The organism is Magnetococcales bacterium (genome assembly GCA_015231175.1).
GTDB lineage: Bacteria > Pseudomonadota > Magnetococcia > Magnetococcales > DC0425bin3 > HA3dbin3.
Genome location: JADGBZ010000028.1, coordinates 1 through 40725 on the forward strand (window position 1 = coordinate 1; position 40725 = coordinate 40725).

Annotated in this window: 39 protein-coding genes, 1 tRNA gene and 1 CRISPR repeat array; of the genes, 18 read left to right on the forward strand and 22 right to left on the reverse strand. The window is 58.4% G+C overall.

Going from position 1 to position 40725, the window contains the following annotated elements:
* Positions 1-40 precede the first annotated feature (40 nt).
* A complete protein-coding gene (locus HQL63_07910) occupies positions 41-463 on the forward strand; it encodes a hypothetical protein (protein ID MBF0176755.1) in 423 nt (140 codons plus the stop codon).
* A gap of 424 nt (positions 464-887) precedes the next feature.
* Here the strand turns inward: HQL63_07910 and HQL63_07915 are convergent, their stop codons facing one another.
* The gene (locus tag HQL63_07915; GenBank protein ID MBF0176756.1) at positions 888-1157 is read right to left on the reverse strand and encodes a TMEM165/GDT1 family protein; all 270 of its coding nucleotides are present in this window, start codon (positions 1155-1157) and stop codon (positions 888-890) included.
* Between the two features lie 241 nt (positions 1158-1398).
* Between HQL63_07915 and HQL63_07920 the strand changes: the two genes are divergently transcribed.
* The 6 genes from HQL63_07920 to HQL63_07945 all read left to right on the forward strand — a co-directional run bounded on the left by HQL63_07920 (position 1399) and on the right by HQL63_07945 (position 8665).
* Positions 1399-2502, forward strand: coding sequence for a spermidine/putrescine ABC transporter substrate-binding protein (locus tag HQL63_07920; GenBank protein MBF0176757.1), 1104 nt, complete (start codon positions 1399-1401; stop codon positions 2500-2502).
* A gap of 64 nt (positions 2503-2566) precedes the next feature.
* Positions 2567-6076: a response regulator gene (locus tag HQL63_07925; GenBank protein ID MBF0176758.1), complete on the forward strand. Its 3510-nt coding sequence runs from the start codon at positions 2567-2569 to the stop codon at positions 6074-6076.
* 601 nt (positions 6077-6677) lie between these two features.
* Positions 6678-7001, forward strand: a complete 324-nt coding sequence (locus tag HQL63_07930; protein MBF0176759.1) for a helix-turn-helix transcriptional regulator — start codon at positions 6678-6680, stop codon at positions 6999-7001.
* A complete protein-coding gene (locus HQL63_07935; protein ID MBF0176760.1) occupies positions 6998-7936 on the forward strand; it encodes an RNA-directed DNA polymerase in 939 nt (312 codons plus the stop codon). Before HQL63_07930 ends, HQL63_07935 begins: the two co-directional genes overlap by 4 nt.
* Before the next feature lie 38 nt (positions 7937-7974).
* Positions 7975-8298: a nucleotidyltransferase domain-containing protein gene (locus HQL63_07940; GenBank protein ID MBF0176761.1), complete on the forward strand. Its 324-nt coding sequence runs from the start codon at positions 7975-7977 to the stop codon at positions 8296-8298.
* Positions 8279-8665: a HEPN domain-containing protein gene (locus HQL63_07945; protein ID MBF0176762.1), complete on the forward strand. Its 387-nt coding sequence runs from the start codon at positions 8279-8281 to the stop codon at positions 8663-8665. The genes HQL63_07940 and HQL63_07945 overlap by 20 nt, the downstream gene beginning before the upstream one ends.
* A gap of 52 nt (positions 8666-8717) precedes the next feature.
* Here HQL63_07945 and iscX read toward each other — a convergent pair whose 3' ends face one another.
* From iscX to cysE, 11 genes are read right to left on the reverse strand one after another with little or no spacing between them, the layout of a single operon-like run.
* Positions 8718-8918 (reverse strand): Fe-S cluster assembly protein IscX, encoded by a 201-nt coding sequence (iscX, locus tag HQL63_07950; protein MBF0176763.1) that lies wholly within the window; start codon positions 8916-8918, stop codon positions 8718-8720.
* Between the two features lie 7 nt (positions 8919-8925).
* On the reverse strand, positions 8926-9267 hold the full coding sequence (locus HQL63_07955; GenBank protein ID MBF0176764.1) for a 2Fe-2S iron-sulfur cluster binding domain-containing protein: 342 nt from the start codon (positions 9265-9267) through the stop codon (positions 8926-8928).
* Positions 9268-9279: 12 nt separating this feature from the next.
* Positions 9280-11154 carry a Fe-S protein assembly chaperone HscA gene (hscA, locus tag HQL63_07960; protein ID MBF0176765.1) on the reverse strand — a complete coding sequence of 625 codons (1875 nt, stop codon included), beginning with the start codon at positions 11152-11154 and terminating at the stop codon, positions 9280-9282.
* A gap of 22 nt (positions 11155-11176) precedes the next feature.
* Positions 11177-11416 (reverse strand): hypothetical protein, encoded by a 240-nt coding sequence (locus HQL63_07965; GenBank protein ID MBF0176766.1) that lies wholly within the window; start codon positions 11414-11416, stop codon positions 11177-11179.
* A gap of 24 nt (positions 11417-11440) precedes the next feature.
* Entirely contained in the window at positions 11441-12091 is a 651-nt protein-coding gene (gene hscB / locus HQL63_07970) for a Fe-S protein assembly co-chaperone HscB (protein MBF0176767.1), read from the reverse strand.
* Between the two features lie 18 nt (positions 12092-12109).
* Positions 12110-12451 carry an iron-sulfur cluster assembly accessory protein gene (locus tag HQL63_07975; protein MBF0176768.1) on the reverse strand — a complete coding sequence of 114 codons (342 nt, stop codon included), beginning with the start codon at positions 12449-12451 and terminating at the stop codon, positions 12110-12112.
* On the reverse strand, positions 12448-12846 hold the full coding sequence (iscU, locus tag HQL63_07980) for a Fe-S cluster assembly scaffold IscU (protein MBF0176769.1): 399 nt from the start codon (positions 12844-12846) through the stop codon (positions 12448-12450). The genes HQL63_07975 and iscU overlap by 4 nt, the downstream gene beginning before the upstream one ends.
* 15 nt (positions 12847-12861) lie before the next feature.
* Positions 12862-14076: an IscS subfamily cysteine desulfurase gene (gene iscS, locus HQL63_07985; GenBank protein ID MBF0176770.1), complete on the reverse strand. Its 1215-nt coding sequence runs from the start codon at positions 14074-14076 to the stop codon at positions 12862-12864.
* A 15-nt stretch (positions 14077-14091) separates the two neighbouring features.
* Positions 14092-15252 carry a cysteine desulfurase gene (locus tag HQL63_07990; protein ID MBF0176771.1) on the reverse strand — a complete coding sequence of 387 codons (1161 nt, stop codon included), beginning with the start codon at positions 15250-15252 and terminating at the stop codon, positions 14092-14094.
* Positions 15249-15710, reverse strand: a complete 462-nt coding sequence (locus tag HQL63_07995; GenBank protein MBF0176772.1) for an Rrf2 family transcriptional regulator — start codon at positions 15708-15710, stop codon at positions 15249-15251. Before HQL63_07995 ends, HQL63_07990 begins: the two co-directional genes overlap by 4 nt.
* Entirely contained in the window at positions 15707-16594 is an 888-nt protein-coding gene (gene cysE / locus HQL63_08000) for a serine O-acetyltransferase (protein MBF0176773.1), read from the reverse strand. Before cysE ends, HQL63_07995 begins: the two co-directional genes overlap by 4 nt.
* 459 nt (positions 16595-17053) lie before the next feature.
* On the opposite strand from cysE, the gene cas9 reads away from it, so the two are divergent.
* From cas9 to cas2, 3 genes are read left to right on the forward strand one after another with little or no spacing between them, the layout of a single operon-like run.
* Positions 17054-20194: a type II CRISPR RNA-guided endonuclease Cas9 gene (gene cas9 / locus HQL63_08005; protein MBF0176774.1), complete on the forward strand. Its 3141-nt coding sequence runs from the start codon at positions 17054-17056 to the stop codon at positions 20192-20194.
* Positions 20187-21116, forward strand: coding sequence for a type II CRISPR-associated endonuclease Cas1 (gene cas1, locus HQL63_08010; protein MBF0176775.1), 930 nt, complete (start codon positions 20187-20189; stop codon positions 21114-21116). The genes cas9 and cas1 overlap by 8 nt, the downstream gene beginning before the upstream one ends.
* A gap of 22 nt (positions 21117-21138) precedes the next feature.
* Positions 21139-21444 carry a CRISPR-associated endonuclease Cas2 gene (cas2, locus tag HQL63_08015; GenBank protein MBF0176776.1) on the forward strand — a complete coding sequence of 102 codons (306 nt, stop codon included), beginning with the start codon at positions 21139-21141 and terminating at the stop codon, positions 21442-21444.
* A 62-nt stretch (positions 21445-21506) separates the two neighbouring features.
* Positions 21507-22067: a CRISPR direct-repeat array (repeat unit 36 nt; unit sequence AGTGTAGCAGATCCGGGGGTGTCCGCAAGCCGCAGC).
* Positions 22068-22164: 97 nt separating this feature from the next.
* Here the strand turns inward: cas2 and HQL63_08020 are convergent.
* The 7 genes from HQL63_08020 to HQL63_08050 form a co-directional block, all read right to left on the reverse strand.
* Positions 22165-23088 carry a hypothetical protein gene (locus HQL63_08020; GenBank protein MBF0176777.1) on the reverse strand — a complete coding sequence of 308 codons (924 nt, stop codon included), beginning with the start codon at positions 23086-23088 and terminating at the stop codon, positions 22165-22167.
* Entirely contained in the window at positions 23081-23668 is a 588-nt protein-coding gene (locus tag HQL63_08025) for a hypothetical protein (GenBank protein MBF0176778.1), read from the reverse strand. The genes HQL63_08020 and HQL63_08025 overlap by 8 nt, the downstream gene beginning before the upstream one ends.
* A gap of 6 nt (positions 23669-23674) precedes the next feature.
* The gene (locus HQL63_08030) at positions 23675-24016 is read right to left on the reverse strand and encodes a nucleotidyltransferase domain-containing protein (protein ID MBF0176779.1); all 342 of its coding nucleotides are present in this window, start codon (positions 24014-24016) and stop codon (positions 23675-23677) included.
* Positions 24013-24435 carry a nucleotidyltransferase substrate binding protein gene (locus HQL63_08035; GenBank protein MBF0176780.1) on the reverse strand — a complete coding sequence of 141 codons (423 nt, stop codon included), beginning with the start codon at positions 24433-24435 and terminating at the stop codon, positions 24013-24015. Before HQL63_08035 ends, HQL63_08030 begins: the two co-directional genes overlap by 4 nt.
* Positions 24436-24438: 3 nt before the next feature.
* The gene (locus tag HQL63_08040; protein MBF0176781.1) at positions 24439-24666 is read right to left on the reverse strand and encodes a hypothetical protein; all 228 of its coding nucleotides are present in this window, start codon (positions 24664-24666) and stop codon (positions 24439-24441) included.
* On the reverse strand, positions 24653-24901 hold the full coding sequence (locus HQL63_08045) for a hypothetical protein (protein ID MBF0176782.1): 249 nt from the start codon (positions 24899-24901) through the stop codon (positions 24653-24655). The genes HQL63_08040 and HQL63_08045 overlap by 14 nt, the downstream gene beginning before the upstream one ends.
* 140 nt (positions 24902-25041) lie before the next feature.
* Entirely contained in the window at positions 25042-26229 is a 1188-nt protein-coding gene (locus HQL63_08050) for a class I SAM-dependent rRNA methyltransferase (GenBank protein ID MBF0176783.1), read from the reverse strand.
* 327 nt (positions 26230-26556) lie between these two features.
* On the opposite strand from HQL63_08050, the gene HQL63_08055 reads away from it, so the two are divergent.
* The 4 genes from HQL63_08055 (at position 26557) to HQL63_08070 (ending at position 32853) form a co-directional block, all read left to right on the forward strand.
* Positions 26557-27168: a TetR/AcrR family transcriptional regulator gene (locus HQL63_08055; protein MBF0176784.1), complete on the forward strand. Its 612-nt coding sequence runs from the start codon at positions 26557-26559 to the stop codon at positions 27166-27168.
* 92 nt (positions 27169-27260) lie between these two features.
* Positions 27261-28310, forward strand: a complete 1050-nt coding sequence (locus HQL63_08060) for an efflux RND transporter periplasmic adaptor subunit (GenBank protein ID MBF0176785.1) — start codon at positions 27261-27263, stop codon at positions 28308-28310.
* 3 nt (positions 28311-28313) lie between these two features.
* Positions 28314-31439, forward strand: coding sequence for an efflux RND transporter permease subunit (locus tag HQL63_08065; protein ID MBF0176786.1), 3126 nt, complete (start codon positions 28314-28316; stop codon positions 31437-31439).
* Positions 31432-32853, forward strand: a complete 1422-nt coding sequence (locus HQL63_08070; protein ID MBF0176787.1) for an efflux transporter outer membrane subunit — start codon at positions 31432-31434, stop codon at positions 32851-32853. The genes HQL63_08065 and HQL63_08070 overlap by 8 nt, the downstream gene beginning before the upstream one ends.
* On the opposite strand, the gene HQL63_08075 is transcribed toward HQL63_08070, so the two are convergent.
* Positions 32848-35586 (reverse strand): response regulator, encoded by a 2739-nt coding sequence (locus HQL63_08075; GenBank protein MBF0176788.1) that lies wholly within the window; start codon positions 35584-35586, stop codon positions 32848-32850. The two genes, HQL63_08070 and HQL63_08075, sit on opposite strands and share 6 nt — an antisense overlap.
* Positions 35587-35613: 27 nt before the next feature.
* On the reverse strand, positions 35614-38742 hold the full coding sequence (locus tag HQL63_08080) for a hypothetical protein (protein MBF0176789.1): 3129 nt from the start codon (positions 38740-38742) through the stop codon (positions 35614-35616).
* Positions 38743-39014: 272 nt separating this feature from the next.
* On the opposite strand from HQL63_08080, the gene HQL63_08085 reads away from it, so the two are divergent.
* The 4 genes from HQL63_08085 to HQL63_08100 all read left to right on the forward strand — a co-directional run bounded on the left by HQL63_08085 (position 39015) and on the right by HQL63_08100 (position 40471).
* A tRNA-Lys gene (locus tag HQL63_08085) sits at positions 39015-39090 on the forward strand.
* A gap of 173 nt (positions 39091-39263) precedes the next feature.
* On the forward strand, positions 39264-39704 hold the full coding sequence (locus HQL63_08090) for a hypothetical protein (protein ID MBF0176790.1): 441 nt from the start codon (positions 39264-39266) through the stop codon (positions 39702-39704).
* Between the two features lie 134 nt (positions 39705-39838).
* Positions 39839-40045: a type II toxin-antitoxin system HicA family toxin gene (locus tag HQL63_08095; GenBank protein MBF0176791.1), complete on the forward strand. Its 207-nt coding sequence runs from the start codon at positions 39839-39841 to the stop codon at positions 40043-40045.
* A 12-nt stretch (positions 40046-40057) separates the two neighbouring features.
* Positions 40058-40471, forward strand: a complete 414-nt coding sequence (locus HQL63_08100; protein MBF0176792.1) for a type II toxin-antitoxin system HicB family antitoxin — start codon at positions 40058-40060, stop codon at positions 40469-40471.
* A gap of 59 nt (positions 40472-40530) precedes the next feature.
* Here the strand turns inward: HQL63_08100 and HQL63_08105 are convergent.
* Positions 40531-40725: hypothetical protein (locus HQL63_08105; GenBank protein MBF0176793.1), on the reverse strand; the 195-nt coding region annotated here is incomplete at its 5' end.

Sequence of the window (40725 nt, forward strand, 5' to 3'; positions counted from 1 at the left end):
GCAGGTTTTAAAAAATTGGGTCAGCAGCATGCCATTTTAAATGCGATTGCCCTGCTTTCTTCTGGCCATACATAACGCGGTGCGTTATCACTGGCCGATGACCGAGAGCTTTCGCTGCAAGGTCACCGAGAGAGTGTTTCATGGGCAGGCCGCGAAGCGGTTTCCCCATGACCTCCTGAAGCGGGCCAGGATGCGCCTGGACCGGATCGACGCGGCATCCACGCTCGACGACCTGCGCGTCGCGGCATCCACGCTCGACGACCTGCGCGTCCCTCCCTCGCACCATCTGGAGGCTTTGGAGGTTTTTCAAGGCAACACCGCCGACCCGTCCACGTTGGGCACCCAAATCGCCAAACTCAAGGAGCGGTTTGAATGGCAAAACGTGATCGTGGGGGATGGTCTCTTTCCAGCGCAACACCGCCTCCATTGCCGAGGAGATCGCCCTGGATGGCCTCTGTTGTGATCCGCGGCGACATCCCTGCTGAAAACCTGGAAGCCGCCGACGTGGTGCAGCAATACAAGAACCTGGGCAAGGTGGAGAAAGCGTTCCGGCACGCGACGCTCTCGGAGCGGCTTCACCCTGCACAGCTTCCAGACTTTGCTCCAGAATTTGGAATCCCTGGCCCGCAACCGTTGTCAGATGCTGCCAGACCCCAAACACCCTGTCACCTTCTTCAAATTTGCCCAGCCCACCCCTTTCCAAACGGAGGCCTTCCAACTCCTCGGAATCCCCTGTACCCGGTAAACGCCCCGACATTATTGAAACAATAGTTCAATATCAATATGTTGCACAGCAAGGGCGCTGCCCTGGACCCACCAGGGAGCCAGCCCCCTGGATCCCGAGTCCTTTCCGTGTGTTCCAAATGCGATTGCCCTGACCCCTCATATCACTTCCAAATCGTCCACACCCCGATCACGATAAACCCGACCCCTGCCACCAGTTTCAATGTTTCCGGTGATACGAAGCGGGCGATGGCTCCGCCGGCCAGGACGCCTAAGGCGGATGTGGCGACCAGGGCCAGGGAGGCGCCGAGGAAGACCACCCAGCGGCTGCTTTTGCCGTCGGCGGCGAACAGCAGGGTGGCCAGTTGGGTCTTGTCGCCCAGTTCCGCGAGGAAAACGGTGGTAAAAACGGTCAACAGGAGCTTGCTGTCCATCGAACAATCCTCCGGGAGTGATTGAAAGGCCGGGGCAGAGGCGGGAGGAGCGATTGCGCCTTTCCGCTGCACCAGACAGGTTTGCCACCCTACCCGACTCCACAAGGACAAACAACAGGATCCGTGCAAGTCGGTAGAGGGAGTGGTAGCCTGAACGGCGCAGGGGGTGTGGGAGGTTGGATCTGTTGCGGGTGGTCGATTCTGTGTCGGATCGGCGGGAAAGAAAGGAAGGGGAGGGGTCATGCTGGGGAAGAGGAGTTGGGAGAAGTGGGCCTGGCTGCGCATTTGGGCTTGTCTGGGGCAGTGCGTTCTCGGGTGTGGCCTGGGATTGCTGTTGTGTGTTGCCCCATCACTGGCTGGCCCGGCTGAGGAACTGGTCCTGCTCAACTGGGCCGAGTACATGGACAAGAGCCTCCTGGCCCAATTCGAGCAGGAGACGGGGGTTCACATACGCGAGGTCTTTTTTCAGACCGAAGACGAACGTGATGGCCTTCTCGCCCAAACCAGTGGGGTGGGGTTTGATGTCGTTGTTGTTCAGGCCAAGGATATCGAGGCTTATGCACGGTCCGGGTGGCTGGCGCCTATCGAGGAGGAAAAGATTCCCAACCTGGCGCATATACCCAACAAATGGCGCACGACCTACCCGGAGACAGACCGTTATGCCGTTCCCTGGCAATGGGGGACATTTGGCATCGGTTATCGCAAGGATTTGTTGAAGAAAGAAATCACGAGTTGGATGGATTTTTTCCGCCCGATACCGGAAGCCAAAGGGCGTCTGCTCATGCTCAGTGATGCCATGGTGATGCGGACCCTGGCCATGAAGGCGACAGGGCGCTCCATGAACGATTTTACCGACCCAAGCCTCAAGGAGGCGGCGGGACTCCTGCGGGAACAGAAACCGTTTGTTCACACCTATGGCTATCTCGGGTTGGGAGAGCAGTCGCCCTTGATCACCGGGCAGTATTGGATGGCGCTGTTGTTCAACGGCGATGCCGTCACCCTGGCCAAACAAAATGCCAACATTGGTTTCGTGATACCCAAGGAAGGCACCCTGTTGTGGGAAGATTGCTTCGCCATCCTGGCGGCATCCAAAAGGAAGGATCTTGCCGCAAGGTTCATCCATTTTTTACACCAGCCACAAAACGCCGCCCGGTTGGCTGAATTCACCAACTATGCCTCGGTCAACGATGGCGTCAACCCCTTTCTCTCGGCGCAACATCGAGGTAACATGACCATTTACCCCCCGCAGGAGGTTCTTGATCGTTCGGAGTTTCCCAAAAATCCGCCGCCCAAAGTGACGCGATTTTTCAAAAACCTCCAGGTGCAGTTGATGCGCAAGGAGTAACCTGTTTTTCAATCGTTTTTTGGGTGGGTGCTGGACGGTTGTCCCGGATAGAGGATGGCTCATCGTGAAATTGCGTTGGCAGTTGGCGCTCACTCTGCTGCCCATGGTGATTGTGCCGCTTGTCGTCCTGGGATGGGTGGCTGTGTCGTATACCGTGGACACGCGCAGACAGATCGCCATTGCGGAGATCGACAACCTCCTGCAACAGATCGAGATCAACTCCAAGAACCATCTTGCCACCATTCGTTCCAATCTTTCCCTGTTTGCGCGGGCCAAAACGCTCACCAACTACATTGCTGTTGAGGATGCGGCGACTCGCTATGCCGTGTTGCAGGAGCCCCTGTTGCAGACGTTTGCCGATTATGCAGACGCCTTTCCGGAATATGAGGAAATTCGCCTCATCGATCCCCATGGCGTGGAAGAGGCGCGTTTTGCCGCCAGCGATGTGATGAATGATAGCGACAATGAAAGTCACATGCCTTACTTCAAGGGGTTGAAAGAGGCGGGGGAGAAGATTCATGTCGAGTTTTATATCAATCCTGACAACAATCGACCTGCCCTGTTTGCTGCCAAACTGGTCAAGGCGACGAGCTTTGAAAGGAGCGGTGTGGGAAAACCTCCCCTTGCTGCCTATCTGGCCCTGACCGTCCGGCCCGACTTCTTGACATCCCAGGTCAACAATCTGCGTGTGGGCAGGAACGGATTTGCTTTTTTTACCAACGAAGAGGGGCGGGTCTACGCAGGGCCGACCTGGCGTTCCCTGCCGGAGGTCATTCCTCCAGATGTCTGGGCCGTTCTGCATCCCTTGGCCGAGAGCAAGGATTTTGGCTACGTCGATTGGAATCTGACACGCTATCTGATCAAGGGGGTATCACTTGCCCATAACATCCACTTGTTCATTGCGCTTGACGAGAAGATTCTCACGGAAGGGAGCCGGGATCTCTACGTCTCCATCGTGGGTATCATGATCGTCGCCATCTTTTTTCTTCTTTTGTCTATTTATGTTGTTTTGCAACACCAGATTGTCACACCCCTTGTTCGACTCTCGCGGGTCAGCCAGGAGATAGGCCGTGGCAACCTGGACGTTGCGCTTCCCGTGTCACGGCAAAAAAACGAGTTGGGACTTTTGGTCATGGCCTTCCACAAAATGGTGGAGGATCTTCGCGACCTGCACCGGGAGATGCGGGATCATACCCTGCATCTGGAGGGGAAGGTGGCCGAACGCACGGAAGAGTTGAGCGTGATCAACAAGGAGCTGCAACGCTCCATGGATGACCTGGTCCTTGCCAAGCAGGCCGCCGAGTCAGCAAGCCGCGGCAAAAGCGAATTTTTGGCCAACATGAGCCATGAAATCCGCACCCCCATGAATGCCATCATCGGCCTTTCCCAACTCGCTCTGCAAACCCGGTTGCATCCACAGGCCCATGACTATCTGACCAAGATAACCCGTGCGTCCCAATCCCTCTTGCATATCATCAACGATATTTTGGACTTTTCCAAAATAGAGGCCGGAAAGTTGGATCTGGAGTCCCATCATTTTTTGCTGCGCGAGGTTCTGGAACATGTCGTGGATCTTTTCCGGGCCAAGGTTGCCGAAAAAAATATTGAATGGATCATTCGGACTGCCGGTGCATGTCATGATGCACTCGTAGGTGATTCATTGCGACTGGAGCAGGTTTTGTTGAACCTGATCAGCAATGCCGTCAAGTTTACGGCCCGGGGTGAAATCGAGCTGCGCGTGCAAACCGTGCAGGAAGGGGTCGGGGATGTCACCTTGGAATTTTCCGTCCGTGACTCCGGAATCGGCATGACTGCGGAGCAGACCTCCAAGCTGTTCGCCCCCTTTTCGCAAGCCGACTCCTCCACCACGCGCAAGTTTGGGGGCACAGGGTTGGGTTTGGTTATTTCCAGACGTCTGGTGGCCATGATGGGGGGGAACATCTGGGTGGAGAGCCATTTTGGCGAGGGGAGCACCTTTCGTTTTACGGCCAGTTTTTTGCGCCAGCCTGAACCTGTCACTGGTGACATGGTTCTTCCTGCGGAGTTTGTTTCTCATCGAATCCTGGTCGTTGATGATACGGCAGCTGTTCGGGAATCCCTGCTGGAGATGCTGACACTGTTTGGGTTGACTGCCCATGCCGTGGGATCTGGCGAGGAAGCGGTCTCTATGGTGCAGCGGGATGTTGTGTCAGGGTCTGCCTGGCATGTGTTCCTGATCGATGGGGCGATGCCGGGCCTGGATGGTGCCGCCACGCTACGACAACTGATGGAGTTGTTCCCTGCCGGGCAACGTCCAAAGTCGATTCTGATGGTCCCCTCTGGGCAGGAGGAGAAGATCCGCCTTGAGGCACGCTCGGTCGGTGTCGATGCCATGTTGACCAAACCTGCCGATTGTTCGACCTTGTTTGATACGATTGTGGGTGTCTTGGGACAACAGGTGGTCAAGCCTCAGCGCCAGCAAGCTGACTTCATCGATCTCCAGGAAGTCACCAGGTCGATCGGCGGGGCCCGGGTGTTGCTGGTGGAAGACAACGAGATCAACCAACAGGTGGCCAGGGAGATATTGAGTCTGGCCGAGCTGCACGTGGAGACGGCTGCCAACGGTTTGGAAGCATTACAAAAGGTCACTGCCACGGATTACGCTGCCATTTTGATGGATATTCAGATGCCGGAAATGGATGGTTATGAAGCGACTCGCCGCATGCGCCACAATCCGCGCCATGCACAGACCCCCATCATTGCCATGACCGCGCATGCCATGTCCGGTGACCGGGAAAAATGTCTCGCCGCCGGCATGAATGACCATGTGACCAAGCCGATTGACCGCAAGCAGCTTTTTACGACCCTGGTACGTTGGATCGATCCGGGTAAGTGTAGCGGGCCGGTTGTCAGACCTGCTGCGACGCCCCTCCCGACTGGCCAAACTCAACTTCCCGCCACCCTTGCCGGGATCGACCTGGATTCCGTCCTGGAACGCATCAACCATAACCACGCCATTCTGAGTTCCATCCTGCTGGAGTTTCACCGTGATTTTTCCCACACCGTGGCAACGATCCGTGAAAACCTGCGCTCGGAAAACCCGGAGTTGTGGCAGCAGGCCAGACGCCTGGCGCACTCTGTCAAAGGGGTTGCAGGGAACCTCTCGGCGCAGGATTTGTTTCATGCGGCGCGGGATCTGGAACTTGGCATCCGCGACAACCAACAGCAACGATGGCCCCAGTTGCTGGAGGTTTACGACAAGGCGCACACGACGGTTTTGCACGCGATCGGTGCATGGGTGGATGAGGCGAGGGTCGATCTTGCGCAGAAGGAAGATCCTCCTTCTTTGACCAAAGTTGTCGATGCACAAGTCATCACGCCTCTTTTACGCAACCTCGACACCCTGATCCAGGGTGCGGATGCCGAATCACAAAGCGTTTTCGATGCCCTCAAGCCGTTATTGCAGGGCTCCGAGGGCCTGCGGGATGTTTTTGCACGTCTGGAGGAGGCGCTCGGGAACTTTGACTTCCCTGCTGCACACGTTGCTCTGCACGATCTTGCCCAGAGGCTTGGCGTGCCTGTTTCGTCCGATTGATTTGTCTGGCCTGATTGCGGTGATGACTTACCTATTCCCTTCTTCATCGAGTTCGAGTATGTTCGCTGGCAGCGAATTTTTCTTGCGATCAGAGAGTCACCCTGATATAGTTATGTCATGCTTGGTAGGGAAGATGTCGCATTTCCATGGAATCGCTTAAGCGGTTCGCGGGGGCTTCGGCCCCTACCTTGACCACCCCCGGCACTGTGACTCTGTGTCGATGGCTGCACGCGAGTGTTGCCGTTGCGCGGTACGGAGTATCGGGAAAGGGTTTAATCAAAGCCGTCGAGATGCGGCTTTGATCGAAATCGGTTAGGAGTAAACCCTCGTCTGACTTCCATCTCTGAATGTTCGCGACGCTCTGCGCAATCCTGCACAGGGTGCATTCAGGGAGATGAGATATGAACAGGTCAGATACTCCGTCAAGCAACAGACGAGGGGAGCCGGGCAGGCGTGCATTACGGTGGATTGGCCGGGCCTTGGTTAGGCCGCACGTACTGATGGCTGTGATCAGGGTAGCGATGGCTATCGTCAAGTTGATTGCATACATTCGGGAACTGTTCGGTGACTCCTGACCAACTTTCACATAAGAATGAGTCCTATGCTCAACGAAGCTCTAAAGATGGTTCGGCTATTCCACCGCCAGAACCAAGTCCAGGTTTCCCAGGGAACCGGCCTCTCGAAGTCGTATATCTCCGAAATTGAGTCAGGTCGTAAAAAGGTCTCCATGGACGTACTGGAGAAGTATGCTTCCTACTTCAGCATGCCCCTCTCGTCTCTTCTCTTTTTTGCCGAGCAATCAGCGAATCAAAAAGCAGGTGACGACATTCGGGAAGTTGTCGCAGAAAAGGTCATCAAAATGTTGGACTGGTTGGTCTCGGTTTCTGAGTTTGATAAGACGGTAGATGGGAGAGGAAAGAGGTGAATCGTCATCCCCTGAACCAGTCACCTTTCTTCAAACTCAGATCCAGAAAGAAGCTTGCTAATATTCTGGGATTGGGACTCAAGGATCTGGAGGTGTTTGCCCAAAATGAGGCTGATGAGAACTATAGACTGTTCGAGATCAGGAGGGGAGGCAAGGCTCGACCTATCCAATGGCCAATACCATGCCTACAGCGTATTCATAAACGCGTTTGCGACCTTCTTGCTCGGATAGAGACGCCTAATTATCTGCACTCAGCCATCAAAGGTCGGTCGTATCTGTCTAATGCCAAAGCTCATTCGGGCGATACGGCACTGGTGAAGGTGGACATCAGGAAGTTTTTTCCATCTGTCACGGTACAGTCCGTCAAAAGCTTTTTCCTCAAAACAATGGGGTGTAGCCCTGATGTCGCGGCTGTGCTGTCCAAGGTTCTCACAGTGTACGGTCACCTGCCGACTGGAAGCAGTGTCAGTCCGATTTTGTCATTTTATGCCCACCTGGACATGTTTGGGGAAATCGAACAGTTGGCCAGGAAGCGTGGGGCAGTGATGACCTGCTATGTGGATGACATGTGCTTTTCTGGGAGGAGTGTAACGCGCAAATTTTTATACGAGGTGAGGCTGATCATTCATCGGCATGGATTGAAGACCCACAAGATCCATTGTTTTGCTCCTGGGGTACCAAGAATTGTTACTGGTGTCGTAGTTACCGGTGATGGGATGAAGCTACCTAACAAACGGCACCAGGCAATTGCTGAGGATTTTGCGAAATTCCAATCCAGCTTGGATGAAAAGCAGAAATTGAAAATCTTTCAGTCTCTACTCGGAAGGGTCAATGAGGCATCACAAATTGAGCCAAGGTGGAAGAACAAGGCAACTTCTTTGTGTCAAGAAGTGAATAAAATGTTATATTGTGGCAGACAAAATGACGGATGTTGAAATAGAAGCGCATCTGCAAAGTATTTTGGAGTTGAATTATGGTAAACGAATATACCATTTCCGAAGCCGTAAACCGGTTGGTCAATATAGCCAAACCGGCCAAGGTGATCCTGTTCGGTTCCTATGCCACCGGCGAGGCTACCGACGATTCCGACTTGGACTTCATGATTATTGAACCGAACTCCACCATGACAAGCCAAGATCGAGTTGCGCTCCGAGACGCGGTGGGGGATATTGGGACCGGCGTGGACGTGTTGATATTCACCGAGGAAGAAGCCAATCGGCGGGGCCAGGTTCCCGGAACGGTCATCTATTGGGCGCTCAGGGAAGGGCGGGTGATGTATGAATCTACCGCACATTGAGGAAGCCCTGCGGTCTCTTCGGTTGGCGGACCGGGATATCGCCGCTTTCGAGACTTTGCGGGATGCTCCTCGGTCCTCCCTCGTATCTGCCTGTTTTCACGCCCAACAGGCCGTGGAGAAGTGCCTCAAGGCTGTTCTGTTCCAAAATCGCATCGAATTCCGACGCACCCATGATCTTACGGTATTGACGCGCCTCTTGCGCGATAATGGCGTCACTCTGCCCGTTTTGGATGAGCGTTTGGCCGTATTGAATCCTTGCGCCGTGGATTTCCGTTACGACGAGGAAACCGCCGACCTTCCCGATCGTGAGTCGATAACTGCCTTGGTGACGACGTTGAGGGAGTGGTCTGGAACATTGGTGGGGTAAAGCGCAAGAGATGCCACCACCGAAACGAAAGGCGGCACAACATAGCTTTCCCTCACGCCCTCTCATCCAACCACGCCATCTGGATGGCTTCGAGGATTTTCTCGTTGCACCGCTCCGGCGGGTCGGAAAAACCGGGCAACGCCAACACCCACTGCATGAGATCGGTAAAACGCACCGAGAGGGGATCCACATCCGGCTTGCTGTCGGCCAGGGCGAGGGCGATGTCGGAGACATCGGTCCACTTCAGTTGCATGGGCATCTCATGTTCCTTTTTTGTTTTTGTCCACACTGATGTTGACGGTGTAGGTCGGGATGGTGACCCGCAACCCGTCCAGGGCATCGCTGATCGTCACCTGACAGGCCAGGCGGCTGGTGGGGGTCAATCCGAAAGCCTCGTCCAGCACATCTTCTTCCTCCTCGGAAGCCTCCTCCAAACGGTCGAACCACTCCGGGTCAACGATCACATGGCAGGTCGAGCAGGCCAGGGAACCCTCGCAGGCCCCCTCCAGGGGGAGGTTGTGTTCGTGGGCGGCCTCCAGGAGGGAGATACCGGCCTCCACCTCCACGGTTTGTTGCATGGGCAGAAAGGTGATCCTGGGCATGGTTGGATAGTCCTATTCAAAGTCAGTCAGTTGGCGACCGGTCATGACAGCTTTTATGTTGTGATCCATGCGCCGCTGGGCGAAGAAGGTTGTGGCCCGATCCAAATCCTGGATGCGATCCAGGATGGCATGATGATTCTCCTGCCCGATGGCTGCACGCAGAGCCAGCATGCTGGCCTCGATGGGTTGCCATTCGGCGTCGGTCAACAGGTGCCGGTCGGTGGCCAGGGCGGCCTGGAGGGCGACCAGAACTCGTTCGGCATCGACCCGTGCCTCCTGGAGATGGCGGCGTTGCAAATCCTCTTCGCCATGTTCCAGGGCCTCCCGCAACATGCGTTCAATCTCGCCGTCACCCAAACCATAGGAGGGTTTGACGGCCACGGATTGTTCCACCCCGGTGGTTTGTTCCCGGGCGGATACGGTCAGGAGGCCATCGGCATCGACCTGAAAGGTGACCCGGATGCGCGCCGCCCCGGCCACCATCGGGGGAATGCCCCGCAACTCAAACCGGGCCAGAGATCGGCACTGCTCGACCGTTTCCCGTTCCCCCTGCACCACATGGATGGCCATGGCCCCCTGTCCATCCTTGAAGGTGGTGAACTCCTGCGCCCGGGCGGTCGGGATGGGACTGTTGCGCGGCACCACCTTTTCCACCAGGCCGCCCATGGTTTCCAGCCCCAGGGAGAGGGGGGTCACATCCAGCAGCAGCACATCCGAACGTTGTCGGCCTGCCAGCAGGTCAGCCTGGATGGCTGCTCCCAGGGCGACGATCTGGTCGGGGTCCAGATCGACCAGCGGCTCCTGTTTGAACAGGTCGGCCACAAAATCCCGAATGGTCGGCATGCGGGTGGAGCCGCCGACCAGGACCACCCCCTGGAGATCTTCCGGGGTGACTCCGGCGTCCTTCAGGGCGCGCCGACAGGGCACACCGGTGGCGCGCACGTACTCCTGGGTCAGGGCGGCAAATTCGGCGCGTCCCACCTCCCGGCGATAGGAACGCCCATCGGGAAAAGCCAGATTCGCCTCAACCATGGCTGCCGTGGTCAGGGCCTCTTTGACCCGCCGGGCTTCCTGAAACGCGCCATGCAGTTGTCCCGGAGTGGGGGAGGTCAGCTCCATTTCCTGCAAAAACAACATGCCCAGGCGACGATCAAAATCATCTCCCCCCAACGCCGAGTTGCCCCCGGTGGCCATCACCTGAAAGACCCCCTGGGTCAGTTTCAGGATGGAAATATCGAAGGTGCCGCCCCCCAGGTCGTAGATGGCGTACACCCCCTCCCGGTTTTGGTCCAGGCCATAGGCCAGCGCGGCGGCGGTGGGTTCGTTGACCAAGCGCAGCACCTCCAGGCCGGCCAGGCGGCAGGCATCTTTGGTGGCTTGCCGCTGGGCATCATCGAAATAGGCCGGAACCGTGACCACCGCACCATACAACGGCCCACCCAGGGTGGCTTCGGCGCGTTTTTTTAAATTTTCCAATATTTTTGCTGAGATTTCCACCGGCGACCACCCACGCCCACCGGCATGAAACCTGACCATGCCACCCGCGCCGGCCTCCAGGCGATAGCCACCTGCCGGCACATCCGCCAACCCCCGGCCCATGAACCGCTTGACCGAAACGATGGTCTCTTCCGGATGGGTGATGGCCAGTGGATGCGCCTCCCGGCCCACCAGGACGTTGCCGTCGGCCCCCAGGTGGACGATCGAAGGGAGGGAGAGATGACCCGCACCATCGGGGATACAGGCCGGCGCCCCTTGCAGGTTCATGGCTGCCACCAGGGAGAAGGTCGTGCCCAGATCGATGCCCACCACGCGGCGCGGCTCGATGGGACGTGCGTCGTGTGGTTTTGGGGCGGCGCCGGGTTCGGCGATATCCATCAACACATCCATATTTTCCCTCGATTCCGTAGCGTCAAGGAGAACACTTTTCACGCAACCTGACCTTGATCTTCTCCGAGACATCCCTTGATGCATCCGGGTCGCCCATGGGGGTGTTGCTGCGTACAGCGCTCAACAGGTCAGCCGGACTTTTGAGGCCAAGGGTCCGTTCCAGGGTGTCAGTGACGAAGGTCGACTCAGTCAGGCCAAGCCGTTTTGCCTCTTGTGCCATACGCGCTTCCAAAGCTGAGTCCAATCGAATCGACATGGTCATGTTGTTCTCCGGTATGTCACACACTCAAATGGCTTGTTCCTCCAAACGATCCACCTCTTCCATGAAGCGCAGATGGTAACGCAAACGGTTCAGATGCTGCCCGGCGGTTGCCCACGCTGAAGGGGCGGGCGCCGCTGCCAAAGCGGTGGCAAAAACGGCATCCAGGGTGGTTATCTCGGCCTTGATGCGTTGTTCAACATCCAGGCGGAGTTTGGCCAGTCGTTGACCGCCTGGGTCGCTTGCCGGGTCGATTGTGGCCAACTCTTCCCGCATCTCCATGACCTCCATGAGAAATTCAGGATCGCCAGCCATGTTGTCACCTCTTTTGGCCGGATCTGGAGAGGGTGATCCACCCAGGGTTTGCAACAGGTATTCGCCCCGTTGCAGGGGGTCGCGCAGGGTGCGCCAGGCATCGTTCAGTTGGGTCACCTGCTCCAGGGAGTAACGCCGTTCCTGGGCGGAGCGCAGCGCAAAACGGTCGGGGTGGAGTTGCTGCTGCTTCTCCCGATAGATTTGTTCCGCCCGGCTGCGCTCCACCTGGAAAGAGCGTGGCACCTCCAGCAGGGCAAAGTAGTCCGCACCCGGATCCGGGGGCTGGATGGCCCGGCAACCGGGACAAAACGGTTCCAGAGCCACCGTCGCCCCACAAGACCAGCAACTCCTGAGGTGTGTCATGGATCACCCATCCGTTTGTCACACTTTGAACGATTCCCCACACCCGCACCGTTCTTTTTCCAGAGGATTGACAAACTTGAATCCAGAGCGAAACTGCGCTGTCTCGAAATCGACGATGGTCCCATTCAGGACCAGCAGGGATTTGTCATCCACCACGACACGCACGCCCCGGCAGTCAAATTCGTGATCCTCCGTGGCCACGGTGTCGCAAAACTCCAATTTATAGGACATGCCCGAGCAACCGGAGGTGGTCACGCCGATGCGGATGGCTCCATTCGGGGTGCCACGCTTGGCGAGCATCTGTTTGGCCTTGTCGGCAGCCTGTTCGGACATGGTGATCGAGCGGGCTGGATCGCTCATGTTTTTGACTCCTTGTTCTGTTGTTTTTGGCGAAAATCCTGGATGGCGGACTTGATGGCGTCTTCTGCCAGGACCGAGCAGTGGATTTTGACCGGCGGCAGGGCCAACTCTTCGGCGACCTGGGTATTTTTGATGGCCAGAGCCTCGTCGAGGGTTTTGCCTTTGATCCATTCGGTCACCAGCGACGAGGAGGCGATGGCCGAGCCGCAGCCAAAGGTCTTGAACTTGGCGTCGTCGATGACGCCTTGTTCGTTGACCTTGATTTGCAGGCGCATGACATCACCGCAGGCCGGGGCGCCGACCATGCCGGTGCCGACGTTGCTGGCATTTTTATCCAACGCCCCGACGTTGCGGGGATTTTCGTAGTGGTCGAGCACTTTTTCGTTATAGGACATCTCTGTTCTCCTGTTTCAATGTCCACTCCATTGGACCGTACTGGGATCGATCCCTTCCTGCACCATATCCCACAGGGGGGACATTTCCCGCAATTTTTCGACAGCCGTGACGACCTTGTTGATCACAAAATCCACCTCTTCGGTCGAGGTTTGGCGGCCCAGGCCGAAGCGGATGGAGGTATGGGCCATATCTTCGCCGATCCCCATGGCGCGCAGCACATAGGAGGGCTCCAGCGAGGCGGATGTGCAGGCTGATCCCGAGGAGACCGCCACATCCTTGATGGCCATCATCATGGACTCCCCTTCGACATAGCCGAAGGAGATGTTGAGATTGCCGGGAACGCGGTGTTCCATGTCGCCGTTGGTTTCCACGTGGGTTAGGCGTGCGGTGATGCCGTCGTAGAGTCGTTGCCGCAGGGCGAGCAGGCGGTGGCTCTCTTCCGGCATCTCCTGCTGGCTGATGGCGCAGGCGGCGCCCAAACCGACGATCAGGGGCGTGGAGAGGGTGCCGGAACGCATGCCCCGTTCGTGGCCGCCACCGTGGATGATGGCCTTCAACCGCACCCGGGGACGCCGCCGCACATAGAGGGCGCCGATCCCCTTGGGACCATAGATTTTGTGGCCCGAGATCGAGAGCAGGTCGATCTGCATCGTCTCGACATTCAGGGGGATCTTGCCCACCCCCTGGGCGGCGTCGCAGTGAAAATGGACCTTGCGGGAGCGGCACAGGGCGCCGATCTCCGCCAGGGGTTGGATCACCCCCACCTCGTTGTTGACCGCCATGATCGAGACCAGAATGGTCTGGTCGGTGATGGCGTCGGCCAAGGTTTTCAGGTTGACCAGGCCATTGCGTTCCACCGGCAGGTAGGTCACCTGGAATCCTTCATCCGCTTCCAGGTGGCGGCAGGTATCGAGGACCGCCTTGTGTTCGGTCACCAGGGTGATGATGTGGTTCCCTCGTTCCCGATTGAAACGGGCCACGCCGGTGATGGCCAGATTGTCCGATTCGGTTGCCCCGGAGGTGAAGACAATCTCCCGGGGGTCGGCGCCGATGAGGTTTGCCACCTGCTCGCGGGCCGCCTCGACGGCTTTGTCCGCTTCCCAGCCATAGGGGTGCGAACGCGACGCCGGGTTGCCAAATTTTTCGGTAAACCAGGGGAGCATGCTCGCCAAAACCCGGGGATCCACCGGAGTGGTGGCCTGATAATCCAGATAGATGGGCAATTTCACTGTTGTTATCTCCTTTCAACCACCGGTTGCCGGCAAGGCCCCTGACATGGTGCGCAGACGCCTCACCACCCGGGCAAAACTTTGAATGAATCGATCCACTTCCGCCAATTGGCTGTTCCAACCCAGGGAGATGCGCACAGCGCCTCGTCCCAGGGTTTCCGGCACCCCCATGGCGCGCAACACAGGCGAAAAAGCCACCCTGCCCGAGGAACAGGCCGAACCCCCACTCACCGCAAAGCCGGCCAGATCCATGTTCATGACCAGGGTTTCGCCCTCCAGTCCCTCCAGTCCCAGCAGGGTGGTGTTGGGCAGGCGGGCCGTTTTCCGACCGAAGAGGATACCCTCGGGAATTTCGGCCAGCAGCCCATCTTCGAGATGGGCGCGCAACTGTTGCAACCGTTGGGCCTCGGCCTCCAGGCCGGGCGAGAGGGCAGTGACGGCGGCGCCAAAACCGACGATTCCCGGAACATTTTCCGTGCCCGAGCGTCGTCCCGACTCCTGGCCTCCGCCCCGCAACAGGGGTTCCATGGGGCGGCGTTTATCCACGATCAGGGCTCCGATCCCTTGGGGGCCGCCCAGTTTGTGGGCCGATACGGTCAAAAAATCAACAGGCAGATGTTCCAGGTCCACGACAACCTTGCCCACGGTCTGGGTGGCATCCACATGCAGGGGGACACCCCGGGCGCGGCATGCCGCTCCTATCGCCGCGACAGGTTGCATGACGCCGGTTTCGTTGTTGGCATGCATCACCGATACCAGAAACGTCTCCGGTCGCAGGGCTGATGTGATCCAATCGGCATCCACCACGCCCTGGCCATCGACGGGGGCGACCAGGAGCCTGATGCCGCGCCGGGCCAGGGCCTGGCAGGGCTCCAGGATCGAGGGGTGCTCCACGGCTGAAACGATGATCTCGCCGGCGTGGTCGTTGGCCGCCGCCAAACCGGTCAGGAGCGTATTGTTGGCCTCGGTGCCGCCGCTGGTGAAGAGCACCTGGCTGGCATGGGTACGCAACAAGCCGGCCAGGGCGCGCCGGGCATGTTCCACCGCCTGACGGGCCATGCGACCAGGGGTATGGATCGAGGAGGGGGATCCCCACCGCTCGCCCAGCCAGGGGAGCATGGCCTCCCGGACTGCCGGTCGCAGGGGCGCCGTGGCGTTGTAATCGAGATAGATCATCCCAGGAGTTCCAGGGGGTTGTGGTCGGGCCGGGACCGTTTGTTCCGATACGCTTCCGCCAGGCCGTCCAGTCTGACCGATTCCAGATATTCATGGATTTTTTCGCCCAACTCCACCCAGAGGTTGTGGGCGATACAGCGGCTGGAGCGAACGCACCCATGACCCTCTGCGTCGGCGGCATCGCAGGCGGTGGTGCGGATGGATTCGTCCACCGCATGGATGATATCCGCCACGCTGATGGTGGCGGGCGACCCCGCCAGAAGGTAACCGCCTCCCGGTCCCCGCACACTGCGTACCAGGCCCCCGCGCCGCAGTTTGGCAAAGAGTTGCTCCAGGTAGGAGAGGGAGATCTCCTGGCGTTCGGCGATCTCCGCGAGCGAGGCCGGTCCGTGGGTTGTATGACAGGCCAGATCCAGCATGGCCGAGACGGCATAACGTCCCTTGGTGGTCAATTTCATGGTCCGCACCCTCCCTGCATCTCACCGGGTTGCGCTGGATTTGGCCTGGCGACGCCTTGCAGGCAATCGGGCATCTCCCCTTTCGCCGGGGTTGCCTGGTTCGACCTGGCAACGCCTTGCAGGCAATCGGGCACGCCTCCCTTCGCCGGGGTTCCGGCAGGTGATTTTTTCATCTTTCCTTCGGGAAAGTCGTTATGTTTTTCCAAGGCATGCGCTGTGTTTTCCTTCATCTCTTCCAGGGTCTGGATACGGTCATCCAGGTGGTGCATCTGCTCCAGCACGCAGGTGATGGCCCGGACGACCGGATCGGGCATGCTTTCCATCTGGCCATAGGCGGGAAACAGGGCGTCGGCCTTCTCCTTCGCCCCCCGACTGCTGACGATGACCCGGCCCGGAATGCCGACCACGGTGGTATTCCTGGGGACATTGTTGACCACCACGGCGTTGGAGCCGACCCGGGCGTTGCTGCCGATGGTCACCGGTCCCAATATTTTCGCCCCGGCCCCGACGATGACATTCTCTTCCAGGGTGGGGTGACGTTTCCCTTTCTGCCAGGTGGTTCCTCCCAGGGTGACGCCGTGATAGATGGTCACGTTGTCGCCGATTTCGGTTGTTTCGCCGATGACCACCCCCATGCCGTGATCAATGAAAAAGCCCTGGCCGATCCGGGCTCCGGGGTGGATTTCGATCCCCGTCAACATCCGTCCCAGATAGGAGACCATCCGGGCGGCAAGTTTGAGATGGTGCGTCCACAACCAGTGGGCCAGGCGATAGGCCAGCATGGCGTGAACGCCCGGGTAGCACAGCAGCACCTCCAGGACATGGCGCGCCGCCGGATCCCGTGCAAACACCACCCGAATATCATTGCGAATGCGTGCAAACATGCTGACCGGGTCTCCCTTTCTTGGCAACTATTCACCACACGGCATCTCATCGGGGTCCAGGGGGCTGGCTCCCTGGCAGGTCCAGGACAGAGTCCTGGTGGGTTCGGGGCGAAGCCCTGACAAAGGCTTTCACATCCAACAACACCCCTCCCGCCTGAACCGAGCCATGTGGAGAGGATCCAATGTCCTAGGTAAATAGTCAAGTATTATTGTGCACGCCCGCAGCAGTGCGCGTTGATCGAGGGAGCGTCACCTGAACCCCGTTCCCTGGCGCTTGAAACGCCAAACCCCTCTCATGGAGGGGTTTGGGGGGCGGTGTTGCGTTCGTTGGGGCGCCCAGCCCGCGCAGAGTGAACGCTGTATTTTGCCTGCGACAAGCGAACAACCCTGGATCTACTACACAGGGTAATCATATCCTGATGTCATGTATCATGCAAATCTTTTTTTTTGGAGTCATCCATGGAACGTATTCTGGGGTTGGATCTGGGCACGACATCACTTGGCTGGGCGGTGATCGATCAGGATGCGGGAGGGGAGGCAGGCCGGGTTGTCGCGATGGGTGTGCGCATTTTTCCCGAAGGGTTGGAGGAGAAAACCCACCTTCCACGCAACCAGACCCGGCGCCTGGAGCGTATGGCCAGGCGGCAGCGGCAGCGGCGGCGAAACAGACGGAAGAATTTGGGCAAGGCCCTGACAAAGTTGGGGCTGTTGCCGGACTTTCATGATGCCGCCGGCTGGCGTGAGGTGATGGGGGTGGAACCTTATGGGTTGCGCGCCCGGGCCGTGGTGGAGCCTCTGCCCCCGCACCATCTGGGCCGTGCCTTGTATCATCTTGCCAAGTTGCGCGGTTTTTCCAGTTCCCGGTTGGTCAGTGGTGAGCCAACTGCGGAGGACAAGGAGAAAAAGGAGAAAGAAGAGGGGAAGGTCAAGCAGGCGATTGAAACCCTGAACAAGGAGTTGGCGGGGCAGACGCTGGGGACATTTCTGGCCGGACAGGAACAAAAACGGCGGCGCAGGCTGGGCCGTGAGATGGTGGTGGAGGAGTTTGAACGTATCTGGGCGGCCCAGGCTCCCCACCATCCGACAATATTGACCGAAGCGAATCGGGACGAGATTCACCGGATCATTTTTCATCAACGCCCGGTTTTTTGGCGGGTCAACACCTTGGGGAGGTGTGATCTGGAGCCGGAGGCGCCCCTTTGTGCGCGGGGATCCTGGCTTGGCCAACGTTTTGTCCTGTTGCAGAATTTGAACAGTCTGCGTTTGGCAAAGCCGGAAATTCGGGAGCTGGACGCTGAAGAGAGGCTTGTTCTCCTGGAGCATTTGAGTAACCAGGGGGAGAGCAGTTTTGGCGGGTTGCGCAAGGCCCTTGCCGGCCTCTGGAAGGCGAAGGATCACCCAATCAAGGGGGTGGTCTTCAATTTTGAAGAAGGCAAGGCCAAAAAGATGCCTGGCAATCGGGTGGAAGCCAAAATACGAGAGGCCCTGGGGGAGGCGTGGGCAACACATCCGCATGTATCGATGATCCGCGATGAATTGTATCCAAAACTGGAAAAGATTCATTACCACCGTGTTGGCGGGCGGCGCATGGAAATCCGAACTTTGTTGGGGGTTGCGGAAGAGCGAAACCGCTTTGTGCAGGAGGCCATGGACCCATGGGCGTTGACCCGGGAGCAGGCTGAAATTTTGGGAAAATTCGAGCCGCCGCCGGGTTGGTTGCGCCATTCGGAAAAGGCCATTCGCCGGATGCTTCCCCTGATGGAGGAGGGCAGGCGGTACGACGAGGCGAAGGAGGCGTGTTATCCAGCGGGCTCGGATGGGGAGGGGGAGCGCTGTTCGCTGTTGCCGGCCCACCCCCGGAAGCAGCCGGAGACGCGCAACCCGGCGGTGCGGCGGGCATTGAACGAAACCCGCAAGGTGGTGAACAACCTGTTGGTCGTCCATGGGCCTTTGCAGCGGATACGCATTGAATTGGCCAGGGAATTGAAATTATCTCCTGCGCAGAGGTTGGAGTATCAAAAGACGCAGAAGAAAAGGGAGGGGGAGAGAGAAGAGGCGCGCAAGGAGCTGGAAAGCAACGGTATTGCTTCACCAGGTCGGGACGACATCGAAAAATGGCTGCTGTGGAAGGAGTGTCAGGAGGTGTGCCCCTACACGGGGCAGCCTATCGGCTTCGACGCCCTGTTTGGGCAAGACCGGTTTCAGGTCGAGCATATGCGTCCACTCTCCCGCTCCCTGGATAACGGTTTTGGCAACAAAACCCTGTGTGACACCGAGGAGAATCTGCGCAAGAGCAACCGCACACCATGGGAACTTTATCATGGCGATACAAAGCGTTGGGAGGAGATCAAACAGCGGGTGACAAAGAGCCTGCCCCCGGCCAAGGCGAGGCGCTTTCTGGATGAGACCTTCTCGGAAATCGGTTCTGACGCATGGGCCGACCGCCAGTTGCAGGACACGCGGTATGCCGCACGGGAGGTGCGGGATTTTCTGGCTCGGCTGGGTTTGCCGGTCGAGACGCGCAATGGGGCGATGGTGGCCCAGTTGCCGGTCGAGACGCGCAATGGGGCCATGACGGCCCAGTTGCGCCATTTCTGGGGTCTGGAAAGGGTGCTGCCCCCGAGTGCATCGGGCCGGAAAAATCGGGATGACCATCGGCACCATGCCGTGGATGCCCTGGTTGTGGCCTTGACCTCGACGACGGCTGTACAGGCCTTGAGTCGCCTGCATGCCCGCGAACAGAAGGCCCGATCCGGGGCTTTTCCGCTTCCCTGGGCTGGCTTGCGCGAGGAGGCCAGGGCGATTTTGGGGCAACTGGTCGTGTCGCACCGGGTGCGGCGCAAAATCTCCGGTCCCCTGCATAAGCAAACCAACTATGGGGATACGGGGAGCAGTGCTGGAAAAAAGGGTGAGTATGCGATGTTCGTCTTTCGCAAACCTCTGGAGGCGGTCAGCAAGGCGGCGATTGACGATATCCGGGATGCCCGGGTTCGCGCTATCGTGACTCAACATGCCGAGCGTTTTGGCGGTGATTTGAAAAAGGCCCTCAAACAAGGTTATCCGGTGATCCCGGGTCGCGATGGCAAACCGGACCGGGAGATTCGCAAAGTTCGTCTGTTTTTAAAGCAACAAAAGCGTCTCATGGCACGGTTGGGAGGGGGACGTTCCTGGGCTGATTCGGGTGAAAACCATCACATGGCCATCTACAAAAATGCGGCGGGAAAGGTTTGCCATGAGGTGGTCAGTTTGCTTGAGGCGGCACGGCGAAAATCGTGCGGGGAGCCGGTGGTGCGACGTGACCTCGGAGAGGGGTGGCGGTTTGTCTTCTCTCTGGGCAAGGGGGAGATGCTGGCTTCGATCGGGCAGGATGGATCGCGTTCGTTCTGGGTGGTGACCAGCGTTTGGTCAGATGGTGTGATCGTGCATGTTTCTCACACGACTGCTGGAAATGATGTGAAGAAAAACAAGGGGAATGGTGTGGATGAAGGTGTAGAGAAAGATGCGGGGGTGCGTTATAAAAAACCCGAACCACTCTTGCAGGCTGGTTACGACAAGATCAGCGTCGATCCCATCGGGCGGGTAAGGAAAGCCCATGATTAAAAAAGTGGTGGAGGTGGCCTCTCCGGCGCGCCTCTCCGTGCGCCACCAACAGCTGCTGATCGAGCGCGGGGATGATGAGGCGGCCTCGATCCCTTGCGAAGATATCGGGATTTTGCTCGTCGAGCACCCGGCGGTGACCTACACCCATGGCGTGTTTGTCACGCTGAACGCTTTTGGGGCGGTCATCATTTTTTGTGGGCCGGATCATTTGCCGGCGGGGATTGTTCTCCCTGCGGCAGGACATCATGAATCAGCGGCCCGGATTGGCACGCAGGTGGAGGCGTCCCTGCCCTTGAAGAAAGGGATCTGGAAGACCACGATCAGGGCCAAACTGTGCCAGCAGGCGGCGCTTCTGGCCGAGCGCGGGGAGGAGGGTGGCGCCTTGCTGGCGATGGCGGGCCGGGTGCGCTCCGGGGATTCGGAAAATCTGGAGGCGCAGGCGGCGCGGCGTTATTGGCCCCTTTTGATGGGGCCGGATTTTCGTCGTGAGCGGGGGGGCGCGCCGCCCAATCATCTGCTCAACTATGGCTACATGGTTTTTCGCGCCGCCATGGCGCGCGCCTTGACCGCAGCAGGTTTGTTGCCCGCCCTCGGGGTCAACCATCATGCCAAACGTAACACCTTTGCCTTGGCCGACGATCTGGGAGAGCCCTATCGGCCATTGGTGGATTGGCGCGTGCGGCAGATGGTGGATGCCGGGGAGGGGCTCGACCCTGCACTCAACCGGCCACAACGAGCGGCCTTGTTGGCCCTGTTCAACGAGACGGTCCGTTTCGACGGGGAGCGTCTTCCCCTATTGGCGGCCATGGGGAGGACGGCGGTATCCCTGGTGCGCTGTTTCGCAGAGAAACGGACCGATCCCATCTTTCCGGAGGGTATGCCGTTGCCTCCGGACGGAGCGACCGACGATGCGGATACTTGACATACCTTTCGGGATGCGCACCATGTGGGTTATCGCCTTGTTTGATCTGCCAACGGAAACCAAACGACAACGCCGGGCCTACACCCTTTTTCGCAGGGCGTTGCTCAAGGATGGTTTTGGCATGATGCAATATTCCGTCTACCGGCGGCATTGCGCCAGTCATGAAAACGCCCAGTCGCACATCAGGCGGATGGGGGGGCAGGTGCCTGCCGAGGGGGAGGTGCGTTTCCTGGTGATCACCGATAAACAATTTTCTCGTATGGAGATTTTTTGGGGTGGGGCGCAAAAAAAATCGCCCCCGACTCCGGTACAACTGATGCTGTTCTGATGGTTTTTTCAGTCGAAAAAACGCAGAAGCCCGCCTGACATCAATGTGTTAGGCGGGCTTCGAGTGTAGCAGATCCGGGGGTGTCCGCAAGCCGCAGCCAGTCTAGACCGTGGGAGGTGGCCAGCCACAGTGTAGCAGATCCGGGGGTGTCCGCAAGCCGCAGCGTTGAACACGTCTGGAAGCCGGTCCCCCATAGTGTAGCAGATCCGGGGGTGTCCGCAAGCCGCAGCGTGACTAGCCGTGTCCAGGACTATATCTATAGTGTAGCAGATCCGGGGGTGTCCGCAAGCCGCAGCAGAGTCACAGACGCTGACGACAACCTGGTAGTGTAGCAGATCCGGGGGTGTCCGCAAGCCGCAGCATAAAGAGCTTGTTCTTGCGGACTCAAAGAGTGTAGCAGATCCGGGGGTGTCCGCAAGCCGCAGCTGCGAAACCGTGCGGACGGTTGGGCGGATCAGTGTAGCAGATCCGGGGGTGTCCGCAAGCCGCAGCGCAGGGTTGCGTCTTCAACGAACGGATGGAGTGTAGCAGATCCGGGGGTGTCCGCAAGCCGCAGCTACTACGATTTTGCCGCGCAGAAGTTCAAAAGTGTAGCAGATCCGGGGGTGTCCGCAAGCCGCAGGGGAAACCTGAATTCCTCCATGCTGACGTGCTGGTAGCCAAGCGTTTGCAGTTTGGCGAGCAGAATTCTTTCCACTTTGGCTACGGAGAGGGACGCCATCAGCCTTCATTTCCTGATTGCAAATCAACCAACGACATGAGGGTGAAACGAGGCCGACCCTGACCGACTTGCATCACATTGAATTTAGCAGTCAATGGTTTGTGAAGCCATTGACGGTTGAGGATGTCCGGATCTTCTATCGCTGGATCGACTTTCCCCCTGATCAATCCATTCTGATCGGAGAGCTTGAATTCAAAAGTCCTTCCTGCCGGAAGCACCCCTTGAAACTCTCCCAGGAACTCTTCTTGATGCTCCCGAATGTTGTCATCCTTCAAACGTTCGCAGGATGTCGTGAGCTGTTTATGGCTTGAATATCGGAAAAAATGGTCGGCGAACTCCAGTCCGCACCAAGCCTGTTGCTGAACCAGAACATCCAGAAATTCATAGATCTTTCTGACGGCGCGAGGATGGATCTCTTCGATAATTTCCGCCATCTCGTCATCGCTGCCTTCGGCAGTCAGTCTGAGCAGGGTTTGGAGCTTGACCATGGCGTTCCGGGGATCCTCATCGGGAAACAGCGATGGTTGCTGCGGTGAAGGAAGTTCAAATTCAAACCCGAACGAACTGATGGCGGTTCCAGTGATTAATAACTGTTTCCTGTCCCGGTTGGGTATCGGCCCCATGGCGCGCAGTCCCTCACTCAATCCGGCGACCACAACAACAAAGGCGTCGGAGAAGGCGCCAGCGGCTTTGGTTGCGAAATCCGCAGCAATGCCATGGCTGCCGGATACGGGTTTGCCGCGAAAAGTCAATCGGGCCTTTTCCGGGGGACTTTGCCGGGATAGCGTCGCCATCTCCTCCCTGGCGACTTCAAGTCTTGCTTCAAAACTCATCCGATCAATGACATCATCCTCGGGAATGCTGGCCAGAATGGCTTCCAGTTCCTTGATTTCAGACGCGATGGAAAGATGCTCGTTACTCATGGTTGACTCCTCCATCGGGGTTCAGGATCGCACGCGCGGCATCGTCCCGTGCGGGATCGAGATCGACCTGGACGAATCCTTTCCACAGGCCGTCGCGGCGATGGGACCACATGCTGTACCAGTAGGAGATCTCTTTGACCCTGTTGACATCCGTAGGTTTGCCCAATGAGATAAAGTAGGTATCCACCTTATGCGAGGTCTTCCACGCATGACGATCAAACAGGCTGGGATTTCTTTCCGAAAATGATCGTTGATTATGTCCATCGGGAAGGAGATAGAAAGTTACCACATCCATATCACGCGGAGGGCGACTCTCAAGCATCTCGACATGTTCCAGAAAGCTGCCGTCCAGCCACTGAAACCCGTTGACGATCCCTGCCCGATGCAGGGCTGCACGAAACCGCAGCAGACCCTTCAAAATGGCGATTCGTTCGGGAGTGGAGGAAAAGTGGTCCACCAGTCCAGGCAGTTTGACAGCATAGGGGGAGCGATCTGGACTGTTGCCCAATGCATTCGTCATGATTGGCGGCAACACGCCGACATGGTTCCATGCGGGAACGGCGCCAGGGAGAGTGGTCATGACTGGTTACCTTGCCCCTCTAAACCCCTCCGAGGCCTTTTCGTTTTCCCCCTGGACCACGACATACTTCTCCTCGATAGTGCGCTGGAACCTCTCTGGCAATTCACTCCAGACCAGCACGTCCACCAGGAAGGGCAGGTTGCTTTCGTCCAGGGCCTCCTTGAGTTCTGAAATCAGGGGGCGTTGGCCGGGGTGGGTGAAAACCACGAGGTCAAGATCGGAGTAGGGCCGGGCACTTCCTTTGACACGGGAACCATGGGCCCATACCGTCACACCGGGAATGAAATGGCGCAACAGCGCAAGAAGCATGGCGCGCTGCTGTGGCGTGATGTCCAGGGTGTCGGTCATGCCCAGAGTGTTCCCGTCATCGTTCGATAAAGGCTGACAGCATCCGCGATGAACTCACCGACAATCAACAGGGGCTCTGCTGCCTTGTCTTCGCTGTAGTCATGAGTGGTGTTGGTTCGGGCTTCTGCATATTTCAGCCACTGCTCCACGGGGGAAGGCAGCACATCGTTCTGACCCGCCAGTTTGAAAATGGGCCTGGGGCTGTTGGGCACATCCGGCAGTCCCAGGAGTTCCACCAGGTAACGTTTGAGATTTTTCCACAAGGTGTCGTAGCAGGTCTCGAACCGCTGGATCACCGACTCGGCGATGGCCTCACGGTCCAACCCGGTCAGTTCGGGCCGCTCCAGTGCCCGCTGATGGTTGGCGTATTGGACCTCCAGATGCCAAAGCGATTTTTTCAGCTTATCGTGGTCGATCATGCTTTATTCGTCCTTCGCCAGAGGATGGACGCCACCCAGACGCAGGGTCACGACTTTCCCCAATGCGCGGGACATGCCATGGTCCAGCGTCAGCAGTTGGGCGTTCGGCATCAACGCCGTGGCGGCAATAATGGCGTCTTTCTGTTCCTCGGCGAGCGCCATGGCGGCATCGTGTCCCTTGAGCAGGCCGATCACCAGGTTGGTGTCGAGCAACCAATCAATCCCACTCATCGCGTAGCGCCTTCTGGATGGAGACGGGATCAGCGTTGAAATGGGGCGATTCCTTCATGACCCCGGCAAAGTGCCGCCAATCGGGGGAAGATTCCATGGCGTCGCTGGCGATTGCATCGGATTCCAGTGGCTCCAGCACGGTCAGTACGGCCCGATGGCGTCCCCGCAACACCATCGGTTCCCGCAACCGAACCTGTCCGTCCGCACTGACTTCCGCTTCGCAGGAGCGCATCATGACTTTCTCTCCGCTTTCATGGGGGGGGGAATTACCAGCCGCCCCATCCTTTCCCGAATCCGTTTCTCCAGTGCGCACCCCTCGGCGAAGCGCTTTTCCAGCGCCCATCTTCACGGGTCTTTCGGACTGTTGCAAGCGACTCAATCCACCCGGCAGATCAATCCCTTGAGATACTCCCCTTCCGGAAAGGCCAGGTTGACGGGGTGGTCGGCATCGGCGCCCAGACGCTCCAAAACCACGGCCTGCCGCCCGGCATCCAGGGCGGCATCGGCGACGATCTTGCGGAACAGATCTGTTGTCAAATGTCCGGAGCAGGAGAAGGTGCAGAGGAGTCCACCGGGCCGCAACAGTTGACAGCCGAGAAGGTTGACATCCTTGTAGGCCCGGGAGGCTTTGGGGAGATGGGCCGCTGTCTCGGCAAACTTGGGCGGATCCAGCACGACCATGTCATATCGGGCGGCCTGATCGCGCAGACGCCGCAAAATGTCAAAGGCGTTGCCGGTGACATGTTCCGCCCGGGTGGCCTCGTGGCCATTCAGGGCAAGATTCTGGCGGGCCAGGGCGAGGGCTGGTTCTGAGGCATCCACCTGGGTGACCCGGGCGGCTCCCTGGGCCAGGCTGGCAAGACCAAATCCGCCGGAATAGGCAAAGACATTAAGCAGGTCACCCTCTGCGGCGTGTGCTCCCACCCGTGCCCGGTTGTGTCGCTGATCCAGATAAAACCCGGTCTTTTGCCCCTGTGTCAGGTCAACCAGAAAACGTACCGCCCCTTCGTGAATCTCGACCAGGGGCGGGGGTTCCCGGCCCGAGAGGAGACCAGTCCGGGGTTGCAACCCCTCCTTGCGGCGCACTTCCAGGTCAGAGCGTTCCCAGATGCCGGCGTTAAGCACGTTGTCGTTCAGGAGATCGACCAGGGTAGCCCGCCACAGCTCCGGACCTGCCGCCGAAATCTGTACCACAAGAAAATCGCCGTAGCGGTCCACGATCAATCCCGGCAAGCCGTCCGATTCGGCATTGACCAGGCGCATGGCGTTGGTCTGACGCAGGGCGGGCAGGTCGTGCCGTCTGCCCAATGCTGCTGCCAGACGCTGGTGGAAAAACGCTGGATCGATGTGTTCCCCGGGATTGAACGACCAGATCCGCACCGGAATGCCGGAAGTGGGGGAGTAGGCGCCCCACCCCAAGGTCTCTCCCCGCGAGGAGAGGAGAGCCACCGTGTCACCCGGCTTGGGGTCGTTACGCACCTCGGCGATGGCACCACTGAAAATCCAGGGGTGTCGGCGGAGCAAGGCTTTGTCGCGACCGGCTTTCAGGACTACAGAGGGCATGATCGAGAGTCCAAAATCAAAGGGTGTGGGTTGGTGCAGGAGAACCATGCGCCGGCAGTGTGCCCGCATTTTCCGGCCATCTCAAGGCCGGACAGGATTGCAGGGGAGATGGGTGCGCCTCTCCCCCTTCCGGTCGTCAGGCGCATCGTCCTGGTGACATCTCCGCGCTGGAATTGTTGTTTGACAGGCATGAGGGGGCGGCGTAAACTGAAACTGTACAGTACAGTACAGTACAGTACAGTACAGTACAGTACAGTACAGTACTGTACAGTACGGTACTGTACAGTACGGTACAGTACATCTTGCAATGGGCCATGGGATCATCTGATGAGAACGAAAAACACCCGGAAAAGACAGGCCATTCTTGATGTCGCTACCCAGGCGTTTCGTGAATTGGGTTACGAGCGGACTTCCATGTCCGAAATTTGTGCCCGTGTCGGGGGCTCGAAGGCGACGCTTTACAACCATTTCGTCTCGAAGGAGGAGCTTTTTTTCGAGGTCATATTCATGGCCAATGAAATAGAGTTTCATGCGACCAACGCCTGTCTTGATCCGAAAACGGAGGACGTTTCAGCAGCCTTGCTTGCCTTTGGCGAGCATTTTTTGCGCTTGCTCTATGCGCCGGAGATGTTGCCCATACGGCGCCTGGTCATTGCCGAGTCAGGGCGATCCAATCTTGGACGCATCTGTTATGAAAGGGGATTGAAACGCATCCACGACCTGTTGGCCGCTTTTCTCCACAGCGTGATGACCCGCGACGTATCAGGCCTGACAGATCCAGCCGTGGCAGCCTGGCATTTGCTTGGACTGCTGGAGGCGGAACTTTTTCCACGTTGCATGCTTTGCGTGCAGGAAGTGACCAGCGAAGAGGAGATCAGGGGTTGTACACAACGCGCCGTTGGCGCCTTCATGACTGCATATGGCAGGAGTCTTCCATGAACAAGGTCTCTGTCTCTTCCCTATTCATTCTGTTTTTGTCGGTTGTTTGCGGCGCGGGTGGGCCATGGGAGGTCGCTGTGGCTGGTGGCGCCATGCCGCCACCGGAAGTTGACGTTTTCACAGTGCGTGCGGGGGAGGTGACGCTAACCCGGGATTTGCCGGGCCGCCTGCAAGCCTGGCGCACGGCTGAGGTGCGGGCGCGGGTGGAAGGGATTATTGAAAAACGTCTCTTCGCGGAAGGGTCCGATGTCCGGGTCGGGGAGACTTTGTTCCAGATCGACGCACGCGCCTACCAGGCAGCCTATGAAGCCGCCACCGCCGACGTGGAGGCGGCGCGTCTGGTGGTGGAGCGCCACAAATCGCTTCTGGGTATCAAGGCGGTCAGCAGACAGGAGTTCGACGCTGCCCAGGCCAGACTTAAACAGACGCAGGCAGCGCTCACCCGCGCCAAACTTGACCTGGAGAATACCCGGGTTCCGGCGCCGATTGCCGGTCGTGTCGGGCGCACGCTGGTGACCGAGGGGGCCTTGGTCGGTCGGGGTGAGGCGACCCATCTGGCAACCATTGAACAGCTTGACCCGATCTACGCCAACTTTTCCCAACCTGGTGCGGAGATGCAGCTCCTGCGGGCCGCCAGCAAAGCGGGCCAGTCCGGAGAGACCCAGGCAGCCAAAGTGGAGCTGTTGCTCGGCGATGGCGGTCTTCATGAACAAGCGGGCCAGGTTGTCTTTGCGGACATGGCGGTTGATCCCTCTACGGGTGCGGTGTCGTTGCGTGCCCGCTTTCCCAACCCGGAACGTACCCTGTTGCCCGGCATGTTTGTGCGCGTGCGTTTAGTCACCTCTTTCACCCATGTCATCCGGGTGCCGCAACGCGCTGTGCAGGGCGGGCAGCAGGGCCAGTCCGTGCGGATCGTCAGCGCTGACGGCAAGGTTGCGCCACAGCCCGTCAAGACCCGTGGCATGGTCGATGGGGATTTTATCATCAGCGAAGGGTTGAAGGGTGGTGAACAAGTGATCGTCAACGGCTGGCAGAAGGCCCCCCCGGGCACGACGGTCAAGCCCGTGTCCTGGCCCCCCGAGATGGCTTCCGGCTTTTCACCCCCTTCGGTGACGACGCCCACCCCCAAGACGGGAGAGTGACCCATGTTCTCCAGGTTTTTTATTGATCGACCGGTGTTTGCCTGGGTGATTGCACTCATCATTCTGCTGGGCGGGACGTTGGCATTCAATCATCTGCCAGTGGCGCAATATCCATCCGTAGCCCCCCCGGCCCTTGCCATTACCGTCATCTATCCCGGGGCCTCGGCCCAGGTGGTCGAGGAGACGGCATCGGCCCTGATCGAGCAGGAGATGAATGGCATCGACAACCTGCTTTACATGGAGTCCGCTTCGGAGATCGGCACCGGCACGGTGACACTGACCTTTGCCACCGGCACTGACCTCAACCATGCCTCGGTGGAGGCGCAAAACCGCATCAAACGGGTCGAGGCGCGCCTGCCGGACGATGTGCGCCGCTTGGGCGTGACGGTGAACAAGACGGTACGCAACTATGTCATGTTCGTCGCCATCTTCTCGCCCGACAAGAGCAAGGATTTTATTGCCCTGGGCAGCTACGCCGCAGCCAACGTGTTGGAACCGATCCGGCGTGTTCCCGGTGTGGGCGAGGCGCTGCTGTTCGGCACCGAATACGCCATGCGCATCTGGCTGCAACCGGACAAATTGCAGGGCTATCGGCTCGCGCCCGCCGATGTGGCCAAGGCCGTGCGTGCCCAGAACGTTCAGGTCGCCTCCGGTGAGTTGGGTCAATTGCCGGCCTCGCAAGGGCAGGAACTCAACGCGGTGATCGTCACCAAAAGCCGCCTCTCTTCGCCTGAAGAGTTTGGCAACATCGTCGTGCGCACCCAGCCGGATGGTTCCACGCTTCGCGTCAAGGACGTGGCGCGGGTGGAGTTGGGGGCGCAGGATTACAGCGTTTCTGCCCGCCTCGATGGTCAACCCACCGCCGCCGTTGCGATCCGTTTGTCCCCCGGGGCCAATGCCATCGATACGGTGCGGGCGGTCAACGCCAGGATGACCGAACTGGCAAAGTTTTTCCCGCCGGGCATTGCCTGGATCGTTCCTTACGACACTTCGGAATTTGTCAAGATTTCCATTCGCGAGGTGGGTAAAACTCTGGTGGAGGCCGTGTTTCTGGTGTTTTTGGTCATGTATCTTTTCCTGGGCAACCTGCGCGCCACCCTGATCCCGATCATCGTTGTGCCGGTGGCCCTGGTGGGTGGCATGGTGGGATTGTATATATTTGGTTATTCGATCAATGTTCTGACGCTGTTTGCCATGGTGCTGGCCATTGGCATCGTTGTGGACGATGCCATCGTTGTGGTGGAGAATGTCGAACGCATCATGTTCAGCGAAGGATTATCCCCCCGGGACGCCACCCGCAAGGCGATGGATCAAATCGTTGCGCCCATCGTTGCCATCACGCTGGTCTTGTCGGCGGTGTTTGTGCCGATGGCTTTTTTCAGCGGGGCGACCGGGGCCATCTATCGCCAATTTTCCGTTACCCTGATCCTGACCATCCTTTTTTCGGCCCTGATGGCCCTGACACTGACACCGGCGCTCTGTGCCAAACTGCTCCGCCATCGACCAGGCCATGCCATCCCATCGTCGCCGGAAGCGTCCGGTCGGTTCAACCATATGTTCAGCCGATTCACCCACGGCTATGCCTCCTGGGTGGGGCGGGCCATGCGCACCGCTGGGCGTTATCTGTTCATTTATGCCGCGATCATGGCCGCCACCGGTTGGTTGTTCACCCGGTTGCCGGGCAGCTTTTTGCCGGAAGAGGACCAGGGCTACTTTCTCAACATGGTCCAGTTGCCGCCGGGCGCGACCCAGGAACGAACCTTGGCCGTGCTGTCCGCCATGGAGAGGCATTACCTCAAACAACCAGAGGTTGAGCATGTTATTGGTGTTGCAGGTTTTTCCTTCTTCGGACGCGGCCAGAACGCCGCCCTGGCCTTTGTCCGCCTCAAGGACTGGCAGGGCCGACCAGGCGAGACGAGCAGTGCCAGGGCATTGGTACACAAGGCCAACATGGCTTTTTTTGGCATCAAGGAGGCTATGGTTTTCGCCATCAATCCGCCATCGATTCCGGAGCTGGCAGCGACGGGCGGTTTTGATTTTCGTCTCCAGGATCGTGGTGGTCAGGGACGCGAAAAACTCCTGGAGGCACGCAACATGATGCTGGGCATGGCCGCAAAGGATGCCCGTCTGAACGGAGTCCGTCCGGAAGGCCAGGATGCTGCGCCGCAACTGTTCCTCGATATCGACCGCATCAAGGCCCAAACCCTTGGGGTCGCCATGGCCGACCTCAACGATACCATGCAATCGGCTTTGGGTGTGGCCTATATCAACGATTTTGTACGTCAGGGGCGCATTCTGCGGGTCCAGATGCAGGCCGATTCCGACACCCGCCGCAGTATCGAAGAGATTTTGCGGCTGCCGATACGCAACGACAAGGGTGGGATGGTGCAACTGTCCGAACTTGCGACGCCGAGTTGGGTGGTGGGTGCGCCCAAGCTGGATCGCTACAATGGTCTGCCGGCGATGAAAATCGCTGGTGCTCCCGCTCCGGGACGCAGCACCGGGGAAGCGATGGCTGCCATGGAGGAGATTGCCCAAAAATTGCCTTCCGGGCTTGGTTATGAATGGTCGGCGACCTCCTATGAAGAGCGTCTTTCCGGCGCCCAGGCCCCCTTGTTGTACGGCATTTCGCTCCTGGTGGTGTTTCTTGTTCTGGCCGCTCTGTTCGAGAGTTGGTCGATCCCGTTTGCCGTCATGCTTGTGGTGCCGCTGGGGGTGTTTGGCGTCGCGGTTGCCGTCGCGTTGCGGGGGTTGCCCAACGATGTTTATCTCAAGGTCGGTTTGATCGCCATCATCGGTCTTGCTACCAAAAATGCCATCCTGATCGTCGAATTTGCGGAAAAGCTCCAGGAGCAGGGCAGGGATCTTCTCGATGCCACCCGTGCCGCTTGTTCCTTGCGTTTCCGGCCCATTCTCATGACCTCCATTGCCTTTGTGGCCGGGGTCACCCCCCTGGCCATTTCGACCGGGGCCGGGGCCGAAAGCCGCCACGCCATCGGTACAGGCGTGGTGGGCGGCATGATCGCCGCAACCGTATTGGCCGTATTTCTGGTTCCGGTATTTTACATCGTCGTGCGGCGTATCTTTCCTGCCCGCGCCAAGCCTGCCATGGGGAGCGACCATGCATAAACTTGTCCTGCGAACCCTGCCGACGGTAGCCCTGTTGCTTGCCGGATGCTCCTTCATGCCGGTTTACGAGAGGCCCGTCGCCCCCATTGCCACAGAGTGGCCAGAGGGAGCCAGAGCCGAGGGAAGGCAGACCATGGTTGGTCTCTCCTGGCGTCAGATGTTGCCTGATCCAGGCCTGCGGATCCTCATTGAACTGGCCCTGGAACACAACCGGGATTGGCACGCGGCCATCGCCCGCGTCGAGGAGGCTCGCGCCCTCCATGGCATCACCCACGCCGATCGACTGCCCGGCGTGAGTCTCAACGCCTCCCAGGCGGCGCTCCTCACCCCTGCCGATTTTTTTCCCGCAGCACGGGCGCAAACCAGCAAACGTTACGATGTCGCCGCAAGCGTGACAGCCTTCGAACTTGATTTCTGGGGACGGGTGAAGAGTCTGGACACAGCGGCCCGGGCCGGTTTTCTTGCCACGGAACAGGCGCGGGAGGCCTTCCGCCTGGTTCTTATCGCCGATGTTGCCTCGGCCTTTTTCACCCGGCAGGAGGCGCATGAACAACTTCTTCTGGCCCGTGCCACGCTGGACAACCGCCACAATTTTCTGACCCTGATGCAAAAGCGCAACGAGGCGGGGCTGGCCAATGAACTCGATGTGCGCGTTGCCGAGGCTGCCTACGCCGCCGTGCGCGCCCAGATCGCTGCGTTGGAACAGAGCCGGGCCCAAGCGGAGAACGCCCTTGTCCTGCTGGTCGGGCAACCGGTGCCGGATCTGCCTGCCGGTCGGCGACTGGCCGAGCAAAATCAGCCGCTCGATCTCGCAGTGGCGCTTCCTTCCGCCGTATTGACGAACCGCCCCGACGTGTGCGCTGCCGAGGGGCGCCTCATCGCAGCCAACGCCAACATCGGTGTCGCTCGCGCTGCTTTTTTGCCGCGCATCAGCCTGAGTCTTGCGTTTGGCACGGCAAGCAACACCTTTTCCGGGTTGTTTGCCTCTGGCAGCGGTGCGTGGAATTTTGCTCCCAACCTCACCCAGCCTTTGTTTGATGCCGGACGTAACCAGGCTGGGGTCGATCTGGCGGAGGCGCGCAAGGTCGTGGCGGTCGCCGAATACGAAAAGGCCATTCAACTGGCCTTTCGCGAAGTGGCCGATCTTCTGGTCGCTCGTGACCGGCTTGCCGAACAACTCCGTGCCCAGGAGGATGCGGAACGGTTTCAAGAGGATCGTTTGCGTCTGGTCGAGGCCCGTTCCCTGTCCGGGGCCATCAACCACCTTGACGTTCTGGATGCCCAACGCGAAACCTTCGCCGTCGCCCAGGACACGATCCGCATCCGCAAGGCCCTGCTCAGCACCGCTGCCCAGCTTTACAAGGCGCTGGGTGGCGGCGATGAGAGGAGGACGGAAAACCTGTCCAGTTTATGACGCCCCTTCCGTTTGTTCTCCCATCTCCCCGACCGTCGCTTCCCACACCTCCCCCTCCCGGACGATATCAGGAATCTGATTGGAGCGGCGGGAAAAAACAGCCTGGCGAACCCGTTCCGCAATATCCACCAGAGGGGAGGCGTAGGGCTCGCACATTTCCATGACGGCATCGCAGCGCACGACGATGGAGCGGGATTGGTAGGGGGGTAATTGGGTGATGGCGCGCAACTCGGCCATGGCGGTTTTACGCAATTCTGCCGGGAGGGGTGGTTGGGTTGGGCTGGCAGGCGGTTCTGACCGCTGCTGGAGCAGGCGCGCCATGACAGGCATCAAACGGCACAGATCCACGGGCTTGGTCAAGAACTCCGTCATGCCGGCTTCTTTGGCCTCGTTTTGTTTCTCCAGAAAGGCATCTGCCGAGATGCCTACGATGGGAATTTCCCGGTCCAGATGCATGCTGCGAATGCGCCGTGTCGCTGTCAGGCCGTCCATGACGGGCATGTGGAGATCCATGATGATCAAGTCTGGATCCACCTGTGACAACATTTCCAGGCACTGTGCGCCATTTTCGGCCACGGTGGGGACCAGGCCGACTTCGTGCAGGGCCGACAGGAGCATTTCCCGGCTCAAGGGATTGTCCTCCACGAGCAACAGACGGACGTGGGTTGGGAATTGGTAGGCGTTCCAGGCTGGCTGGGTTTGGGTGGTCTCTTTGTTGTCGGGCTCGATCAGGGGGAGTCGCACGGTGAAGGTGGCGCCCTGGCCTTCGGCGCTCTTGACGGACACATCCCCTCCCAGCAGCGAGGCCAGGCTCTTGACGATCGACAACCCCAGGCCGGTGCCGCCGTAGAGGCGGGTGGTGGAACCGTCGGCCTGTTCAAAGGGCTGGAAAATCATTGTCTGTTTGTCCAGGGGAATGCCAATGCCCTGATCCGCCACCATGAGAAGAATTTTATCGGCATCGCGAAAAATGCCCACCTCGACGCGGCGTCCCAGGGGGGTAAACTTGATGGCATTTTCCAGAAGGTTGGTCAGAATCTGGTTGATCCGGGTTCGATCCGAGCGCACCAGACGGGGAATATCGGGCCCCAGGCCATAGCTCATCTGGACCCCTTTGCGGATGGCCTGCTCCTTATGGACGTGAAAAATACTCTGCAACAGCAGGCGCAGGTCGATGTCCTCCATGTCCACATGCAGCTTGCCTGCCTCAATTTTGGCGAGATCCAGGACATTGTTGATAATTTCGACCAGGTTTTCTCCACTGACGAGAATATTTTCCAGGTGTTGGCGGAAACGGAGGGGAAACTGCTCACGATTTTTGATCAAAATCTGGGAAAATCCCAGGATGGCGTTCAACGGGGTGCGAATTTCATGACTGACATTGGCCAGAAAACGGGTTTTGGCCTGATTGGCAGCCTCGGCGGCATCTTTCGCCTGTTGCAACGCCTCGTCCACCCGTTTACGTTCGATGAGACCGGCCAAGGTCTGTGCCACGGTACGCAGAAACTCTTCTTCATCGGCTTGTTGTGCATGACCGGGGGCGAGGTAGAGATTGAGAACGCCTAGTATCCCCTTGGAGGAGCCAATCGGGACGCAATAGTGTCCATGATCGGGCATGCCATCAAAGCACACTTCATGCTCCGGGGTGAGATTGGAGCAAAAGACAATCTCATCTCCCAGGCTGGCGCGCCCACAAAGGCAGTATCCAGAAGGTACGCGGCGGCAGGTGGACAAGATGGGTTCGTCGAGACCGCGTTGGGCAATCATGACCAGTTCATGGGTCGTTTCGTCCACGAGAAACAAAGAGCCTTTGGACTCGATGGAGAGCCACGGGGCCGATAGCACCATATCCAGAGCCACCTTCAACTGCTCTGCCAGGGAGAGGGGTACGAGGGCGGTACGGAGCAGCGCACTGATGGTCAAGCGTGATTGCAGGTTGCGTCGGTTGCGCTCCTCAACCTGCAACCGTTCCGTGGCATCACGAAAAATGTATTGTAGAAAGGGCTCCTCGCCATGGGTGAACCTGCCCACGCCGACATCCACAGGGACAGATTTTCCGTGCCCGTTCACAAGGTACAGGGGCTTGCCCGGATCTGTTGCGGCATGATTGGGGTCGTCTGGGTTTGTTGTCAGCCCGTTATGGCCTGTTGGACCGGGTTGCATGAGGTCATGCAACTTCGTGTGCAACAACGCATCCCGATTTCTGGCCATCAAGTGGCAGGCCGCAGGATTGCAGTCCTTGATCTGGCCCAATTTTTCGTCAACCAGAAAGATGGCGTCCAGGGAGTGTTCAAAAAGGTTTCTGTAGCGGGCCTCGGCATGGTGCAACTGAACCCGGGCCTCATGGATGGTTAAATGGCGTTTTAACCTGGCAAGAAGTTCTTCTGATTCAATTGGCTTTACGAGATAATCGTCTGCTCCCAGGGAGAACGCCCGAGCTTTGCCCAGGACACTGCGTCGCCAGGATAACACAATGACAGGCAGATCCCGTATGAACCGATGCTCCGAAAATTGGGTCAACACCTGGAACCCGTCACCACCGACTGTCATCAATTCGATCAGGATCAGGTTTGGCAGATAGGATTCCACAGTCTCCACGGCCTGCTCCAGATGCTGCACCACATGCAGGTCGAATCCTGGTTGCCCAACCAGGGTTTTGCGTACCAGGTGTTCGACCCACGGATCATCGTCGATCAAGATGATCCGGAACCTGTCCGGCGAGACTCCATTCATGCGCTGCACGATACACCCCGATTTTGGTCAATCCTCTCCCACAAGCATGCGATAGGCAAAAGCCCCTCCCTGTGGGGCCTCGATTTCAATGCAATCCGTCAAGACCCGGTGCAGGCGGCGATTCTCTTCGCCCTCCTGGGAATCCGGGGTCAGGGCGCACCCTTCCAACAATTCCAGACGCACACACTTTTTTTGCCCCTGCAAAAATTCTGCTGTGTGGTCATCGATCCAGTGCAACGGGTGGTGCAAAGTCTGCCGTATGGCTTCGTTGAGATCGACACAAAATTCGTTGGCAACCCGGTGCCCAGGTTGCACATCGATATAGCGGATGGTCAGGGTACGGTCTTGCAGGGTGATCCGTTTTGAAAAGGGTGGATCCTGGTGAAAGACCACCCCTTCGCGGCCATGCAGGCGCGCTTCCCGATCCATGGCCAGATGGTTGCGAAACAACTCCAGGGTCCAGGTCGGTGCCGGGGTGGTTCTTTGGTAAGACCACTCCACGGTATGGGGATGGATGGGGGTCATGCGATAGGAGTTGAAATGGTCTGGGTAATGCCACGTCACATCGTTGCCTGTTCCACTCCGGGGGGCAGCCTTTTTACCGGATGTTCCACGGCTTTGGTGCACGTCACAAGCGATGTAGGCGTGATTGGGCGTGTAGACGGTATTTTGCATGACCTCGCCGGAACACATGCGTGTGTTGCCGTGTTGAGGATCATCGGCCAAAAACGGATAGCCTTTGAAGGTGCCGCTGACGCAACAGGGTATGCCTCCCAGCATGGTGAACAGATGGGTGATACGTCCTCCATTTTCGTCCATCACTACCAGAACCTTGCGGTTGTACAGGATGGCATTGGGGGCCATGTCCCGATCCCAGTGCAGGGGGGACTCCAGGATGGGACGATCCCGGAATCTTTCGGTGCGCCACTTCAAGTTACGGTAGCGCATGAAACGCAACTGCTCGATGACGGGCCCCTGGTTGAGAAATGTTGCCGGATCTTCGCTGGTGGCGGCCCATGTGGCCCAGACCGCTGCATTCAGGTAGACCTGGGCGTTGCGGGATTGAAGAATCGCGGCGATGGCGGCATCGTCGGGTTCATCGACATCCCGGCGTTGATTGACATCCAGGCCGCCACGGATGCCGAGAGGTTGTTTGTTCCAGATGGCTCGGTGCAGAGAAAAGCCGTATGCCATGCGCGCCAGGTCATACAGGCGGTTGTGATAGGCCGGCGGCCAATCGAGTATGGCAAACTCCATGCTTTGGGAGATCTCTTCCAGGGTTTGCCCCAGCCAGAATGAGGGAAATATTTTCCAATTGTCATACCAGGCATCCAGGTGAAACTCTTTGCCATAGACGTCGCGGGTGGTGACGCCGCCCGGATCCAGCTCGGGAGAGATGGACGACTGCATGTTGATGGTTCCAACACACTCGCTGTCCAGATTGAGTTGTGCCGAGGTCATCGCCTGGATCCAGGGGTGAGCCGCGATCCACTCCAGGGCGCTTTCAAAAGCCAGACGACGGTTGATGGCACAGGCTGCGCCGGGTTCGGTCACCCAACTGTTGCCTGAGACCCGGCTGGCCGATTCGCCGTGAATCAACAAGTGGTGCCGGCGCGACGCCAGGTTGGCGGCAAAATAGAAAAGTTTGCGCCGCAGGTCGCGATGAAGTTTGCCGCGCTGTTGTTCCCGGACGGAAGCGGTCAACATTTTTTCCCGCAACTCGTCGTCGATGAACAACAGGTAGAGACCTGTCTCCCGATCTTGCCACACATAGTGTTCGTCGAGGTGAATCCCATGGGTATGGCTGCCTGGCTGTATCGATTCCCGATAGGGCCAGAATCCTGTAGAGCCGTCCACGACGAGAAAACGGACCTGTTCGGCCCGCTGCAAAGCGCGAGTTACATTGGGGATTTGCCGATAGAAGCGTCCTTCCGGCACGAACACATCGTTGCATTTTCCCAGCACGCTTTGAATCAGTTCGATGCCGGATTGGATGGTGTGACGGTTGGTCTCTTCCTGGAAATAGGGCAGAAAGTGCCCGCCATTTCCGGCGATGGTGGGTTCCAGGCTTCCGTTCGCCACGGCTTTCTTCAAGGCTTGCAACGCTTGCGGGTACTCCCGAGCCAAAAGGGTCAAGATCCCTCCATTGAAGGACCACAGGTGTGGTAGACCGAGGCGTTGGAAGGTCTCCAGAGTCAGCAGATAACCGCTCCCGATCTCTCCTTCGGCGCTGTTGGGATGGCTGCTGCCGAGGGCGCGTTCGTCCCGCATGGCCATCTGGGCATGGGTACGGGGTGGAGTGTAACCAGCGTGGGGGAATTCAAACAGATCATCCAGCCCGTGCCGACAATCCTGGATGAACATGATCCTGGCCCTTCCGGACCGGTGCCTGTTTTCCAGGTCGAAGCGCTCTCCTCGCCACCAGATGTGGTCGATCTGACCGACATCTTGACGCGGGATCGATATGACGACGGTATCATTGAAGGGATTGATCAACGGGAGGGTGGGGAGCTGGCTGAGGTCAAACCCCTTCTGGGTCAGGTCGTACCAGTAGTGGCCGACGGCCAATTGAAAATGGCATCGTGATGTCTTGATCTCGACCAGGTCGGCGCGCAGGTGATGGAAATGTTCATCTTTCTTGTAGTAAAGGGCAAAGGCCTCGTCCATGGCGCCGTCGCTAGCCGCGATGACCAGAATGTCCTCATCGACAAACTTCGGCAGCGAACTGTACAGGGTGAATGGCCCCAGCCGATGGGAAGACTCTCCACGATGTTGGATGCGGATGTCGTATTGGACCTTTGTGTTGATCGGGATATCATACAGGATCGCCTCGTAGTAGCGATTGCCCTTCCGTTGCAGATTTTCCTCCATATCCAGGTACCAACGAGCCGTCTGCCTTTTGGCGACGCGCTCCACCGCGATGTCGTCTCGCGTGATGCCCCGAATGTGTCCGAGAGGGTTGTCCAGGTCAAACCCGATGTGGAAAGGCGTGGCATCGTTCAGGGATATTTCGATCACGACATCGACAGGCAGCGGGGGATCGGACCATACGCCGAACGGGAGGCAAAGGGTCACGTGTCCCTCTTCCACCTCCTCGGCTGACTCCCGGAAGTGTGGCAGAGTGTCTATCTCGAAATGCCAACAAACCAAGCTCATGCATCCCTCCTCGGCAACTAGCTCCGAATCTCCCACGCCATTCTGCACCCGACCACGCATGAATGCCAGATGAATCGGGGTCCAGGGGACCGGTTCCCAATGGGCAATGGGTACGTTATACCACGCAGGGCATTGACCCGTCGTTGTGACCAGAGAGGAAAATTCAGCCTGATGCGTTTCAAGGGTTTTCCTTACGATTTTTTTTTGCTAAGATGCGCGATTCCGGTGAACGGGATCTTGTCAACACGACAGATTGCAGACCGGGCTTTGATGGGCCGTTAGCTCAGTCGGTAGAGCAACAGACTTTTAATCTGTGGGTCGCTGGTTCGACTCCAGCACGGCTCACCAAATAAAACAAACAGTTAAGGCCACTTACAAGGTGGCCTTTTTTGTTTGGGGTTACGCCGGGGTTACGGAGTTGGTGCCACCCCACCTGTAAAGCGCTATTTTCCTTGGCACCGGTGTTCGCGCAGGTTGGCACCGATTTTTGATATTTTACTGCCGTCCTGAGACAGTTGAGCATGTTGGCACTCCCCCCCCCACACACCCTTTTCGACTCTTTCCGTGCCCAGCGTGGGCGGGGGCTTCCAGAGTGGCCGGCCTGGTGCTACTGCCCCATGGCCGGGGCCTATGCGGTGGTGTCCCGGGGCGATCCGTGTCCCATCACCGACCTCGGTGCCATGCTGGATGTCAGTGCCCTGTCGGCGATGGCAGCCTGGAGGATGACCAAGGGGATCTACCGCTACGACCCCGATATCTACCAGGCACTCATCACCACGCCCTTGTCTGGTGACCTGCCGTCCGAGGTGCTGTACCGCCTCCCCGAGTGGTGCCTGTACCTGGAGACACCCGGCCCGCCTTTTTTGGAGGAGACCATTCAGGGTGCATGGGTCCACCTGGAGTGGGACATGAATACCGCTCGCCACGAGCTGCGTATAGACCTGCAAAAGGTCACCCTCTGACCCACTCGGGATGCCCGGCATAAGAAATGGTACTGGATCAAAATCAAAATTGCGCAAAAAATGCATAAAAAATTCTTGACTCGCCGTACTCGATTTGCGTATACTATGCGCAACAGGAACAACAGCAGGAGCCGATGAAGATGGTCAAGAGCTTGAGCAGCCGGGAAGTGATCGAAGCCTTGAAGAAAGCAGGCTGGGAGCTTGATTCGATCAAGGGAGATCATCACCACTTCAAGCACACGACCTTGCTGGGGAAGGTCACGGTCCGGCATCCTGTAAAAGACCTGTCGCTCATGGAGATCAAATCCATCGAAAGGCAATCCGCTCAGAAGATCAGGTGAGGAGGAGAGAAAATGGAAATCAGACACTACGCAGCAGTGGTGTACCGTGGGAGTGATGGGTACGGCGTAGTTTTTCCCGACATTCCTGGATGCACCACACATGGGTATTCCATTCATGACGCGGCCATGCACGCTGAAGAGGCTTTGACCGGTCATATCGAGTTGATGGTCCGTGATGGAGATCCATTGCCGGATCCGACCACGCTGGATCGGTTGGATGAGGTGTTGCCTGAGTCGGAACCAGACGACGAACCAGAAATCACCCGCTTCCTGGTCCGTGCGGAAATTCCGGCGCGTTGGATTCGCGTCAACCTCTCCATGGCGGAAAACCTGGTAACCCAGATTGACCAGGCGGCCAAGCAGATCGGCATGACCCGCTCCGGATACATGGCAGAGGGTGCCAGGCGCATGTTGGCAGGGCAGTGATATCGCATCTTACCCAACGAGAGGCTCACCACTCTGGGACAGGATGCGGGGGAGAAACATCAAGCTGCCATGACCCAGGGAGGGTGCCCGGCATAGCGATGTAAACCCGATAAATCGGTTGGCCGGTTCCCCTGATCATCCAGATCCTCAAGATACAACAACATGGAGTCGGGCGCCGGCCTGGGACAGATCGTTTGGTCGTCAGGACCGGGAAGGGCGCCCTGCATGGCCACCACCAGCCAATCCAGATTATT

What these genes read in the sequence shown, in the direction of transcription:
- HQL63_07910 (MBF0176755.1), top strand. Translation starts at nt 41, where the DNA reads ATGCGATTGCCCTGCTTTCTTCTGGCCATACATAACGCGGTGCGTTAT.
- HQL63_07915 (MBF0176756.1), bottom strand. Translation starts at nt 1,157, where the DNA reads ATGGACAGCAAGCTCCTGTTGACCGTTTTTACCACCGTTTTCCTCGCG.
- HQL63_07920 (MBF0176757.1), top strand. Translation starts at nt 1,399, where the DNA reads ATGCTGGGGAAGAGGAGTTGGGAGAAGTGGGCCTGGCTGCGCATTTGG.
- HQL63_07930 (MBF0176759.1), top strand. Translation starts at nt 6,678, where the DNA reads ATGCTCAACGAAGCTCTAAAGATGGTTCGGCTATTCCACCGCCAGAAC.
- HQL63_07940 (MBF0176761.1), top strand. Translation starts at nt 7,975, where the DNA reads ATGGTAAACGAATATACCATTTCCGAAGCCGTAAACCGGTTGGTCAAT.
- HQL63_07945 (MBF0176762.1), top strand. Translation starts at nt 8,279, where the DNA reads ATGAATCTACCGCACATTGAGGAAGCCCTGCGGTCTCTTCGGTTGGCG.
- iscX (MBF0176763.1), bottom strand. Translation starts at nt 8,918, where the DNA reads ATGCAACTGAAGTGGACCGATGTCTCCGACATCGCCCTCGCCCTGGCC.
- HQL63_07955 (MBF0176764.1), bottom strand. Translation starts at nt 9,267, where the DNA reads ATGCCCAGGATCACCTTTCTGCCCATGCAACAAACCGTGGAGGTGGAG.
- hscA (MBF0176765.1), bottom strand. Translation starts at nt 11,154, where the DNA reads ATGGATGTGTTGATGGATATCGCCGAACCCGGCGCCGCCCCAAAACCA.
- HQL63_07965 (MBF0176766.1), bottom strand. Translation starts at nt 11,416, where the DNA reads ATGACCATGTCGATTCGATTGGACTCAGCTTTGGAAGCGCGTATGGCA.
- hscB (MBF0176767.1), bottom strand. Translation starts at nt 12,091, where the DNA reads ATGACACACCTCAGGAGTTGCTGGTCTTGTGGGGCGACGGTGGCTCTG.
- HQL63_07975 (MBF0176768.1), bottom strand. Translation starts at nt 12,451, where the DNA reads ATGAGCGATCCAGCCCGCTCGATCACCATGTCCGAACAGGCTGCCGAC.
- iscU (MBF0176769.1), bottom strand. Translation starts at nt 12,846, where the DNA reads ATGTCCTATAACGAAAAAGTGCTCGACCACTACGAAAATCCCCGCAAC.
- HQL63_07990 (MBF0176771.1), bottom strand. Translation starts at nt 15,252, where the DNA reads ATGATCTATCTCGATTACAACGCCACGGCGCCCCTGCGACCGGCAGTC.
- HQL63_07995 (MBF0176772.1), bottom strand. Translation starts at nt 15,710, where the DNA reads ATGAAATTGACCACCAAGGGACGTTATGCCGTCTCGGCCATGCTGGAT.
- cysE (MBF0176773.1), bottom strand. Translation starts at nt 16,594, where the DNA reads ATGTTTGCACGCATTCGCAATGATATTCGGGTGGTGTTTGCACGGGAT.
- cas9 (MBF0176774.1), top strand. Translation starts at nt 17,054, where the DNA reads ATGGAACGTATTCTGGGGTTGGATCTGGGCACGACATCACTTGGCTGG.
- cas1 (MBF0176775.1), top strand. Translation starts at nt 20,187, where the DNA reads ATGATTAAAAAAGTGGTGGAGGTGGCCTCTCCGGCGCGCCTCTCCGTG.
- cas2 (MBF0176776.1), top strand. Translation starts at nt 21,139, where the DNA reads ATGTGGGTTATCGCCTTGTTTGATCTGCCAACGGAAACCAAACGACAA.
- HQL63_08020 (MBF0176777.1), bottom strand. Translation starts at nt 23,088, where the DNA reads ATGAGTAACGAGCATCTTTCCATCGCGTCTGAAATCAAGGAACTGGAA.
- HQL63_08025 (MBF0176778.1), bottom strand. Translation starts at nt 23,668, where the DNA reads ATGACCACTCTCCCTGGCGCCGTTCCCGCATGGAACCATGTCGGCGTG.
- HQL63_08030 (MBF0176779.1), bottom strand. Translation starts at nt 24,016, where the DNA reads ATGACCGACACCCTGGACATCACGCCACAGCAGCGCGCCATGCTTCTT.
- HQL63_08035 (MBF0176780.1), bottom strand. Translation starts at nt 24,435, where the DNA reads ATGATCGACCACGATAAGCTGAAAAAATCGCTTTGGCATCTGGAGGTC.
- HQL63_08040 (MBF0176781.1), bottom strand. Translation starts at nt 24,666, where the DNA reads ATGAGTGGGATTGATTGGTTGCTCGACACCAACCTGGTGATCGGCCTG.
- HQL63_08045 (MBF0176782.1), bottom strand. Translation starts at nt 24,901, where the DNA reads ATGATGCGCTCCTGCGAAGCGGAAGTCAGTGCGGACGGACAGGTTCGG.
- HQL63_08050 (MBF0176783.1), bottom strand. Translation starts at nt 26,229, where the DNA reads ATGCCCTCTGTAGTCCTGAAAGCCGGTCGCGACAAAGCCTTGCTCCGC.
- HQL63_08055 (MBF0176784.1), top strand. Translation starts at nt 26,557, where the DNA reads ATGAGAACGAAAAACACCCGGAAAAGACAGGCCATTCTTGATGTCGCT.
- HQL63_08060 (MBF0176785.1), top strand. Translation starts at nt 27,261, where the DNA reads ATGCCGCCACCGGAAGTTGACGTTTTCACAGTGCGTGCGGGGGAGGTG.
- HQL63_08065 (MBF0176786.1), top strand. Translation starts at nt 28,314, where the DNA reads ATGTTCTCCAGGTTTTTTATTGATCGACCGGTGTTTGCCTGGGTGATT.
- HQL63_08070 (MBF0176787.1), top strand. Translation starts at nt 31,432, where the DNA reads ATGCATAAACTTGTCCTGCGAACCCTGCCGACGGTAGCCCTGTTGCTT.
- HQL63_08075 (MBF0176788.1), bottom strand. Translation starts at nt 35,586, where the DNA reads ATGAATGGAGTCTCGCCGGACAGGTTCCGGATCATCTTGATCGACGAT.
- HQL63_08080 (MBF0176789.1), bottom strand. Translation starts at nt 38,742, where the DNA reads ATGAGCTTGGTTTGTTGGCATTTCGAGATAGACACTCTGCCACACTTC.
- HQL63_08090 (MBF0176790.1), top strand. Translation starts at nt 39,264, where the DNA reads ATGTTGGCACTCCCCCCCCCACACACCCTTTTCGACTCTTTCCGTGCC.
- HQL63_08095 (MBF0176791.1), top strand. Translation starts at nt 39,839, where the DNA reads ATGAAGATGGTCAAGAGCTTGAGCAGCCGGGAAGTGATCGAAGCCTTG.
- HQL63_08100 (MBF0176792.1), top strand. Translation starts at nt 40,058, where the DNA reads ATGGAAATCAGACACTACGCAGCAGTGGTGTACCGTGGGAGTGATGGG.